Origin of the sequence: Mesorhizobium sp. M4B.F.Ca.ET.143.01.1.1 (assembly GCF_004792275.1) — a bacterium.
Taxonomy (GTDB): domain Bacteria; phylum Pseudomonadota; class Alphaproteobacteria; order Rhizobiales; family Rhizobiaceae; genus Mesorhizobium; species Mesorhizobium abyssinicae.
The window spans coordinates 56,292-113,962 of sequence record NZ_SRSR01000014.1; the positions used below are offsets into that span (position 1 = coordinate 56,292).

General features: G+C 60.2%; 49 protein-coding genes and 2 pseudogenes (1 of these 51 only partly in view). 27 read left to right on the forward strand and 24 right to left on the reverse strand.

Annotated features, from left to right (window positions below):
* Positions 1-42: 42 nt before the first annotated feature.
* Together EN786_RS27450 and EN786_RS27455 are read left to right on the forward strand one after the other, a co-directional pair.
* Entirely contained in the window at positions 43-264 is a 222-nt protein-coding gene (locus tag EN786_RS27450; RefSeq protein WP_127308777.1) for a DUF768 domain-containing protein, read from the forward strand.
* A gap of 51 nt (positions 265-315) precedes the next feature.
* Positions 316-546 (forward strand): hypothetical protein, encoded by a 231-nt coding sequence (locus EN786_RS27455; protein WP_245478083.1) that lies wholly within the window; start codon positions 316-318, stop codon positions 544-546.
* A gap of 1,363 nt (positions 547-1,909) precedes the next feature.
* On the opposite strand, the gene EN786_RS27465 is transcribed toward EN786_RS27455, so the two are convergent.
* From EN786_RS27465 to EN786_RS27510, 10 genes are read right to left on the reverse strand one after another with little or no spacing between them, the layout of a single operon-like run.
* Positions 1,910-2,947, reverse strand: a complete 1,038-nt coding sequence (locus EN786_RS27465) for a Gfo/Idh/MocA family oxidoreductase (RefSeq protein WP_127308779.1) — start codon at positions 2,945-2,947, stop codon at positions 1,910-1,912.
* Positions 2,948-2,954: 7 nt separating this feature from the next.
* Positions 2,955-3,404 (reverse strand): type II 3-dehydroquinate dehydratase, encoded by a 450-nt coding sequence (gene aroQ, locus EN786_RS27470; protein ID WP_127308780.1) that lies wholly within the window; start codon positions 3,402-3,404, stop codon positions 2,955-2,957.
* A 34-nt stretch (positions 3,405-3,438) separates the two neighbouring features.
* Positions 3,439-3,807, reverse strand: coding sequence for a 5-carboxymethyl-2-hydroxymuconate Delta-isomerase (locus EN786_RS27475; protein WP_127308781.1), 369 nt, complete (start codon positions 3,805-3,807; stop codon positions 3,439-3,441).
* Positions 3,808-3,821: 14 nt separating this feature from the next.
* Positions 3,822-4,682, reverse strand: coding sequence for a shikimate dehydrogenase (locus EN786_RS27480; protein WP_189340186.1), 861 nt, complete (start codon positions 4,680-4,682; stop codon positions 3,822-3,824).
* 18 nt (positions 4,683-4,700) lie between these two features.
* Complete coding sequence (locus tag EN786_RS27485) at positions 4,701-5,474, reverse strand: amino acid ABC transporter ATP-binding protein (protein WP_189340189.1); 774 nt, start codon at positions 5,472-5,474, stop codon at positions 4,701-4,703.
* Between the two features lie 8 nt (positions 5,475-5,482).
* Complete coding sequence (locus tag EN786_RS27490) at positions 5,483-6,307, reverse strand: transporter substrate-binding domain-containing protein (protein WP_127308784.1); 825 nt, start codon at positions 6,305-6,307, stop codon at positions 5,483-5,485.
* Between the two features lie 41 nt (positions 6,308-6,348).
* Positions 6,349-6,999 carry an amino acid ABC transporter permease gene (locus EN786_RS27495; RefSeq protein WP_127308785.1) on the reverse strand — a complete coding sequence of 217 codons (651 nt, stop codon included), beginning with the start codon at positions 6,997-6,999 and terminating at the stop codon, positions 6,349-6,351.
* Positions 7,000-7,008: 9 nt separating this feature from the next.
* Entirely contained in the window at positions 7,009-7,668 is a 660-nt protein-coding gene (locus tag EN786_RS27500) for an amino acid ABC transporter permease (RefSeq protein ID WP_135909069.1), read from the reverse strand.
* 46 nt (positions 7,669-7,714) lie between these two features.
* Complete coding sequence (locus tag EN786_RS27505; protein WP_127308786.1) at positions 7,715-8,536, reverse strand: sugar phosphate isomerase/epimerase; 822 nt, start codon at positions 8,534-8,536, stop codon at positions 7,715-7,717.
* Complete coding sequence (locus tag EN786_RS27510; RefSeq protein WP_126056257.1) at positions 8,536-9,273, reverse strand: GntR family transcriptional regulator; 738 nt, start codon at positions 9,271-9,273, stop codon at positions 8,536-8,538. The genes EN786_RS27505 and EN786_RS27510 overlap by 1 nt, the downstream gene beginning before the upstream one ends.
* A gap of 251 nt (positions 9,274-9,524) precedes the next feature.
* Between EN786_RS27510 and EN786_RS27515 the strand changes: the two genes are divergently transcribed.
* The 4 genes and pseudogenes from EN786_RS27515 (at position 9,525) to EN786_RS27530 (ending at position 12,695) form a co-directional block, all read left to right on the forward strand.
* Positions 9,525-10,418, forward strand: a complete 894-nt coding sequence (locus tag EN786_RS27515; protein ID WP_127308787.1) for an intradiol ring-cleavage dioxygenase — start codon at positions 9,525-9,527, stop codon at positions 10,416-10,418.
* A 25-nt stretch (positions 10,419-10,443) separates the two neighbouring features.
* Positions 10,444-11,226 (forward strand): 2-oxo-hept-4-ene-1,7-dioate hydratase, encoded by a 783-nt coding sequence (gene hpaH / locus EN786_RS27520; protein WP_127308788.1) that lies wholly within the window; start codon positions 10,444-10,446, stop codon positions 11,224-11,226.
* 8 nt (positions 11,227-11,234) lie between these two features.
* Positions 11,235-12,028: pseudogene (hpaI, locus tag EN786_RS27525) on the forward strand (4-hydroxy-2-oxoheptanedioate aldolase).
* Complete coding sequence (locus EN786_RS27530; protein WP_126056254.1) at positions 12,012-12,695, forward strand: transporter substrate-binding domain-containing protein; 684 nt, start codon at positions 12,012-12,014, stop codon at positions 12,693-12,695. The pseudogene hpaI and the gene EN786_RS27530 overlap by 17 nt, the downstream one beginning before the upstream one ends.
* Before the next feature lie 1,009 nt (positions 12,696-13,704).
* Here EN786_RS27530 and EN786_RS27535 read toward each other — a convergent pair.
* The 5 genes from EN786_RS27535 to EN786_RS27555 form a co-directional block, all read right to left on the reverse strand.
* On the reverse strand, positions 13,705-15,000 hold the full coding sequence (locus tag EN786_RS27535) for an O-antigen ligase family protein (protein WP_127310189.1): 1,296 nt from the start codon (positions 14,998-15,000) through the stop codon (positions 13,705-13,707).
* Between the two features lie 187 nt (positions 15,001-15,187).
* Complete coding sequence (gene asnB, locus EN786_RS27540) at positions 15,188-17,158, reverse strand: asparagine synthase (glutamine-hydrolyzing) (RefSeq protein ID WP_127310188.1); 1,971 nt, start codon at positions 17,156-17,158, stop codon at positions 15,188-15,190.
* An 80-nt stretch (positions 17,159-17,238) separates the two neighbouring features.
* A complete protein-coding gene (locus tag EN786_RS27545) occupies positions 17,239-18,030 on the reverse strand; it encodes a class I SAM-dependent methyltransferase (RefSeq protein ID WP_187331236.1) in 792 nt (263 codons plus the stop codon).
* Between the two features lie 46 nt (positions 18,031-18,076).
* Positions 18,077-19,096, reverse strand: a complete 1,020-nt coding sequence (locus EN786_RS27550) for an NAD-dependent epimerase (RefSeq protein ID WP_281015704.1) — start codon at positions 19,094-19,096, stop codon at positions 18,077-18,079.
* 31 nt (positions 19,097-19,127) lie between these two features.
* Positions 19,128-20,408 (reverse strand): nucleotide sugar dehydrogenase, encoded by a 1,281-nt coding sequence (locus EN786_RS27555; protein ID WP_127310186.1) that lies wholly within the window; start codon positions 20,406-20,408, stop codon positions 19,128-19,130.
* Between the two features lie 246 nt (positions 20,409-20,654).
* Between EN786_RS27555 and EN786_RS27560 the strand changes: the two genes are divergently transcribed.
* Entirely contained in the window at positions 20,655-21,785 is a 1,131-nt protein-coding gene (locus EN786_RS27560; protein ID WP_127310185.1) for a glycosyltransferase family 4 protein, read from the forward strand.
* Between the two features lie 136 nt (positions 21,786-21,921).
* Here EN786_RS27560 and EN786_RS27565 read toward each other — a convergent pair whose 3' ends face one another.
* Positions 21,922-23,703 (reverse strand): ABC transporter ATP-binding protein, encoded by a 1,782-nt coding sequence (locus EN786_RS27565; protein ID WP_246688762.1) that lies wholly within the window; start codon positions 23,701-23,703, stop codon positions 21,922-21,924.
* A gap of 177 nt (positions 23,704-23,880) precedes the next feature.
* Here EN786_RS27565 and EN786_RS27570 point away from each other — a divergent pair, with 177 nt between their 5' ends.
* The 3 genes from EN786_RS27570 to EN786_RS27580 all read left to right on the forward strand — a co-directional run bounded on the left by EN786_RS27570 (position 23,881) and on the right by EN786_RS27580 (position 27,714).
* Positions 23,881-24,747, forward strand: a complete 867-nt coding sequence (locus tag EN786_RS27570) for a hypothetical protein (RefSeq protein WP_127310184.1) — start codon at positions 23,881-23,883, stop codon at positions 24,745-24,747.
* Positions 24,748-24,826: 79 nt separating this feature from the next.
* The gene (locus EN786_RS27575; RefSeq protein WP_127310183.1) at positions 24,827-26,056 is read left to right on the forward strand and encodes a glycosyltransferase; all 1,230 of its coding nucleotides are present in this window, start codon (positions 24,827-24,829) and stop codon (positions 26,054-26,056) included.
* Positions 26,053-27,714, forward strand: a complete 1,662-nt coding sequence (locus tag EN786_RS27580) for an O-antigen ligase family protein (RefSeq protein ID WP_135909071.1) — start codon at positions 26,053-26,055, stop codon at positions 27,712-27,714. The genes EN786_RS27575 and EN786_RS27580 overlap by 4 nt, the downstream gene beginning before the upstream one ends.
* 18 nt (positions 27,715-27,732) lie before the next feature.
* Here the strand turns inward: EN786_RS27580 and EN786_RS27585 are convergent, their stop codons facing one another.
* Entirely contained in the window at positions 27,733-29,751 is a 2,019-nt protein-coding gene (locus EN786_RS27585) for an acyltransferase family protein (protein ID WP_187331235.1), read from the reverse strand.
* 70 nt (positions 29,752-29,821) lie between these two features.
* Positions 29,822-31,837: an acyltransferase family protein gene (locus EN786_RS27590; RefSeq protein ID WP_187331234.1), complete on the reverse strand. Its 2,016-nt coding sequence runs from the start codon at positions 31,835-31,837 to the stop codon at positions 29,822-29,824.
* 394 nt (positions 31,838-32,231) lie between these two features.
* On the opposite strand from EN786_RS27590, the gene EN786_RS27595 reads away from it, so the two are divergent.
* Positions 32,232-33,245, forward strand: a complete 1,014-nt coding sequence (locus EN786_RS27595) for an NAD-dependent epimerase/dehydratase family protein (RefSeq protein WP_187331233.1) — start codon at positions 32,232-32,234, stop codon at positions 33,243-33,245.
* Positions 33,246-33,415: 170 nt separating this feature from the next.
* A complete protein-coding gene (locus EN786_RS27600; RefSeq protein WP_245478345.1) occupies positions 33,416-34,030 on the forward strand; it encodes an undecaprenyl/decaprenyl-phosphate alpha-N-acetylglucosaminyl 1-phosphate transferase in 615 nt (204 codons plus the stop codon).
* Between the two features lie 235 nt (positions 34,031-34,265).
* On the opposite strand, the gene EN786_RS27605 is transcribed toward EN786_RS27600, so the two are convergent.
* Positions 34,266-34,988, reverse strand: coding sequence for a helix-turn-helix domain-containing protein (locus EN786_RS27605; RefSeq protein ID WP_245478344.1), 723 nt, complete (start codon positions 34,986-34,988; stop codon positions 34,266-34,268).
* Positions 34,989-35,156: 168 nt separating this feature from the next.
* Here EN786_RS27605 and EN786_RS27610 point away from each other — a divergent pair, with 168 nt between their 5' ends.
* From EN786_RS27610 to EN786_RS37860, 10 genes are all read left to right on the forward strand, one after another.
* Positions 35,157-37,895, forward strand: coding sequence for an MFS transporter (locus tag EN786_RS27610; RefSeq protein WP_127391737.1), 2,739 nt, complete (start codon positions 35,157-35,159; stop codon positions 37,893-37,895).
* Positions 37,896-37,909: 14 nt separating this feature from the next.
* A complete protein-coding gene (locus tag EN786_RS27615) occupies positions 37,910-41,650 on the forward strand; it encodes a nitrate reductase subunit alpha (protein ID WP_127311191.1) in 3,741 nt (1,246 codons plus the stop codon).
* Positions 41,647-43,173 (forward strand): nitrate reductase subunit beta, encoded by a 1,527-nt coding sequence (gene narH / locus EN786_RS27620; protein WP_127311190.1) that lies wholly within the window; start codon positions 41,647-41,649, stop codon positions 43,171-43,173. The genes EN786_RS27615 and narH overlap by 4 nt, the downstream gene beginning before the upstream one ends.
* Positions 43,173-43,865 carry a nitrate reductase molybdenum cofactor assembly chaperone gene (gene narJ / locus EN786_RS27625; RefSeq protein WP_135909073.1) on the forward strand — a complete coding sequence of 231 codons (693 nt, stop codon included), beginning with the start codon at positions 43,173-43,175 and terminating at the stop codon, positions 43,863-43,865. Before narH ends, narJ begins: the two co-directional genes overlap by 1 nt.
* Positions 43,866-43,877: 12 nt before the next feature.
* On the forward strand, positions 43,878-44,657 hold the full coding sequence (gene narI / locus EN786_RS27630; RefSeq protein ID WP_127282306.1) for a respiratory nitrate reductase subunit gamma: 780 nt from the start codon (positions 43,878-43,880) through the stop codon (positions 44,655-44,657).
* A gap of 3 nt (positions 44,658-44,660) precedes the next feature.
* Positions 44,661-45,560: a peptidylprolyl isomerase gene (locus EN786_RS27635; protein ID WP_127311189.1), complete on the forward strand. Its 900-nt coding sequence runs from the start codon at positions 44,661-44,663 to the stop codon at positions 45,558-45,560.
* A gap of 11 nt (positions 45,561-45,571) precedes the next feature.
* A complete protein-coding gene (locus EN786_RS27640; protein ID WP_127282308.1) occupies positions 45,572-45,853 on the forward strand; it encodes a hypothetical protein in 282 nt (93 codons plus the stop codon).
* On the forward strand, positions 45,850-47,106 hold the full coding sequence (gene glp / locus EN786_RS27645) for a gephyrin-like molybdotransferase Glp (RefSeq protein WP_127310525.1): 1,257 nt from the start codon (positions 45,850-45,852) through the stop codon (positions 47,104-47,106). Before EN786_RS27640 ends, glp begins: the two co-directional genes overlap by 4 nt.
* A 99-nt stretch (positions 47,107-47,205) precedes the next feature.
* On the forward strand, positions 47,206-47,802 hold the full coding sequence (locus EN786_RS27650; RefSeq protein WP_127310526.1) for a DUF2478 domain-containing protein: 597 nt from the start codon (positions 47,206-47,208) through the stop codon (positions 47,800-47,802).
* Between the two features lie 7 nt (positions 47,803-47,809).
* A complete protein-coding gene (locus EN786_RS37860) occupies positions 47,810-47,947 on the forward strand; it encodes a hypothetical protein (RefSeq protein ID WP_167509424.1) in 138 nt (45 codons plus the stop codon).
* A gap of 98 nt (positions 47,948-48,045) precedes the next feature.
* Here the strand turns inward: EN786_RS37860 and EN786_RS27655 are convergent, their stop codons facing one another.
* From EN786_RS27655 to EN786_RS27670, 4 genes are all read right to left on the reverse strand, one after another.
* The gene (locus tag EN786_RS27655) at positions 48,046-51,312 is read right to left on the reverse strand and encodes an efflux RND transporter permease subunit (protein WP_127310527.1); all 3,267 of its coding nucleotides are present in this window, start codon (positions 51,310-51,312) and stop codon (positions 48,046-48,048) included.
* Positions 51,309-52,319 (reverse strand): efflux RND transporter periplasmic adaptor subunit, encoded by a 1,011-nt coding sequence (locus EN786_RS27660; RefSeq protein ID WP_127310528.1) that lies wholly within the window; start codon positions 52,317-52,319, stop codon positions 51,309-51,311. Before EN786_RS27660 ends, EN786_RS27655 begins: the two co-directional genes overlap by 4 nt.
* A gap of 65 nt (positions 52,320-52,384) precedes the next feature.
* Positions 52,385-52,588 (reverse strand): DUF2892 domain-containing protein, encoded by a 204-nt coding sequence (locus tag EN786_RS27665; protein ID WP_127310529.1) that lies wholly within the window; start codon positions 52,586-52,588, stop codon positions 52,385-52,387.
* A gap of 25 nt (positions 52,589-52,613) precedes the next feature.
* Positions 52,614-53,906 (reverse strand): FAD/NAD(P)-binding oxidoreductase, encoded by a 1,293-nt coding sequence (locus EN786_RS27670; protein WP_127310530.1) that lies wholly within the window; start codon positions 53,904-53,906, stop codon positions 52,614-52,616.
* Between the two features lie 168 nt (positions 53,907-54,074).
* On the opposite strand from EN786_RS27670, the gene EN786_RS27675 reads away from it, so the two are divergent.
* The 4 genes and pseudogenes from EN786_RS27675 to EN786_RS27690 form a co-directional block, all read left to right on the forward strand.
* Positions 54,075-54,371, forward strand: coding sequence for a metalloregulator ArsR/SmtB family transcription factor (locus tag EN786_RS27675; protein ID WP_127287183.1), 297 nt, complete (start codon positions 54,075-54,077; stop codon positions 54,369-54,371).
* Positions 54,372-54,507: 136 nt separating this feature from the next.
* On the forward strand, positions 54,508-54,912 hold the full coding sequence (locus EN786_RS27680) for a host attachment protein (protein ID WP_127287182.1): 405 nt from the start codon (positions 54,508-54,510) through the stop codon (positions 54,910-54,912).
* A gap of 717 nt (positions 54,913-55,629) precedes the next feature.
* Entirely contained in the window at positions 55,630-56,073 is a 444-nt protein-coding gene (locus tag EN786_RS27685; protein ID WP_245478313.1) for a pyridoxamine 5'-phosphate oxidase family protein, read from the forward strand.
* A 139-nt stretch (positions 56,074-56,212) separates the two neighbouring features.
* Positions 56,213-56,404: pseudogene (locus EN786_RS27690) on the forward strand (NapC/NirT family cytochrome c); the annotation flags it as partial.
* A gap of 142 nt (positions 56,405-56,546) precedes the next feature.
* Here EN786_RS27690 and EN786_RS27695 read toward each other — a convergent pair.
* Positions 56,547-56,999, reverse strand: coding sequence for a pyridoxamine 5'-phosphate oxidase family protein (locus tag EN786_RS27695; RefSeq protein ID WP_127310531.1), 453 nt, complete (start codon positions 56,997-56,999; stop codon positions 56,547-56,549).
* 346 nt (positions 57,000-57,345) lie between these two features.
* On the opposite strand from EN786_RS27695, the gene EN786_RS27700 reads away from it, so the two are divergent.
* Positions 57,346-57,671, forward strand: the start of a protein-coding gene (locus EN786_RS27700; protein WP_246688763.1) for a universal stress protein. It continues 343 nt past the right edge of the window; the window shows 326 of its 669 coding nt (coding positions 1-326); the start codon lies at positions 57,346-57,348; the stop codon falls past the right edge of the window.

Here is a 57,671-nt window from a genome sequence, read left to right on the forward strand (position 1 = left end):
CGCCGGAAGGAACCTAATGCCCCGCCGGCGCTTGTCGCCGAGATGAGCACGCGCGGCATCAACTTTCTCCACAGATGGATTTCCAACAACATCCCGGAGACGGTCGGCGCCGACATCATCTCCGTGGCTGAATTGGCCCAACAGCTTTTTGCTGACGCCAAGGCACTCGGGATCGACAGCACGGAGATCGAGGAAGAAATTGGGAGCGTCTATGAGGTGATCTTTGACGCCACCGTTCATCGCGAGGCCGGCGTGTCGGATTGATTGGAGCCGCACTATATCGGGTGCATGGGCAAGGGCTGGACGTTCCAAAGCTTGATCGACGCCAAGATGGCCGTGACGGCGTTCTGTCATTGGTCTCCCTGCAACCATAGCCAAAAGCTCGACCTTGCCCAGCTCCGGGACCGCTACGGCCCTGACGCGCCGGCAATGGCCGATGACCTCATTCCCAAGTTGAAATGCAACAGGTGCGGCGGCACGGATGTCGTCCTGGCCTACACGCCCGACACCAGCCCCAACGCCTACGGCAGCGCCAAGGGCAGCTAATCGACCATGTCGCGCGGCGGCTTTTTGCGTGTCGGCGTGAAGATCGGAAACTGCAGTTTACCTGCAATGCCCGGACGCCGGAGAAGCGGCGCAAGAGGTAGCTTGAAATCAGAAAACCGCTCACAAAATAACAGGCAGGGTCTTAGCCAATTGAGGGTTGCGTAATGCCTCTGTCGTGCCTCGACGGGATACTTGTGCCAAGCGATCTGGAGTTGCTCCAGCGGGTGTTCGATCGGCTTTGCGATGAGCGCCGTCTAGCCCAAAAAGACAAGGAGCAGAGGGAAGACCTCGCTGCTGAAATCGTCAGCGCTTTCCGGAACGGGATTGCCGACGAAACGGAGCTATTGCGGGCGATTTCGAAGCGCCTCATGGCTTAGCTGCTAGTGCGGGCCGAAAGGACCAGGCGGGCGCCAGGAGGCCCGGGGCTCTGCGCTGACAGCGGAAACGGGAAATGCGCGTCCTAGGCTTCTCTGTGAAGAGATGGCCGACGCCTATTGGGCGGGGGGCTTGGGGTAACAGGCGCCGGCCAAGGCGGATCAGGTCCGCCGCGACATTGAGGTAGGGTAAGGCTGTCCGCGGGAGTATGGCGTGATCGCGGAAGTTAGGGCTTGCTGACACTCGGCGGGCAACTAAGCGATAAAGACCGGACGCGCCCTTCCGGATAGGCTGACTGAGCAACATCTGCTTTGGCAGTAAGGCGTTCCCCCGCAATAAGAGGTGCTTGACCAGTTCAGCGGATGAGAACATCGTGCCGGGCGGAGCTTCAGAACTCCCGCCGATTGGCCTTTGCCCGCGGGCCGTAGGCATCCAGAGCGATGGCAGGACGATCCTTGCCGGGATCATATTAGATTTTGCTCGGCCATGTGCAGGTTGATCCTCGCCTTACCTTCGTGGTCACCTGTGGGCCTGTTTCCGCAGCAGAGCATTGGTTTGCTATCCGCGTACGCAATCGGCCGGCTGGATCATCACGGCGCCGGGCGTGTAGAGGCCGCCGAGATAGTAGGACGACCCGGTGATGTCCCGCATCTCGTCCGCGCCGAGGAGGCGGTGCGCCGGCGCGGGGAGGGCGGTTGCGGGACGACGCTGTGCGGCCGCGGTGACCTATGCCGGTGAAGGGCTGCACATTGACCAGGCCGCCCCGGCGTGTCGTGCGTCACCGAACTCTGCCGGGTCAGGCGCGGCGGCGGCAGCGCTATGCGCCCTGGCCAAGGCTCGATTCAGACGGCGACCCATTCACATGGGATAGGCGGCCACGGTTCCTCCGCCAAAAGCGCGATGCCTTGCGTCGGTGTTGAGCCGGCGTCTCATCGCATCGGAAGCAAGGAGACGCGAAGGACGAGCAGGCGGTCAAATTACTCATGCGTCAGTTCAACTCGATGCGTTCTCCCGTTGCCGCCGAGCGTTTTACCGCATCGACCACCCTCAAGGTTTTGAGCCCCTCACGCCCGCTGACAAGCGGGGGTTCGTCTCCGCGGATCACCTTGCAGAATTGTCTGATCTGCAGAACAAGTGGGTCCTCGTCGTCGACCTCGATACGCGTTTGGTCAAAAGGTTCCCACCAACTCCGTTTACCAGGATTGCGCCAGACCTCGAGCGACGGAACAGCCAGCGATCCGTGCGTCCCTCCGATCATGTAACAGGATTGCTCGGTCTTGGGGTAAGCCGGATTCTCTCCGGTTGTCATCTCCCAGCTCCACGGTGCGACCACCGCGTCCGAGACTGTCGCAGTTCCCAACACTCCGTTCTTGAACTCAATCAGGATCACTGCCGTTTCCTCAACTGCGTTGCCGCGCACCGCGTTGGACTCGCGTGCCTGAACCGCAACCACATCGCCGAAAAGGTAGCGCAGATTATCGACATCGTGGATGAGATTGAGGAAAACCGGCCCCGCGCCGCGCTCACGACGCCACGAGATGTCGAAGTAGTCGTCGGGTTTGAATAGCCAGAACATCGCATTGACAACAAGAACGCGACCAAGCTTTCCGCTTTCGATGATTTCCTTTGCCTTCTGCATCATCGGATTGTGTCGGCGGTGATGACCGGTCAAAAGAGGAACACCTTTTGCCTCAGCCGCTGCGATCAGCTTTTCCCCGGACGCAATGTCATCGGCGATTGGCTTCTCGATGAGTGCAGGAACGCCGGCTTCAACGGCTTCCAACCCGTTCTGGACGTGAGCCGGGTTTGGCGTAGCCACGATGATCCCATCAGGTCGGTCTGCGGCAATCATGTCCGCGAAGCCTGGAAACCACTTCACGCCGGCTTCCTTGGCAATGGTCTCGCCAACCGGCGTGGGATCGACCACGGCGCTGAGTTGCGCCGAGGGCTCGGCCAGGACGTGCTGAATATGGCGCTTGCCGATGAGGCCTGCCCCAACGACGGCCAGTTTGACCCGTTGGGTCATGGTCACCTCAGCCCTTGCCCGCCGCCTTGATCATTGTCGCCGCGCGTCGGATGGCAAGCTGGTATCCTTCCGTACCAAGGCCGCAGATCACGCCGTCCGCGCGGTGCGAAACGAACGAATGGTGTCGGAAGCTTTCGCGCTTGTGCACATTGGAGATGTGGACCTCGATCACAGGCCCCTCGAATGTGTTCAGAGCGTCGAGGATCGCGATCGAGGTATGGGTGAAGGCTGCCGGGTTGATGACGATGCCCGCACCGTCGTCGCGCGCCTCATGAATCCAATCGATGATCTCGTATTCCCGGTTGCTCTGATGAAAGCGGATTTCATGGCCGAAGTCGGCTGCCAGCTTGCGGCAGTCCGCCTCTACATCTGCGAGCGTTTCATGCCCGTAGATATGTGGCTGGCGTTTGCCAAGCAGGTTGAGGTTAGGTCCGTTGAGAACGTAGATCAGGCTCATGGCATAGTGTCCTTCTTGAGCAACGCTGTCCTGGTCAGACGAACGCGATTGCTTGAACGGCAAAATCAGGGTCCGACTCGTAGAGATCCGCGCGCAGGCCGAGCTTTCCAGCTTCGAGAGCAGGCGCGGCGATCGTCCGCGCGGCCTTGAGAACGGCAGTGAGAAGCTTCTGCTTGGTCTTTGCAGTACGACCCGGTGCCATCCGCACGATGATTTGGATGAAATGATGATCGACATGCTCATCGCCAACGCAGGAGTATGTCGCCTCCCGCGCAAGCGTGCGCACGGCGGAAGGTTTCACAAGGCCGCCATCGCGAACGCAGCGATGCACGGTCAGCGTCAGTCGATCCATGGCTACATGCTCGCCTGCGCCCCGGCTATAGTCGATGATGATATGCGGCATTTGGGATTTCCCCATCAAGCCGACAGGCGGCATAGGTCCGTAAAGTGAAGGGACATGCGGTCTGCGTCCGGTGCTATCCCGGTGAACAATTCGAAAGCCGCTGCTGCCTGGTAGACGGTCATGCCGCCGCCCCGAAGGGTCCGGCAACCTTTTCCTTCGGCGAGAGCAAGGAGCTCTGTGACGAGTGGCATATAGACGATGTCGGCCACCCAATGCCGTGGCAGAAGCCATTCCGCATCTATGGGCAAACCAGGATGGCTCTTCATACCCGTCGGCGTCGCGTGGATAAGGCCGTCCGCGGAGCGCAGGGCGCTGCCGACATCCGTCGTGGCACGCGCGCAATCCCTTGAGAACCGATCGTTCAACTGCGGGGCCAAGGTTTCCGCCCGTTTTGAATCCTGGTCAAAGATCGACAATCTCTCAATACCGAGCTTGATTGCTGCATGGGCCACGGCGACACCGGCGCCGCCGGCGCCAAGCAGCACGGCATGCGACTTGGCGACGTCCGGAAGGCCGCGCTGGAAATTCTCGTAGAAACCGTACCAATCCGTGTTGTGGCCGATCCTATCGCCGTTGCGAAAGACCACGGTGTTGACCGCACCGAGCATCTCTGCATCCTCGGAAAGGCGACTGAGGTGGGCGATCACCGTCTGCTTGCACGGATGTGTAATGTTGCTGCCGGCGAAACCGCGCTGCTCTTGCTCGTCCAGGAGGTCCGGCAGCGCGGAGGCGGGAAGGCCTCGCTCGGCGAAGTCGAGAAGCTCGTAACGGTAATCGAGGCCCTGGCGTCGCCCCTCCGTTTCGTGGAGGACCGGGGACTTTGACATTTGAATGTCGGCACCGATCAGCCCCACGAGGAATTTCTTGTTGTGCATTGGCATCGCTTTCGAAAGTCAGTGATGGGCCAGGATTTCACCGAGGAAGGTTTTCGTGCGCTGTTGCTCGGGAGACTTGAAGAAGACCTCCGGTTCGGCCTCTTCGACGATTTCTCCGGAGTCCATGAAGATGACGCGGTCAGCGACCTGACGGGCAAACCCCATCTCGTGCGTGACACAGATCATCGTCATGCCGTCACGGGCGAGCCCGATCATGGTGTCGAGCACCTCTTTCACCATTTCGGGATCGAGGGCAGAGGTCGGTTCGTCGAAGAGCATGACCTTCGGCTCCATGCAGAGCGCGCGGGCGATGGCGACGCGTTGTTGTTGTCCGCCCGATAGCTGCGCGGGATATTTGTCCGCCTGGTCAGGGATACGAACGCGCTCGAGATATTTTCGAGCCAGTCGCTCTGCGTCAGCGTGGCTCACGCCACGAACACGCATTGGGGCGAGGGTACAGTTCTGAAGTACGGTTATGTGGGGGAAGAGATTGAAGCTCTGGAAGACCATTCCCACTTCGCGACGTACAGCGTCGATCGATCTGGTGGTTCCGTCCAGTACGTGACCCTCGACGACGATCTTGCCTTCCTCGATCGTCTCGAGGGCATTGATGCAGCGGATTAACGTTGATTTCCCGGAGCCTGACGGCCCGCAGAGGACGATCCTTTCGCCTTTGCGGACCGACAAACTGATGGATTTCAAGGCATGGAAAGTGCCGTACCACTTCTGCACATCCTCAAGGGAAATCAGCTTCGATTGATCTTTTGCGGAATTGAGCACGGAACCCTCCATTTGGGCTTTTACTGCACGGTGAACGGGATGTTCGGAATGGATTCCGGGAACTGCGGCAGATCGATCGCCATCCACTTCTTCGTGATGGCGGCGAGCTCACCATTGGCCTTGATCTTGTCGATGAAGGCGTTGACGGCTTCGTTCCAGTCCTTCTCGCCGAGACGGGTACCGACGCCGTTGTAGGTCGTCAAAAAGTTAATCTTGCGCTCATACGTGCCGGCACTCGCCGCATCCAGACGCTGGCCATAGAACTGGTTGCCGCCAACCGCCTTTACCTGCCCGGAGACCAAAGCCTGGATGGTTGCGGCGTCGTCATCAAAGCGGCGAACCGTTGCGGTGGATCCGACGGCGTTCGTTACTGCCTTGTCCTGCGAACTGGATTTCGGAACGCCGATCTCCCATCCGGCAACGTCTTCAGGCTTCGTAACCGTGTCGGACTTGGCAGCATAAAGCGAAATCGTGTTGGCGGCGTAAGGCTTGCTGTACTGAAGTGCTTTCGCGCGTTCTTCCGTCATCGCCATCGTTGCGAACAGGATGTCGACTTTGCCGGTGGTAAGTGCCGGAATTCGGTTGGCAACGGCGAGCGGCTGGAATTGAACCTTCACGCCCAATTCCTTGGCAAAAAGGTTGGCGATGTCAGCGTCGAAGCCGTCCTGCACGCCGCTTGTGTTGACGAACCCCCATGGCGCATTGTCGCCCTGGATGCCGACCACGAGCGTGCCCTTTGCCTTGATTTCCTCTACAGTTGCCGCAGCGGCTGCGGCAGTGCCAACGGTTGCGAAGGCAATAGTTGCCAGAGCAATTCCGAGAAAAATCCCACGAATGTTATGCATGCTTATTCTCCTCCTTAAGAGTGTTGCTTCCAGCGAAGCGGTTAGCGGGCAGCTTTCGCCATCCGTTTTTCAAGGCGACTTCCCGCATGGGAGAGCGGCCAGCAAATGATGAAGTAGATTGCGCCGACAATCCCGAAGACGAGCAGCGGACGATAGGTCTGGTTTGAAATGATCTGACCGGCGCGAGTCAGTTCAATGAAGCCGACGATTGCTGCCAGCGACGTGCCCTTGGTGAGCTGGACAAGGAAGCCGATCGTGGCCGGCATCGAAATTTTAAGGGCCTGCGGCAGGATGACGTCTTTCATACGCGAGACATAATGCAGACCGAGGGCGTTGGCGGCTTCCGTCTGGCCCTTCGGCACAGCCTCGATGGAGCCGCGCCAGATCTCGCCCAGGAAGGCGCTGGCGTGGAGCGTGAAGGCGACCGCGACCGCGATCCACGCGTTAACGTCGATGCCCAACAGCGCAACGCCGTAATAGACAACGAAGAGCTGCATCAGAAGGGGCGTGCCCTGGAAGACGCCGATATACCCTGCGGTGATCGTGCGGGCGACCTTGTTCTTCGAGGTGCGCAGGAGCGCGATCAGGGTTCCGAATATCCCCCCACCGATGAAGCCCACGATCGCAAGCAGCACGGTCCATTTCAAACCCTGCATCAAAAAGAGAAATTGATCTTCTCCGATGGGACCCATGGCTGCTTCCTATCGCGTCGGGTAGTTGAAGTAGTGGCGAGAAATGAGCGCAAAGAGGCCCATCATCAGGCTTGAGATGGCCAGGTAGATAGCGGTCACCGTGAAATAGACTTCGAAGCTGCGGAAGGTGTCAGACTCAATGCGCTGAGCGGCCGAGGTCAGCTCGTAGGCGGCGATCGAGGTGCAGACAGACGTTGTCAGTGTCAGCATAATGAACTGGCTTGTGAGCGAGGGATAAATCGCCCGCAGCGCCGGCTTGAGCACGATGAGCCGGAAGACATCCGCCTTGTGAAGACCAAGTGCGAAACCTGCCTCGATCTGGCCGCGCGAAACGCTCTCGATCCCGCCGATCTCGATTGCGTAGGCCCCACCATTGATGCCGAGGGCAATGATCGCCGTGACGGTCGGATTGAGGCGGATGCCCATGAGAGGAAGGGCAAAATATATGAAGAAGATCTGCACCAGGAATGGCGTATTGCGCACAACCTCGACGAACATGATCACGGCAGCCCGCGTGATCCCGCTCTTGGAACTCCTTGCAACGACGCCCAGGAGCCCGATGACGAGTGCGAGGAGCATCCCAGCTAACGCAAGGCCAACCGTTCCAAGCGAACCCCATAGCAATTCCGGGGCGCGGTCGAGGACCGCACCGAAATCAAACGTATACATGTAAGACTTCCTTCTCCTGACCGGCCTAGGCCGCGTCGGCGCCAGATCAGTGATCTGGTTTCAAAATTCCCAGTGCGCCGGCATGCAGATGTTTTAAATGTGCTTTCGGGTCCACCGGCCCGACGAGTGGCACTTCGACCGAGATAGCAGCGCCGTGTTCAGTTGCCGCACAGAGGTCCTTCAATGGCAGTTCGCCTTCTCCAGGAGCGAGCCTGCCGCTTCTCGCCTCAGCGATCATTGCGTCCGATGTTTTGGGCGCAGGCCCGCGGACGTCGCAAAGCTGGATGTGCTTTACCTTCCCTGCATTTGCGCGAAGCTCGTCGATCGAGGCGCCGTTTCGGAAGAAGTGAATCCCGTCAACAAGGGCACCGGCGTTCTCTGCTCCACAGGCATTCAAGATCGCTAGGCTGTCGCGAAAGGTCCTTACCGTCCGCCAGCCCATGTTTTCGATGTCGACTGACATGGCATATCGCGCCGCGAGGGCGCAAAACTCAGACAGGTTTGTGGCAAGACGGCCGCCGTCTCGATCATCGCCGCAAACACTCAGCCGGCGCGCCCCTATGTTCGCAGCGGCTGCCACGGTCGCCTCGTGGGAGGCCGCAAGGAAGCTCTCGTCGATCACGAAGAACTCGATATCGAACACCTTGATGCCTTCGCCATCGGCAACTGTCTTGAACTCCTGGGCACCGTGGCTGCCCACCGGCAACTCGTAAAAGGGGGCTCCGGGAAAGGCGGGGTGCAGGCGAAGCCCTATCGAGGCAAAACCCGCCCGAGCAGCTATCAACGCGAATTCCTTGGGCGGCAGCGCGATCGATGAAAAATGCGCCACGCCCAGTTCAAGGCCCGGCCCTGGCGTCGCGACGGTCATCACAAGGTGCCCTTTGTCGCAAGGTGGTTGCGCAGATTGGTTCCCGTGCGGTGGATATGCTGACGCAACATATCGCACGCATAGTCCAGATCCCTGGCGACCGCTCCCTGAGCGATCTCACTGTGCTCCTGGCTGACGTTGCGGTCACCCGACGTGCGGGTCAGAAACACCCGGCGATAACGGTCGTTGAGATTAAGCAGCAGGCTGCAGAAATGGAGCAGGATTGGCTTCCCACAGCCGGAAATAAGTGTCAGATGGAATTCGCGGTGGAACTCTTCCCAGCGCTCGAGTGTCTCGGGGCGGGCCGCGTCACGCTCAGTGCGGTTAAGGCGATGCAGCGCGCGCATGACGTTGCCTTCCCACTCCACATCGCCGATCCGCATGGACTCGCGAAGGGCAAAGACTTCGAGCTCTTCGCGCAGGACGGTGATCTCTTCCAGATTTGCCAGAGAGATTGATGAAACGCGGTAGCCGCGATTGTCCTCGAACTCCACTAGACCGTCCGATATCAGCCGCGCCAACCCTTCACGCAGCGGACTGAGGCTTACGTTGAACGTCTTGCGCGCCTTGTCGAGATTGATCTTGCTGCCGGCCTGAAGCTCGCCGGAGATGATCGCCTCACGAAGACGGGATGCAAGCTGGCTCCCAATCGTGTTTTTGCCGTCGTCGAGGAATCCAGAAGACGATGGAGCATCTTCTGCCGGCGGAGCAGATGCGCCGTCATCATGCGGTACCATTGTCCGGCTCCCAAGATTCATTCGTCGATGATCGGTATTATAAACGATTATTCTTGTCAACTTAGGACGCGATGAAATCTGCGAAAAAGCCACGAGGTAACCTCGCTCCCTTCGATAAAATAGAATCAAATCAACAATTTAGACGTTTGCATCTCGATTCTTTGGCATCTTGGTGTCGCGACAATGCACCACGGTGGCCTTGACAGATAATCGATTATTTGGATAGTCGGGCAAATCGGGAGGTAGCCCCTATGGTAATCAAAACCGAAAGCGATCTGACGCCAGCCGTCCTCGCTGTGATGAATCGCACTGAAGACCCCCGCCTGCGAGAAATCCTCGTGTCGATGGTCGCGCATCTTCATGCTTTCGTGCGCGAGGTTCGACTGACTGAGGTCGAGTTTCGGGAGGCGACAGCCATGCTGAACGAGATCGGGCAACTGCATACTGATCACCACAACGAGTTTGTGCTGATGGCCGGTTCTCTTGGCGTGTCTTCACTTGTCTGCCTGCTGAACAATGGCGACAGAGGACAGACCGAGACCTCCCAGTCGCTGTTGGGTCCATTCTGGCGCCTCAACTCTCCGCGAGTCGAAAATGGCGCGTCGATCATCCGATCCGAGACGCCGGGCACTCCCTTATTCGTGCATGCCAAGGTCGTTGACCGCGACGGTAAGCCAATTGCCGGCGCTAAAGTGGATGTCTGGCATGCATCTCCCGTCGGTCTTTATGAAAACCAGGACCCGGACCAGGCCGAGATGAACTTACGCGGCAAATTCACGACCGACGAGCAAGGTCGGTTCTGGTTCAGGACCGTCAAGATGGTCGGGTATCCGATCCCGGTCGATGGCGTGGTCGGGCGCCTGCTCAAAGCTCAGGGACGCCATCCGTACCGACCCGCGCACCTGCACGCACTGATCTTCAAGTATGGATACAAGACGCTGATTTCCCAGGTCTTCGACCCCAGCGACCCGAACATCGGCTCCGATGTTCAGTTCGGTGTCACGGCAGCGTTGACCGGCGACTTCGTTCGTCATGAGGAGCCCCATCCGACCGAAGCGGATATTCCTGGTCCGTGGTTCTCGCTCGACTACACCTATGCCATGGAGCCCGGCGAAGCCGTTTTGCCGCGTCCCCCGATCAAATAAATCACAATCAGCTGAGCAAACCGATATGATCACCGAAGAAGAACGCCGGGCCGCGGCAGACGCGCTGCTCAAAGCTGAAATCGAGCGCAAACCGATCATACAGCCTAGCAAGACCTACCCGAACCTCGAACTCGAGGACGCCTACCAAATTCAGGCTTTGTGGGCGGAGGCGAGGGTAGCCAAGGGCGCACGGATCGTCGGGCATAAGATTGGCCTGACGTCACGCGCAATGCAGATGGCTTCGAAGATGACGGAGCCGGACTACGGCTGCATTCTTGACGATGCGCTTTACAACGACGGAGCGCAGATCAGGGCTGACTTGTTTATCAAGCCGCGCCTCGAGGTCGAGCTGGCCTTTGTTATGGGTGAGGATCTCGTCGGGCCCGGCACCAGGATCTATGACGTCATGCGTGCCACCGAATTCGTTGTCCCGGCGCTCGAGATTATCGACTACCGGACCGAAGTCCCTCGAGCGATCACGGATACCATTGCGGACAACGCGGCTTTCGGCGCCCTCGTCATTGGCGGCCGTATAATTCGCCCGATGGACATCGATATCCGTTGGGTCGGAGCTACTCTTTCCAAGAACGGCATCATAGAGGAATCGGGCGTGTCGGCGGCGATCATGGGACATCCGGCAGCCGGCATCGCGTGGCTGGTCAACAAACTTCATGCTATGGGCGGTGGCCTGGAGAAGGGACAAATAGTCCTGGCCGGCTCCTTCACGCGTCCTGTCGATATCGCGAAAGGTGATGTCATCCAGGCCGACTATGGCCCTGTTGGCTCCATCGGTGTGTCGTTCGTGTGAGGTGCCAGTTGGATCATCCCGTCAATCGGTTCAAGCGGAAGCTCCTTGCTGGTCAAAGTCAGATCGGCCTGTGGTGTGGCCTGCCGGGAAACTACGCCGCGGAAATCGTCGCGCCTTCAGGTTTCGATTGGCTCCTGTTCGATACGGAACATTCCCCGGGTGACGTTCTGACCGTCCTGCCACAATTGCAAGCGGTCGCATCATACGACGTTTCCCCAGTCGTCCGCCCGGCCATCAACGACCCCGTTCTGATCAAGCGCTTCCTGGATATCGGCGTTCAGACACTGCTCATTCCCTACGTTCAGAACGCTGAAGAGGCGAAAGCCGCAGTCGCGGCCGTGCGATATCCTCCGGATGGAATTCGTGGTGTTTCTGCGCTGACACGCGCCACTCGTTTCGGCCGAGTTGCGCACTATGCGCAAAATGCGGAACGGGAAATTTGCCTGTTGCTGCAAGTTGAGACGCGGGAAGCGCTTGGCAACCTCGAGTCGATTGCTTCGGTAGAGGGAGTGGATGGCGTATTCGTAGGACCGGCAGACCTTGCAGCGAGTTTCGGACACAGGGGCCAACCGAGCCACCCGGAGGTGGTCGATGCAATTGTCGGCGCGATTGAACGCCTGAAAGCGTTGGGCAAGCCTGCGGGCATTCTTACCCCGGATGAGAAGTTCGCGGCACGGTGCATCTCGCTGGGAACACTATTTACTGCCGTTGGTGTCGATGTCGCTGTTCTGGCGAGGGATCGGAAGCACTCGCGGCACGATTTGCATCGCAAGGAGCGCCCCGCGATGCCGGAACGCGATGAACTCCTCACTGAAATCGCACCGACGGGAGTCATCAGAGCCGCGGTCAACATGTCGAATGCCGCACTTGTCCAACTCGATCCAGTGACAGGCGTTCTAACAGGACCGAGCGCGCGGATCGCGATCACACTTGCGGAAGAACTCGACTGCTGTTTGTCGCTGGTTCGATACGGATCGGCCGCTGACATTCTTGCGGCTGCCGAGGGCAACGAGTGGGACGTTGCATTCATTGCTCCCGATCCGTCACGTGCCGACATGTTATCCTTCTCGGCCCCCTATACCACCGTGACCGCCAGCTTTCTGGTGTCAGACAGCAGCCCGCTAGGCAGCGTGGGGGACGTCGACGTCGAAGGGGTGCGCATCGCCGCCGCCAAAACCGCTGCGTATACAAAGCAGCTTGAGCGACAGGTTAGAAATGCGATCCTCCTCCAAACCGAAAATCCCGCCTCCGCCCTGCACATGCTTATGTCCTCCCAGTGCGATGCTGCTGCGGGCTTGACTGAGTCCCTGTCACGTTTCTGCGAAGAGAATCCAGGTTTCCGCGTTGTTGAGGGGACATTCTCGAAAGTGCCTCAGGCGATCGCTGTCCATCGGAGGTGCGTTCACGCTTCAACATTCCTGTCGGACTTCATCCAGCAGCATTGCAGTGCGGGTAAGCCGAGCAATTGAAGAGAGAGCCGCAGGGCGCTGTCGAGCACGTTTCTCGTCAACGGCCCTTCGGTAGAGACACTCTCCCAGGCGCGGTTCACCGGGAAACGACCGCGCGAGGCCTTGAGGCCGACTGCGGGCTCGCTGATCTCGTTTAGATCGCCTCGCGCGGTACCGCGGGGACCCAACCTGGGATCTATGGAACCGCATCCGTCCCGACGATGCCCCCCCATTCTCGAGAACGCTGATCCTTCTGACTTCGGAGCGGTTGAGTTTTAGGCGAACCCCGATGGAGCAGGCCAGCTCTTTTGGTTCGCGATGGATGGATCGCTCCAGCGGGGCGTGATAGATTGTGCTGACGGTACTTTTTGCGTTCGAGTCCAGTGTGCGACCGAACACCGTGAGAGCGAAAATCGGCCGATTGGCACCGATAGTTGCGGAAATCTCAAAAGAATTTTTGCGACAATTTTCTCTTTAAAATCAATATCGTAACTTTTTGGCGGCCTGCGTGTCGGAAATTCAGGCCAATACGAAGAAAAAACCCATCTAAATCAATGATTTAGATGGGTTAAAAACAATTGAGTGGGAGTAGGGGAAACGGCGGCAATAGCGTAGCTGTGACGGCGATTCTCGCCGTGTAAATAGTTTCGTGTCCGTATTTCACCTCCCGCCAAACTGGCATTCTCCATCTCCAATCTGGCAAGTCCGATCTGCAGCCAGGTACCTGATGAAGTAAAGCCCTTTCAAAAGGGGAGAGGCCTATAGCGTAGAACGGCGTGCATAAAGGCGAGTCTGCTTAGCGCCGCATGTCGCCCGCATAGACTAGAGCTGCCGTTCCCTGAAAGCGGACATTGCTGACGCTAACGGCTAAGGGTGCCGGCGCGCGAGAAGCGGAGTTCTTAGGAAATGTTCGGAGACTGAGGAGCACGTAGCTGCACACCTAGACTGGTCACTAAAAGGCTTGAAGCTAAGGTTGGTGGCCACAGGTGGTTCAAATCCAACCTGTACGACTTATCCCGCGGAAAGGTCTTCATGAAGTCCGATTAGAGATCGGGGCCGCGATAGGCGAGCTTTTCCCGATCGGTGGCAGCGTTCGTCCGCAAGCCAGATACGTTCCGGAAACTAGGAACACCATCAGGGTCGAATCTAAAATGTCATGGCCGACAAGGATGCCGGTCAGGCCGCCAGTGACATAGATGATTACGGTGACGACGATCATTGTCGCCCCGAACCGCTCTACCGGATCGGCACTGAGGCGTAGGACCCTTGCTGCGATCCAGATCGCCACGCCGAAGATTGTCGCGAGAGCCAGGGCTCCAAGCAACCCGGCCTCGACAAGTGCGGTCAAAAAGCCGTTGTGAAAGTGGTTGAAACCTTGGTTGGTTCGAAATCGCTCCTTGAATCCATCTTGTGAAAGCGTGCGACTGGCGGAAATGCCGTGGCCGAAAAATGGGGCTTCGCGAAATGCATCGAGACCTATGTCCCAGAGTCCAACCCGCAATCCGAGTGGAGTGGAATGATCGCCTTTGGTGGTGAGGGCCTGCCAGTCATCGAAAAGGAAATGAGTGCGATCCACGATGATCGGAAACGTAATTGCCGCCGTTAACAAGCTGGAAGCGCCCGCTACAATCAGCAACCGCCTCATATTCGCTCGAGTGAACCTATGGCGATTGACTACAAGGATGGCGACAGCGGCAATCAATAAAGCCACCCAAACCATACGCGAGCCCGAGTAGATAGTCGCCACGACCCCGGCGAGTGCGGCGACAGTCAATGGCTTCCAGGCTTTCTCTATTCCCGACAGAGCGCCCGAAAGGCACATCATCACGGCGAGACAGGTGACAGTCGCAAAAACGATCGGATTTCCAGCCCCCCCTTCTGCCCTGAGCATCCCAATCCAGTAATATTGGACGATGGCCAGGACCAACGCGCCGCAACACGCCGCGGCGCTCGCAACCACAGCAATGCGCGCAAGGCTGGCCTTATCGATGATGCTCCAGGTCGAATAGGAGATCGGGAAGAACAGCAAGGTGATCAGCGGCAGGAAATACGCGACGTCAGCCCGCAGCGTACCGTTGACGATCGAGGCCGAGACCATAGCCGCGCAGTAGGCATAGATCGCAATGGTCATGGCAAGCATCGGCCGGTCGACATTGAAGCGCCGCCGCTTGGCTGCCAGCAGCACCACCGACCAGAGTGCGCCGCCATGAAAGACGAAGCTCACCACCGATCCCAGCACAGGTGGCGAAAAGAAACAGGCGATGGAGAAGTAGACAATTATCTGCGCGGGTGTGAGATGCCGCGGGAGCGATATGAACGGGTTCAAAGCCTTGTTTCGCAATCTTCCAGATTGTGAACCGATCGTTCTAAGGTTCCCGCTATCATGCTCTTGCACCCTTTTCCCGAACCGGTATAGCCGCTGGCTCCGGTATCCGATAGTGCAATGCCGCCGCGCCCCCCAACCGGCTGTAAGGGGCGGGCACTCCTGACTGAAATCGTCGGCACGCGCCAGGTTAAGCCGCGACAGCCGTTGAGGCTCCCTGGTTTGCTTCCCGCCATGATTGGAACATCAGTACGTCCCAGAGCGGATACTGGTTGTTGCGCTGTCCAGAAAGGTGTTCGGACCACGCGCGCCGGATCACCTCCGGCCGGAAGAAGCCATCTTCCCGCAGCCGGCGCTCGTCGAGTAGTGCCTCGGCCCAATGGCGCAGCGCACCGCGCAGCCAGGCGTCGATCGGTACGCCAAAGCCCATCTTGGGGCGTTCGATGAGTTCGCGAGAGATATGCCTGTACAGCAGTTGCCTGAGCGGCCATTTCGTCTTGTTCTCGGCCCGCAGGATGGTGAGCGGTAATGAGAGCGCGAAGCTTACCAGGCGATGGTCGAGCAGCGGCACGCGGGTCTCGAGGCCGACAGCCATTGCCGCGCGGTCGACTTTCACCAGAATGTCGTCCGGCAGATAGCTCATCATGTCGAGATACATCATCCGCTCGACGCTGCCCGGTAATGCCGGTAGTGCTTCCAATCCCGTCAGCATCGTCGGTGGCTCTACCGCTTCGGGAATGATCTCGGACGGCTCCCAGTGCGAGCAGAGGCGACGATAGACGTCGTCCATGGTCCGAAGCGAAAGGACCGAAGCCGCCTTGTGGATCTTGTCGCCTACTCGCTCGCGCCGAAGGCGTCGTGGTAAGAGCGGCATGATCCCGTCTGCGACGTTGTCATACAGTCCGGGGGGCGGCAGTGTTGCCAGGCTGGCCGACACGCGACGCAGGCCGATCGGGATGCGGGAAAGCTTGTTCCAGAGCGCGTCGGCGAGCGCGTAGCGCGTGTAACCGGAAAACAACTCATCTCCGCCGTCGCCCGACAGCGCAACAGTGACACTGTCGCGCGCCAGCCTGGAGACGAGGAAAGTCGGGATTTGCGAGGAGTCCGAAAACGGCTCGCAATAGATGCCCGGCAATTGCGGCACGACGTCGAGGGCGTCCCGGTCGCTCAAATATAGTTCCGTATGGTCTGTCCCGAGATGGCGCGCCACATGTTTGGCATGATCTGCTTCGTTGTAGCCGGCCTCGGCGAATCCGATCGTGAACGTTCGCACAGGCCGCGAACTGATCGACTGCATGACCGCCACGATTGCGGAAGAATCTATGCCGCCGGAGAGGAAGGCGCCAAGCGGTACGTCGGCTATCATCTGCCCTTCGAGTGTGCGGCGAAGATGGCGCTCGACTTCGTCGACGGCTTCCTGTGGGCTTCCTTGAAAAGGTTCACGGCGGCCCTGTTCCGCGACCTCACTCGCGCTCCAATAGCTCTCTACGCGTGGCTCGCGCAGAGGATCGGAAAGAAAGAGAAGGTGGCCAGGTCTTAATTTGCGGATACCCTGATAGATGCTGTAGGGCGCGGGAATGTAGTTATGGCGCATCAATAATGCCAGCGCATTCCGGTCGATCGCCGGGCGCCAGTCGGGAAGCGGATGAAACGCCTTGGGCTCAGAAGCGAAGGCGAAGGCCTTGCCGACGCGGCCATAATACAGGGGCTTCTCTCCCAGGCGGTCGCGCCCGAGAAGGAGGGTTCTCTCTTTTCGGTCCCACAGGCCGAACGCGAACATGCCTGTGGCCAACTCAAGAGCTTGTTTTAGCCCCAGTTCCTCGATCGCAGCCAGAAAGACCTCGGTGTCAGAATGCCCGCGCCAGGCATGACCGCCACATTGCCGATCGAGAAGCTTGCGCATCTCACCGTGATTATAGATTTCGCCGTTGAAGACGATGACGTAACGGCCGCCGTGCGAAGTCATGGGCTGCGCGCCAGCCGATGACAGATCTATGATTGCCAGCCGTCGTTGACTAAGCGCGACACCCGCCTCAGCATCGGTCCAGACGCCGTCGCCGTCCGGCCCTCGGTGCCGGATCATGTCGGCCATGCGACGTACAGTGGACGCGCCGCTGCTCGTCGCGGCCGCTCCACCCACAATGCCGACAATACCGCACATCCGGCGTCGCTGCTCCCATGATGGCCTGGCCCGAGTCTTGTTCTCTATAAGAAATCAGATAGAGGCAAATCCGGCGCCTATTAATCCGTTCGCACGAAACACCATTGACCGCAGCCGGTGCCAAAAAGGCCGAGCCCTGGAGTGACGTTCAGGCGCTGCTTCGTGCGAAACCCAAGCTCTTCCACGGCCGTCTCCAGCTCTGTAGCGGAGGTGGATTGATAGGGATACCCGCCAAGCCAGTCGTCGACATCCGCCAAAAACTCCATGCCCCGGCGTTGGCGATAGTTCTTTACGAAAGAGATCGCGTCCCGGTGCCGCAGCGTTCTTGCCAACAAATAGGCGCAGACAAAAAGAGCCCTCACCGGAGGTCGCAGCCACTGATGAGAGGAGTAGAGCCTCTTTTCGACCGTCCACAGCCCGCACAGCGGCGTCTTCAGGTAGATCGCAATTCCCAATCGCCCGCCAGGGCCAACGAGACCTGTCGCATTGCGGATCGCTGTCCACATATCGCCCGTATGGTGCAGGACACCCCACGAGTAGACAATGTCGAACGTCCCGGGCGGGAAGGACGCTTTGTCGAGGATATCGGCTCGCTCCACATTCCATTCCGCTCCCGGTGCAAACCGGGAAAGAACGGCTTTGGTTGTTTCGACGCAACGGATGTCGTAGTCGAGCGCGCGAACCTTCGCCGCTCCCAAGCGAAGGGCGGCCGCAGAATGCAAACCCGATCCGCAGCCGATGTCCAGAAATGTCTTCCCGTCGAGATCGCCCACCAGGCGGCGAAGATCCTCGCAAGCCCGGTCCAGGTGTTCGTCCTCGAAGCGCGCGGCGAGCTCGGACCAGTTGCGGCCGAAATCATAGCGCGCGTTCATTGCCTTCCCATCCGTCGTCCTTTTCTCAAAGACCAAGGGAATCGGATCATACGCGATAGAATTCCCGATACCATTCCACGAAACGCGGAACCCCGATTTCAACCGGAATCTTCGGCTTGAAGCCGGTCGCCTCTTCAAGTGAGCTGACATCGGCGAACGTCGCCGGAACGTCACCCGGCTGGAGCGCCATGAGGTTGCGGTTTGCCTTCCGCCCGAGTGCGTCCTCCAGCACCTCGATCAACCGGTTCAACTGAACGGGCGAATTCCCACCGATATTATGGATCCTGAAAGGCGCGCTGCTGGTCGCGGGGTCGGGAGCCGCACTTTTCCATTGCGGATTTGCTGTTGCGGGTTGCTGCATCACGCGGGCAATGCCCTCAACAATGTCGTCGATATAGGTGAAATCTCGCTGCATGTTGCCAAAGTTGAAGACGTCGATCGGTTCGCCACCGAGAATGGCCTTGGTGAAGATAAACAGGGCCATGTCTGGCCGTCCCCACGGACCATAGACAGTGAAGAAGCGCAATCCTGTTGTCGGCAGGCCGAAAAGATGGCTGTAGGTATGCGCCATCAGCTCGTTGGCTTTCTTGCTTGCGGCATAAAGGCTCAGCGGGTGGTCCGCTGGATCGTGAACGGAGAACGGCATCCGCGTGCTGCCGCCATAGATCGAACTGGAGGACGCATAGACCAGATGGCCGACTGAGGCATGCCGGCATCCCTCCAGGATATTGAGGAAGCCAGTGAGATTGCTTTCCGCATAGGCGTGCGGATTGGTAAGCGAATACCGAACGCCGGCTTGGGCCGCGAGATTGACCACGATCTCCGGAGTGACCGAGAGAAGAAGCGCGGAAATGCCATCTCGGTCGGTTAGGTCAATTTGATCGAAACGAAAATTTGGAAATTCTTTCAAGCGAGCGAGCCGGGCTCGCTTCAGATTGATGTCGTAGTATTCATTCATGGAATCGAGGCCGACAACCTGCCGGCCATCAGAGAGAAGCCTCTGGCAGAGGTGAAACCCTATGAAGCCAGCCGCGCCGGTGATCAGAATCGGCCTGATCGATGTCAATTTGTACTCCCAGGTTGTGATCAGCTTGAGATCAAAGGCTCCAATATTTTATCACTCCAGGAACTTCATTCGGCTTGATGGCCGACTTGACGTCGAACAGCGTTCCACCTGGCCTGATCATTTGAAAAATACGGGATTTCTCCCTGGATAGATAATGCTTGTGAGGAACCGCCAGAACAAGCGCCTGCAAATCGTTTATCTCGTCGAGTGGCAAGATTGTTTCACCATATTCGCGTCGAGCGGTTTCGGCATCGGCAAAAGGATCGTGGACCTTGGGGGCAATTCCGAACTGCCTCAGTTCCCTGACCAAGTCGAAAACGCGGCTGTTGCGCAGATCCGGAACGTCCTCCTTGAAGGTCAGTCCGAGAACGCCGACGGAAGCTCCTTTCACGGGCACATCCGAACGGATCAGCTGTTTGACGACCTGTTGAGCAACGAAGGCTCCCATGCCGTCATTGATGCGGCGGCCGGCGAGGATGATCTGCGGATGGTAGCCCTCAGCTTCCGCCTTGGCAGTCAGATAGTACGGATCGACACTTATGCAGTGGCCGCCCACGAAGCCTGGCTTGAACGGAAGAAAGTTCCATTTCGTCGACGCGGCATCAAGGACGTCCTGCGTCCGAATATCAAGCCGCTCGAAGATCATTGCGAGCTCATTCATCAGCGCGATGTTGAGATCGCGCTGCGTATTTTCGATTACTTTCGCGGCCTCGGCCACCTTGATCGACGGAGCTCTGTAGACACCGGCATCGATGATACGGCCGTAAACACCCGCTACACGCTCCAGCGCTTCAGTATTCTCGCCAGAGACGACTTTGACGATTCGTCGCAGCGAGTGTTCGCGATCGCCGGGGTTGGCTCGTTCAGGTGAATAGCCAAGCGCGAAGTCGTGAGGATGCCGCAGACCGGAAATCTGCTCGATGATGGGTCCACAAAACTCTTCGGTAACGCCGGGATAGACCGTCGATTCGAAGACGACGACCGCGCCTTTGCTGACCACTTCCCCGACGAGTTCGGATGCCAGCTTCAGAGGCGCAAGATCGGGGGCACGGTTGATGTCGATAGGGGTGGGCACGGCAACCACGAAGAAAGTAGCGCCTTTCAACATCTCCCGGTCGGTCGTAAGTACGATCGACGATTCCTTGAGCGCTGTGGCGTCAACCTCTCCCGTACGATCGACGCCGTCGCGCAGCTCGTTGATACGGTGCTCGCTGATATCGAAGGCGATCGTTGCCGGGAAGATCTTTCCAAACGCGATGGCTACTGGAAGGCCGACATAGCCTAGGCCGATTACAGCAATGCGTTCGGACATCCGTGGATTTCCTCAGGTCGCTTGTGACTCGAGGCGCTTGTATGGCAGGCGGTGGGTTAATTCAACGATGCGTCGTTGCGAAGGCGGCAGTCTCCACTCAAAAGAAAAGTCCACCGCCAATGCCTGCCCCGCTCAACACTCGGGCCGACCGATACTGTGGATAACATGCGGCAGGGTTGGGTTTCGGGACCCGAGACCTTACAAGAGGCGGCTGGCCTGCTGCAATCAGCCTAAGATGTTGAACGCATGAACCGTATCGTCGTCATTGTGAGCGAGCCAAAGTCCCTTGCAACCACTCGAGGACATTTTCTCCTTGCGCTGCGCGTTGCCGGTTACGAAGTTCATGCCGCTGCGCCGTTCGATGAGATGACCGTTCGTTGGTTGACCGAAAACGGCATCCGTTTTCATCATCTGCCGATGGCGCGCGCGGCAGTCGGTCCGCTCGGCGATGCGATTCTGGCGCTGCGTCTCTACAGAAAAATACGAGAACTCAGACCTCAAGTCGTGCTGACCTGCGCAATCAAACCAATCGTCTATGGCATACCCATAGCATTGATTGCACGCGTCCCGCGTCGGCACGCGCTTATCACTGGCCTCGGCTATGCGTTCACGGACCGCCACAAATCGCTACGCTGGCGGATCATCAACGCTGCGGCCCGCCTTCTTTATGCCGCAAGCCTGCGCGGCGCCACGACGGTAACTTTCCAGAACGAGGACGATCGAGATGATTTCCGTCGCCTGGGGCTCCTCGGGCGGACCCCAGCCAGTGTCGTCAACGGTTCAGGGGTCGACCTGGATCGTTTTAGGGTTGTGCCACTGCCGGAGCAGCCGCGATTTCTTATGATCGCCCGCCTGCTTCGCGACAAAGGCCTTGCCGAATACCTGGGTGCCGCGAAACTGGTGAAGGCGGTCCGGCCGGAGGCTCGCTTCGACCTGGTCGGTGATACGGATCCAAATCCCGCAGGATTTCCGGTCTCGGAGGTTGAGGCAGCCGTCGCGGACGGAACGATCCGCTATCACAGGGCTGTAGAAGATGTCCGTCGGGTCATCGCCGATTCGCGCATTTACGTACTGCCCTCCTATCGCGAGGGCACATCGCGCTCGGTTCTGGAAGCAATGGCGATGGGTCGCCCGGTGATTACGACAGATGCGCCCGGCTGTCGCGCGCCCGTCGTCCCCGGGGTGAACGGCCTGTTGGTGCCGGTCGGTGCCACGACCCCCCTGGCGGAGGCCATGATCCGTCTGATCGACAACCCAGATGAGGCCGTATGCATGGCCAGGAACAGTCGGTCGATCGCCGAACAGCGCTATGATATTCAGAAAGTTACTGCCCATATGATGGAAATCATCGAAGTCGGGCAGCAGGCCGCCGGATGACGTCTGCAGAAAAGCCAGCGTCGGACCGATATCAATTCGGATCCATTGGGCTTTCATTCATCGACAAGTCCTACTCCGCTGAATGCCGCGAGGCCGCCTACAAGCTCTTATCCTTCCCGGGTAAAGAGAACGGAGACTAGGCGATATGCGGCTGGCCGTCTTCGATCGTTACGATCTCGTCGCAATTTTCGACCGTCGTGAGGCGATGCGCGACGATGAGCACGGTCAGATCAGCGGGCAAATCACGGATTGCCTCCATGACAGCTGCTTCGGTCTCATTGTCGAGCGCGCTTGTTGCTTCGTCAAAAACGAGCAAACTCGCCTGCTTATAGAATGCCCGCGCGATGCCTATTCGTTGGCGCTGGCCGCCGGACAATCGCACGCCGCGTTCGCCGACCCGCGTTTCATAGCCCTTGGGCAAGTTTTCGATGAAGCCCGCCAAAGCAGCCTGCTGCGCTGCGTTGCGAACACGTTCAAGATCGATGCCGGCGGGGTCGATGCCAAACGCGATATTCTCGGCGATCGAAGCATCCGAAAGGAAGATACTCTGGGGGACATGGGCAATCTGCCTCTGCCAGGCACGTCTGGTGCCTTCATCAAGGGGCTTCCCATCGATCTCGATCACTCCGCTTGTCGGCTCGAGCAGGCCCATAACGAGATCGACAGTCGTGCTCTTCCCGCTCCCTGTCTTGCCTACAAACCCGACCTTTGCACCTTTCACGATGGTGAGATTGAACCGTTCGATAACCGGCGGCTGATCGGGCGCGTAGCAGAACGATAAATCCTTCAGCACAATTGCCTGATCGAAAGGCAAGCGCCTCGGCGGAGGTGCCTGTGCGTCCGCTGGGAGTGGCGCTTCGATCGTCTTAAGAACCGCTTCGACGCCAGCGATATTGCCCAGCACGAGCGCCCAGTTTGCATAGATCAATTGCATAAGGGGTACTAGACGCTGCGCGCCAAGGGCAAACGTTCCCAGCATCGGCAGTACCTGCCCGGCGTTGTTTGTCCTTGTGATCAGGAAGTAAGCAAGTGCGGCGATGATCACCATCCCAGTGGCTTCGATCGCGAATCGAGGAGTAGCGGCCGCGAGAGCGTTCCCCGAATAGGCGCGCTGTAAATGCCTATCGAGTTCTTCGAAACGGGAAAGGAAGTAGCGCTGAGTGTCATTGATGATGACATCGCGAATGCCGCCCAAGCCCTCTTGCACGGACCGAATGTCTTCCGCCTGCATTCGCTCTATCGTGCGGGCATTCGTCTTGAGATGTTTGCGAATGAAGAGCGACATGCCGAGATAGGCCACACCCAATCCGGCAAAGATCGCAAATGTTATGAATGAGCTCAACGCGAACATCGCCGCAACGACGAACACGCTGATGATCGCTCCCCCGACCGCTTGGAGGATCGGGAGGAGAACGTTCATGTTGATAATGTGGACTTGGCGAAGTGTCGCCAGCACCGAACTGGAGCTATTCGATAAGTGATAGCTGTAGGGTTGGTAAAGTGCGCGCTTGTAAACCCTCACGGCGAGCTCGTGCCCGAGCGAAAAGACAAAAGCATGAGTGGCTCGCGAGAGCAGGATCCGCACAATCCCAGCGATCACTACCACTACCGAAAATAGCGACAGCAAGGGCAGCAGGCTGTCGCTCGAACTGGCCGAACCGAAGCTCTGCAATTGGCGTCCGATCCATGACTGACCTATTGAATCGGGATCGGTGATCTTGGCCAGAAACGGCAAGAGGGCACCGAGCGTCGCGGCCTCAGCGATGGCGCCGAAGAACATTAGAACCAGAAGACCGAAAAACTGGCGGCGCCGCCGCCTCGATAGCTGCGCCCACAAGCGCCGAAGCGCGTCGGTCGTGCTGTCTAGGGTCTGGGTTCCGCTCAATGCCAAGGTATCGCCCGCATTCTTGACGTTCATTGCGCATGCGCGCCACCAGGAAACAAGTCGCAAGTGGCGCCAATTGACAATTTCGGACCTCAGATCGTCAAAGGCCATCCACAAGCTGGACCATTCAGGGCAGCTTCGAACGTGCAATTGTGATATCCCTGCACTACTAGCAGCGAGGAAAAGGCGATTCTAAGCAGGAGCCGTCATTTGGGCGCCGATCGGTTCTGCCAGTCCTTGGGTCTCTGCCTGATCGGGCTAGGGACGGTGTTTCTGCTCTTTGTCGCTGCTTATCCCCTCGGCCTCGTCCAGGCCTATCCGACACCCCCCGTTGAAGCCATTGAGGGACCGCTTGGGTTTGAGAAGAAGATAGGGGATTTGAACGGCCTTTATCGCGGACCGAATGAGCCCAGGCAGGTCTATCTTGAGCGCCTAACAAAGGCTGTCGCGGGTGGCGTGGTGCATTACTGGACGGAAGGGGACCGCTGGACGGATACTGACGCGCGCTATACGAAGATCAGCGTTTTCGACAACTACGTCATCTGGCTGCTCGGTTGGCTTCCTGCATACCATGACAGCTTTCAAAATTACGAGTTTTTGACACCCCGAAAGGCCTTAGATCGCGGTTACGGCTTTTGCTCCCAAGTCTCAAAGATTGTCTATTCAATCCTTACGGAACAGGGAATCCCAGCGACGATATATAGCGCTGAGCAGCACACGATCGTCGAGGTCGATGGTAATGTTCTCGATTCCGATTATGGTGTCCTAGTACCCTATCCTCTGGCTCTTGTAGAAAAAGATCCGTCGATAGTCGATTCCTACTATTCGGACTACGAAGATATGCTGCCTCTTTTGCATGGAGCCTACGGTCAACCTTGGCATCGGCTTGGAACGCCGGAAGGCTTTCAGAGTGCCCGTTCCTACGAGACAATTCTCGAAAGGCTGAAGTGGCTTCCGCCGGTCATATTGCTGCTCATCGGCGTGTTATTAGCGACTGGCGGGCTGCTTGGGCGCGGACCGTTCGTTTCTGCCCCGAAAATATTTGCCTTCGGCCGTTCACCCAATCGTGGAGCTTAGGGAGTGCTTTGCGCTTGCTTGAGACCCATGCCTGTGGCATGCGACGGCTAAATCGGAAGTCGGCGGCGGTAGAGTCTCGATGAATTATGCTCCAGCAAAGACATCCGCTATCGTTCCTTCGACGGCCATCGCCAAGAGTCGTCGTAAGGGCGTACTTTTTGTGATCGGATCGCTAAACCTTGGCGGCACGGAGAGCCAACTCGTACTCCTCGCCAAGGAGTTGGCGCGCCGAGGATGGAGGGTCGAGGTTTTTGCGCTTACGCCGGTAGGCAACATACTGGCCGAACCTCTGACCCGCGCCGGTGTACCAATTTTCTACGGCCGCCACCGACCGAATTCCCCTGCCGCCGGTTCAAGGACGTCGCCGGGTTTGAAGGAGTTGATGGTCCTCCTGGCTGCGGCCACCTGGGTTTTCAGGCGGGTGGCTTGGACACGACCGAGCGTGGTCCATGCGTTTCTGCCGCTGACCAATTTCCTCGGCGCCATAGCCGGACGGTTAGCGTTGGCACCACTTATCGTCACATCACGGCGTGGCCTCGGCAGCCACCAGGAACGCTGGCCTTGGCTCAAATGGATGGATCGGTCCGCTAACCGTTTTTCCGATGTCGTGGTTGCGAACTCTCTTGCTGTCGCGGCAGACACGGCGACGCGGGACAACTACAGCATCAACCGCATCAAAATTGTCGCAAACGCCCTCGATTTTAGCCGGTTCGACAATATCGGCGATCGTCGCAATGGGACCCGGGCTCGACTTGGTCTCGGCCCAGATGAGGTGGGCATCGTCATTGTCGCCAATTTGATACCGTACAAAGGTCATGACGATCTGATCGAGGCGATTGCCCTTGCGTGCAAAGTGCGCCCGAACATCAAACTCTTTATGGCCGGGCAGGACCGGGGAATCGGATCGGCTCTGGCGCAGCAGGCTGAACGCCTCGGCATCGGGCGCAACGTGCAAGCCCTCGGAGTTCAGAGTGATATCCCGGGCTTACTGGCAGGCATGGATGTCGGCGTGATCGCGTCCCATGAGGAGGGCTTTTGCAATGCCTTGATGGAGAAACTGGCGGCCGGCCTCCCGGTAGTGGTTACAGACGTAGGCGGAAATCCGGAGGCAATCTCAGGCCTGCCAGGATGTGTTTTGGTACAACCTCGCGCTCCCACTGACCTCGCTCGAGGTTTGCTGGAGACAGTAGACCGTCTGCCAAAGCGCAAAACGGAACAGGAGTTTCGCCAGCGGATAATGCGCCAGCGCTATTCGATTGAGGCTATGGCCGACGCCTATGAAGCGCTCTACTTCACGGGGAATGAATGAGCGGGGTTGCAGATGTGGATTGCTCACTAGGCCCGTCGCTGCAAACGAAGTTAGTGAACCTTTCGGCCGGCTTCTGCGCTTTCACAGTCGTTGTATATCAGGCCTGGTTTATGCCTTTCTCCCTGCCATTGTTCACCGGGCGAGATGGCTATCTCAGGTTGGTCTTATACGCGCTCTATGGCGTTGTACTTATCGTCTCTTTGGCAGTGGTAGTGACGCGACGTGACGTGCGCAAAGCTATTTTGCCGCTGGCAATCGGCGCCGCGATTGCGGTGGTACCAATCGCTCTGCACCCTATAGGGATCGTCAACAGGAGCTATTTGACAACTCTTGCTCTTGGTGGCTCTGCAATCACTCTGATGCTTGCGTTTGCCCCACCGATTGTGCTGCGGCTGTCCGCTTCGGTTACGGCCCTCAATGCTATCGCTTGCTTCCTGGATGTGCTTTTCACCCATGGCTTTACCACTACGGTTGGCCGTGCTGCGGGGTTAGCAGTCAACCCGAATGTGGCCGCTGCGGGACTCTTGCTCGGCGGCGCGGCGAGCTATCGCGCCGTACCCAAGGAATGGCGCCCTGGTTTTCTCGTCCTGGTTGGTGGGGCGCTTGCAATCACCTTGTCCCGCTCCACCATTCTTGCCGCCGTCGCCACCGTCTTCCTTCCAAGTACGGTTGGCATCTGGCAATATTACAGAGCTGCCCGAAGATTCCGGATCGACACCGCTGCTTGGATGCGGGCTCTCGCTGTGGCTGTTGTGCTGCTATTGGTAACTTCCGTAGCACTGACCACTAACCGCTACTTTCGAGCTGCCATTAGCCAGTCTTTCGCAGGAGTGTTGTCCGTAAACACGGACCTTAGTGAGGCAGGCGAAGCTGTCGAGACGTCGCTCGCCCGGGCAGCGGCTCCGATAGGACATCCTCCCCAAACAAATGACGCGAGCCCGCTTTCGATTGAACCGCCTGAGTTGGCGTCTTCTAGAAGCGGCCCAGCTCTATCCGAGGAAAGCCTGCCAGGAGATGTCGCCTCTCCTCCCAAAGCGAGTCCGTCTGCATCAGGCGCGGCCAGGATTCAGGCCCTCAGCGAACGGCTGACAGGTGAAGGTAAGAGAAATTCTATCTCCGCCCGCGCTCTGTTTTTGGAACGCGGCCTATTGGCATACCGGACAGGCGGTTTTTTTGGTCGTGGGCTGGAGGAGGCTCATGTCTTTGTTCCTCACAACACTTTTGTCCTTTTTGCTATCGCTTTCGGCCATATCGGCTGGCTGGTCCCACTCGGCTTCCTCGTGTTCGCCTTCTCGTTGGTTCGTGACGCCGAAGATCTGCCACTCGGGGTCGCTCTCTCAGGCGTTATGCTGACTTCGCATGATGTCTTGCTGACGCCGAGTTTGTTCATACCCGTGGCTATCGGCATAGGCAGCATGCTCGCCGCAAAGACCAATCCCAGCCGAAGCAGAGAAGCATATTCGAGCTTTGTGTTTGGAATAGGCGGAGGCGTCGGGTTATTCGCTGCCGCTTCCGTTGTCCTGTTGATTTCGCCGCCGACCGGTGTCGATCTCACGGCTAATCCGCTCTACTTCATGCTTTTGGGGACCGTCGTCGCCTGGGCTGTTGCGACACTTTATTTTTTCTGTCGCTCTCGTCGAAGCGGCCCCGGCGCATAGGCGAGGCGCTTGGCGCGACTATCCGGCCCGCCGAAGGTCGATCGACTGGACGGTCAGATCACCTCGGAGCATCTCGATAATTTTCGGAACAATGAGCCTCGCGCCGAAGATCGAGAGGTGGTTCTCGTCGACGTAGAGGCTGTGCCCTGCGCTGTTTGTCATTCGGCATTCCGCGGCGGGGCAGATCGCGTCCAGCGGATCAACGAATTGAAACTGGGAATGGCGGCCTGCAAAAGCCGCGAAAGCCGCTTTGAATGCGACATGCTCTACCTTCGAGGACGCCGGGCATGGAAGCGAGAAATAGTTCGGCCTGAGAGCACAGATCAGGTTCGTGTTTGGAGCGTGTCCGATCAAGATGACCGGTCCGCGAAACCCGGTGTACAGCTTGGAGATGTCTTCGAGCATTGTCGGAAACAGCTTTGCCAGATTACGGATATCGACAGGCGCCCCATCAGCCTTCCTTTCTAGAATGTTGCGATATCCTGGCCAGCGCTGAGCGTGGACGATGGCAGCGATCCCCCCAGCGTTCAACCAACGGGCTGCTTGTTCTGTTGCGGCTCGACAATGTTGCGTCACCGCGCCTCTAGGCCGGCTCTGAAGGTCCGCTCCGAAATAGCAGCTGCCGGCTTGCGCTAGCAGGAAGTGAAATTCCTTCCCGCCAAGCTCTTCAAGGGCGCGGGTGTAGTGGTCAACGTGCGAGTCCCCGACGATGAGAATCTTCGTCGGGCTTTGAAGATTTCCGAATTCGCAGAAATCCTCACAGCCACGAGAGCCCGTGATCGATTTCAAGGTCGATCGATCGGCCAGTTCACCTCCCGCGATCGCCGATGGCGACCGCCAAGGCATACCGTCCCACATTGAGTAGCTGATCAGCGAGAGGGTAAGCAGGCCTGCCAACGCAAGCCCTGCGGGTCCGACGAAGCCGCGGCCAACACGATACGGCTGTTCAACGAAGTGAAACATCATGACTGCCAAGGCGAGAGACAGGAACCCGACGAGAACAGCCTCTTTCGGCAGCAGCGGCCGCAGAAGGCCATACTCACAGAATACGATCAGGGGCCAGTGCACTAGGTAAAGTGAATAGCTGATGCGCCCGACATAGGCTGCGGGGCCATTGCGTAAAACAAGCGCCACATGTCGTGAGCGATCCGCGTAAAGCACCATCGCGGCTCCGACTGTAGGCACGAGCACATTGAGGGCGGGTGCGTGCGCCGTGTCGTCCAGAAAGAAGACGGCGCTGCCTATGAGCACCAATCCAAGCAAGGCGAGGAGTTCGTGGGTAGCCAAGGCTCGCGGGTGTGGAAGCCAGACCAATACCGCGCCACAAGCAAATTCGAACACGCGGAAAGGCATATTGTAAAAGACGGTCGCCCGGCCGTCCGAAAGCCATTCGGCAGTCCGCGTTCCAGCAAGCAGCCAAAATGATCCGTCTTGGAATGCGAAAATTAGCCAGAAGCCCAAAACTGCGATCGCCAGGATTGGCCAAACCATCCGACGTCGGAATAGGGCGAGCAAACCCGAAAGCAGGAGCGGCCACACGCAATAGAACTGCCACTCGACACTCAGGGACCAAGTGTGCAGCAGGGGCTTCATACGCGCGGCCAGGTCGAAGTAGCCGGATTCTCGCCAGAAGAGTACGTTCGAAACCCCTAGAGTGGCGGCCAAAAGCGACTCTGCGAAGGTCTCCAAGTGCTGTGGAGCGAACAGAAGAACCGCAGCAATGCACGACAGGGCCAGTGTCGCAAAGAGAGCCGGCAGCAGCCGGCGAGCGCGGCGCCGATAGAACTGCGCCAGGCTGAAACGCCCTCCGTCGATATCGGCTACAACAATCTTCGTGATCAGAAAACCGCTGATCACGAAAAAAACATCGACACCGACAAAGCCACCGGAAAACCCGAAAATCCTCAAATGAAAGCAGAGCACTGCCAAAACAGCGAGCGCTCTAAGGCCATCTATCTCTGCCCGATGATGGTTCAGCCTGTCCCGTGTTGCGAGTGACGCAGCGGAGGTCGAACCGCCTTGCTCCTCAACGGGCAAGGCAACGCTGCTTCCCCGCCAAGTTGCGCCAGCCGTAGTTGAAGACAGGGCTTGGCGGTTTCGCATGCCCCTAGTTGCTCTTGAGGGTTGTCGGAGACCGTGGAACGTTCATGACCGATACCCGCGTCTGCCTGTCATCAGCAGCGAGGGCCTGGTAGAGGCCCATCACCCGCGCGAGCACGTCGTCGGTCTCCGGCTTCAAGTTTCTGCGTACATGCGATGCATCGCGGTAAATGAACTCACCATTGATGTAGGTGGCGCACTGCCCGTTCGGGCACATCCCTTTGAGCGGATCGACAAAGAACACCCCGTCATGCTCAGTGAGCGACGCCAGCGCGGCGACCATCGGTGACCACACCCGCAGGATCCGCTCACTGTCGATATCGGTCGAGCAACGCCTCAATATCCTGCTTTCGCGCATCGCCGCGCACGAGGTCAAATCCAAACCTGGCCCAGGCACCTGACCAATGATTCCAACGCGCCGCTCGGGAGCGGCGATTTCTTCAACGAGGCTTCGCAGGCCGTCGCGCATCAGCAGGACTTGGTCCGCTTGCCGCCCGTCGTCAGCAACGACATTGGTGTAGGCAAGGCTTGTCCAGGCTGAGGACAGAACCACGAGGTCGATGTCCGTGCGCTGTCTCAGCATGCTGACCGCGGCCGTTCGGGACGATGCGCAGCTTTCCCGGTAGTTAGGTTGCTCCGGAAAGTCGCGATGGACACCTTCTCCGAATGCGGCCGGGCAGGCATGATAAAGAAAGAAGGCCGTATTCTCCCTTTGGCCAACCGCATCCAATAGCGGGGCGAGATGCTCCGCATGGCTGTCACCCCACAGCATGGCATGGCGTGCCGCCTTGTCCCAAGGTGCTCCGAATGCGCAAAACGTGCCGTCCAGCTCGGCGATCTTGACCATCCGCGGACACGGCCAGTCCCACATCACCTCGAGGCTGCGCATCGCCTCAACCTCCCTCGGGATTCTGCTGGCGATACCCCCCGCTTGGAAGATTGAATTGCCGCACAGACCGACCATCAACGCTGCGGTCGCGCCGGCGATGACGGTTCTCATCGGGGGCGGCCGCAGCCGGCGAACGGGTTCTTCGACGAATCGCCAGGACAAATAGGCCGTCGCCCAGGCTGCCGCGATGAGGATCAGCGCTTCGCCCGCTGTCGGCATCGCGCCGCCGGCATAGTGACGGAAAAAGACCAGAATCGGCCAGTGCCAGAGGTACAGGCTGTATGAAATTTTTCCTGTAAAGCGGAGCGGCCCGCTTGAAAGAACCGCCGTAGCGATGGAAGGAGAACAAGGCCAGACGAGCAAGACAGCACCAGCCACCGGGGCGAGTGCACTCAGTCCCGGAAATGGCTGGCTCGAGGATAGCCAGATGGAGCTAGCGGCTATCAGGCAAAGGCCAACCAAGCCGAACGCCTCGGAAGTGCCACGGCGGCCGATCGGCGGAACAAAAACCAGCAGTCCGCCTAGTGCCAGTTCCCAACCCCGGCTGAAGGGAGCATAGAACGCTTGCTTGGGATCGACTGCCACCAGGTGCAGGGCAGTCGAAAAGCTGATCAACGCGACAAGGCAGATCGCCGCCACGGTCGGCGACCGCTGGCGCCGCCACAAGCGGTTGGCGATGAACAAGAGAGCTGGCCATACGAGGTAGAACTGCTCTTCGACGCCGAGGGACCAAAGATGCAGGAGCGGCAGTAGAGTCGCCTCGCGGTCGAAATAACCAGTGTTCCAGAGGAAATAGTAGTTTCCAAGCCCGGCAGCGGAGAAGGCCGCACTGCGCCCAAGACCGGCATAGTCACCCGGGAGCAGAAGAAACCAACCCGCCGTGAGCGACAGCCCGATCATCACCAGCATTGCTGGCAGGATACGACGCGCGCGCCGACCGTAGAATTCGGCGAACGACAGTTCGGCGCTCTCCGCAACCAAAAGGCGTGTGATCAAGTAGCCCGAGATTACGAAGAAGATGTCAACGCCGATGAATCCCCCCGGAAAACCGGGAACGCCGAAATGAAAAAGGATGACGGTGATGACCGCGACAGCGCGCAAACCGTCGACGTCTGCCCGATAATCGAACTTCAAAGGTTCCCCCGAGCTATCTGTCGAAACGTCATAGCGTGATTGCAATCGGTGAGTCGACGGCGCGACAAGGCGCGGCCTGCGACGTTGCGATTCCAATAGTTTCGAATACTACCGCTTCCTTGCAATGCTAGACCGCGAGAAACATGGGGATACCCTGACAATTCATTTCACGCTAGAACGACAAAAACCTACACAGGTGTACCGGAATCAGTTCTGCCTGTTGGGCTAGGGGCAGCTGGCTCCCGGGGACATGTGGGGGCTTCGTTGGAGATATCGAGGGCCACCGAAAACTCGGCCGACTTGTAGAAAACGAGTTGTTCATCGTGTCCTTGACTGTATAGAAAGGCTATCCCGTGCGTAGCGAGGGCCACGGGTCGTTCTGGAGGCGGCAACTTTGGACAACCATAGCCCGGACGTGGTTGAATTCGGCCCGCGGACACATGCCCTGGTTACAGGTGGCGCGGGCTTTCTTGGATCGGCGCTGGTCGATCTGTTACTTGACCGCAATTGCAGCGTAACCGTCATCGATGATCTCTCGAACGGCTCGCTTCGCAACCTTCCGGTCGGCAATCCCCGCCTGACGATCCGTACCTTCAGGGTCGGCAGCCCGGCCTTCAATGCGGCGGTCCATGACGAGGTTGGTCTGGCTGACGCCGTATTCCATCTGGCGAGCCCGATCGGGGTTCAGCTTGCCCACACGGAACGCTTTGCTGTCACCAGCGGCATTCTTGAATCAGGTTGCGCAATCGTCGAGGCGTGCCGGCTGCACCGGCGTCCGCTTCTCTATACGTCGAGTTCGGAAGTTTACGGCTCCGGTCGCGACCGTCCGATTACAGAGTCCGATCCTGTGGTGACGGATCTCCGACCGCGATGGGGATATGCTGCCGCCAAGGCAGCGGTTGAGCATCTGATAGCCGGATTGTTTTTCGATTTCGGCATTCCCGCCTGGATTGTGCGGCCGTTCAACATGGCTGGGCCTCGGCAGCGCTCGGCGACCGGCCTCGTGCTGCCGGTATTTGTAAACTCGGCCTTACGGGGCGAACCGCTTGTCGTTCACGACGACGGCGAGCAAAGGCGGGCATTCCTGCATGTTACCGACGCCGCCGAAGGGTTGCTCCTGGTCATGCAATGCCGATCCTTGCGAGGACGGCCGGTCAATCTGGGTGGCAGCGAGGCAGTGCAGATCGGAAATCTCGCAAGGATGGTGGTTGAGGCGACCAACACGAACGCGCCGATCGTCATGAAGTCTTCCAACGCGGTCTATGGCGAGAAGTTCGCCGTAACGCATGATCGCGTACCGGATACGAGTCTTCTGAGCACCATGACAGGCTGGCGCCCGCTGCGAAGCACAAGGCAGACGATTGCCGACTGCATCGAGCATATGCGTACCGAACGAGTGATGGCTTGACGCTTGGCTTATTGGTCCCGTTCATCGGGGCCCTGTTCATTGCGGTTCCTGGCGTATGGCTGTTCGCTCGCCTTGCGAGGCGCATCGGGGCTGTCTCCAAGGTCAAGAGCGACCGATGGCACACATCGGGCGAAGTCCCTCGACTTGCAGGGCCTGCCCTACTGATCGCGATGTCTCCATGGCTTCCGGTTGGCCATATCCTGTTGCTGGCTCTTCTCTGCCTAGTCGGCGCACTCGATGATGTCCGATCCCTTTCCGCCGGCGCCAAGGCAGCAGCGTTGGCCGCGGCGGCGATACTTGCCGGGATCATCACAGGTTTTTGGTGGGTACCGATCGTCATTTGGATCGCCTGCAACGCGGTCAACATGCTCGATCACGCCGATGGACTTGCCGCGACCACAATCGCAGCCGCCTCTTTCGGCCTCGGCGGTGATGCCGGGCTGGCCTGCGCCGGTGCCTGCCTCGGGTTCCTTTGCTTCAACTATCCGCCAGCACGTGTCTTCATGGGTGACAGCGGCAGCCTTCTGCTCGGCGCGGCAGTCGTGCTTCACGCTTCGGAAAGAGGTTTCGGCTCCTCGTTGGCGTGGCTTGCCGTCCCACTGATCGATGCAGTATTCGTTATCATCCGCCGCTTGCGACGAGGACGGCGGCCTTGGATTGGCGGTACGGACCACCTCGGCCATACGTTGCTGCGGCTGGGCGTAGGCGGTAAGACTTTACCGGCCCTTTATGGGGTAACGGCACTCGCACTAGGCTTGGCATTCACTGCTTGGCAAAGTTCATAGAACCAAACGGGTATCACAATCCCCAGGCCGCCTTCCGAAACCGCAGCCCAGCACGCTGCGAAATATGGCGGCAATTTTCGGTGCCCTCGACTTATGTGACCTGGGTGTTCGCGGCAGAAGGGTTCATTCAACCACGGCCGATATCATCGCCAGTCCTGACAGAAGGTTGGGGAGAGCACCTGCGGCAAATCCGCTGCCAAGCTCAGGTTGACTATGGCCGGACTAGGCGCGACGATCAGATTGCAAAGCCCTCACCGTCCGTCCCGTCGATGAGCGGGTCGGGAGCGCATGCGGCGGCGACGCGGGCCGCATCGAGAATTTCGATCGTCTGGCCGTCGACCCTGATGCCTGACTTTCCCAGGCTCGACAGTGCACGCGAAAAGGACTCGCGTGTTATGCCGAGCTCGGAGGCGATGAGCGTCTTCTCGAACGGCAGAACGGCTCGGTCCGGCGTGCCCTGCCGCTTCGACAGGGCCAGGAGATAGCAACCAACGCGCTCGGTCGAGCTCCTTAGCTTAAGGTTCTTGATCTGCCGGACCATGCGTCGAAATTGAGCGGCGAGGCTTCCGATCGCCGCATGAGCCAGCAAAGGCTCTACTTCCACCGCCGCCCGAAACGCTCCCGCTTGAATCAACAAGAACCGCGAAGGCTCTGGCACTCGGGCCTGCATGAGATAAGGCGCGCCGGTCAGGACGGCGGCGGGTATGACGAGATCTGGGGCTCTGACAGCCTCGATCAAGACTTCACGGCCTTCGGCCGATCGTCCAAACAACTGGGCCGACCCTGCCAGCACGATCAGCTGGAAGTTCGGCACGTCGCCTTGTTCGAACAGAACGGTGCCTGCGGACACGCTGTGCACCATGGCATGTCGCATCAAATCGGTCCGGCGGGGTACGGGTAACCCCCGAAACAACGGCAGCTCCTCCGGCGCCACGCCCTCATACGTCAGGTCATCCAAATGTGTCGTCTCCGATTTGAGGCTTCCCTTTGCTTCCGCATCCTGAGTGACAAATGTCACGGCATGCCTTGATTTGGATCAATGCCGGATGATGCCGGCTTGGTCATGCTGGCCTTGAGGGGGCGAGAGTCCGCTCCTTGAGGCCAACCGTCTAAGAGGCTGCCGACAATGAAAACAACCGCGGATCCGAAGTCCGGTCAAATCCTGGGCGCAAGCACGGCGGCATTTACGGTCTGCTTCGCGGTCTGGACCATCTTTTCCATCATCGGCATTCGCATCCGCCAGGAACTCGGCCTCAGCGAGACGGAGTTCGGCCTGCTCCTCGGCACGCCGATCCTGACGGGTTCGCTGCTCAGGGTGGCGCTTGGCATCTGGACCGACCGCTACGGGGGCCGGATCGTCTTCACGGTGAACATGCTCGCGGCCGCGGTCGCAACTTTCCTTCTGTCGTATGCTCATACCTATCCTCAGATGCTGGTCGCAGCCCTCGGCGTCGGGATCGCCGGCGGCTCCTTCTCGGTCGGTGTCGCCTATGTGTCGCGTTGGTTCCCGCCGCAAAGACAAGGTACGGCGCTTGGTATCTTCGGTGCGGGCAATGTCGGTGCCGCCGTCACCAAATTCCTCGCCCCCTTCGTGCTCGTCGCCTTCGGATGGCAGGCCGTGGCTGAGGCCTGGGCAGCGGCCCTCGTCGTCATGGCCGCCATCTTCTGGTTCATGACGGATGACGACCCGGTCATCGTCGAACGTCAGCGATCCGGCATCAAGCCGAAAAGCGCGTGGCTCGAACTCGAACCATTGAAGAACGTGCAGATCTGGCGTTTCGCGCTCTACTATTTCTTCGTGTTCGGCGCCTTTGTCGCGCTCGCGCTTTGGCTGCCGCAATATCTCATCAACGTCTACGGCCTCGACATCAAGACGGCCGGCATGATTGCTGCCTTCTTCTCCGTGCCGGCGAGCCTGTTTCGCGCCTATGGCGGACACCTTTCGGACAGCTTCGGCGCGCGTCGCGTGCTCTACTGGACCTTCATGATTTCGGTGGCGGCGACCTTCGTCCTTTCCTATCCACCGACCGACTACGTCGTCCACGGCATCAACGGGACGACCGCCTTCCACATCGAGATGGGCCTCGTCGGCTTCATCGTCACTATATTCGTGCTCGGCTTCTTCATGGCCCTCGGCAAGGCCGCCGTCTACAAGCACATCCCGGTCTACTATCCCGACCATGTCGGTTCGGTCGGCGGACTCGTCGGCATGATCGGCGGCCTTGGCGGTTTCGTGCTGCCGATCCTGTTCGGCTTGCTGCTTGACCTGACGGGCCTCTGGACGAGTTGCTTCATGGCGCTCTTCTTGCTGGTCTCCGGCGCGCTGATCTGGATGCATATGGCGATCCGCCAGATGGAACGCGGCACCGTTGGCGAGGCCCTCGCCAAGCTGCCGCCTTTCCCGGAAATGCAGGACATGCCCACGCCTGTGGCAAAGGCCCGGACTGGCGGTGCTCTAACCGACTGGCGTCCGGAGGACAAAGCGTTCTGGGCTGAAACCGGCCGCCGCATCGCGAAACGCAATCTGTGGCTGTCGATACCGGCGCTACTGCTTTCGTTTGCCATCTGGCAGGTGTGGTCAGTCGTCGTCGCCAAGCTTCCGCTCGTCGGCTTCACCTTCACCACCGACCAACTCTTCTGGCTCGCCGCTTTGCCCGGAATCTCCGGCGCGACGCTGCGCATCTTTTATTCCTTCATGGTGCCGATCTTCGGCGGCCGGCTCTGGACGACGCTTACGACCTGGTCGCTCATCATACCGGCCGTGGGCATCGGGTATGCGGTACAAAATCCCGACACGCCCTATGTCGTGCTGCTGATGCTGGCGCTGCTCTGCGGCTTCGGCGGCGGCAACTTCGCCTCGTCCATGGCCAACATCTCCTTCTTCTTCCCGAAGGCGGAGAAGGGAAATGCGCTTGCACTCAACGCCGGCCTTGGCAATCTCGGCGTCAGCGTCGTCCAGTTCATCGTGCCGCTGGCAATCACCACCGGGATCTTCGGCTGGCTCGGCGGCGATCCGGCCATGGTCAAGGGAGCTGCGGGCGATGCGCCGATTTGGTTGCAGAATGCAGGCTTCGTTTTCGTGCCCTTTATAGCGCTCTCGGCTTTCGCCGCCTGGTTCGGCATGAACGACATAGCTTCTGCCAAGGCATCTTTCAGCGAGCAGGCCGTTATCTTCCAGCGTCGGCACAACTGGATCATGTGCTGGCTCTACACCGGCACTTTCGGATCCTTCATCGGCTATTCGGCTGGTTTCCCGCTGCTCACGAAGATGCTGTTTCCGGACGTCAATGCGCTCCAGTTCGCCTTCCTCGGCCCGCTGGTCGGCGCTCTCTCGCGCTCGGGCTCTGGCTGGCTCGCGGACAAGTATGGTGGCGCGCGCGTCACCTTCTGGGCCTTCATGCTGATGATCGCAGGTGTTGCCGGTGTTTTGTGGTTCATCGGCATCAAGGATCAGCCGGGCGCGTTCACGGGCTTCTTCGTGGCATTCCTGCTGCTTTTCTTCGCCACCGGCGTCGGCAACGCCTCTACGTTCCAGATGATCCCGGTGATCATGGCCAAGGAGATGGGCCGCCTGATGCCCGACGCCGATACCGAAGCGCGTCGCAAGCAGGCGGAGAAGGAGGCTGCCGCCATCACCGGCTTTACCTCCGCGATCGCGGCCTTCGGCGCGTTCTTCATACCGAAGAGCTACGGCAGCTCAATCGCCCTCACGGGCGCGCCGAACGCCGCGTTGTGGGCCTTCCTCCTGTTCTACGTGAGCTGCCTTGCCATCACCTGGGGTGTCTACACCCGCAAGGGCGGCCTTCTGCACGACATCGAGCGCGCCAAGCGCGGCGCGCCCGTCCGCCCGGCCGCGGCCGAATAACCAGGGACAACGCAATGTCACATTTTCTCGACCGGCTAACCTTCTTTCGCAAGACCGTCGACAGCTTTTCGGACGGTCACGGGATAGTGACCAACGAAGACCGGTCCTGGGAAGACGGCTACCGCAAGCGCTGGCAGCACGACAAGATCGTGCGCTCCACCCATGGTGTGAATTGCACCGGCTCGTGCTCGTGGAAGATCTACGTCAAGGGCGGCATCGTCACCTGGGAGACGCAGCAGACCGATTATCCGCGCACGCGGCCCGATCTGCCCAACCACGAGCCTCGCGGCTGCGCACGCGGCGCGTCATACAGCTGGTATCTCTATTCGGGCGCCCGGGTGAAATACCCGATGATCCGAGGCCGGCTGTTGAAGCTGTGGCGGGCGGCTCGCGCCAAGATGCCGCCAGTCGCGGCATGGGCCTCGATCGTCGAGGACTCGAACAAGCGCCAATCCTACATCTCGATCCGCGGCCACGGCGGCTTCGTGCGCGCCACCTGGGACGAGGTGAACGAGCTCGTCGCAGCCGCCAATGCTTACACCGCCCGCAAACATGGCCCTGACCGCATCATCGGCTTCTCGCCGATCCCGGCCATGTCGATGGTCTCCTATGCCGCCGGCTCGCGCTATCTTTCGCTGCTCGGTGGCGTGTGCATGTCGTTCTACGACTGGTATTGCGACCTGCCGCCGGCGAGCCCGCAGACCTGGGGCGAGCAGACCGACGTGCCGGAGAGCGCCGACTGGTACAATGCCGGCTTCATCATCGTCTGGGGCTCGAACGTGCCACAGACGCGTACCCCGGACGCGCATTTCTACACTGAGGTCCGCTACAAGGGCACCAAGAGCGCGGTCGTCTCGCCGGACTATGCCGAAGCGACCAAGTTCGCCGACATCTGGCTCAATCCAAAGCAGGGCACCGACGCCGCGCTGGCGCTCGCCATGGGCCACGTGATCCTGCGCGAATACCACCTCGACCGCAGCGTCGCCTATTTCGACGACTATGCCCGGCGCTACACCGACATGCCCTTCCTGGTGCGGCTGGCGGAGCGCGACGGCAAGCTCGTTCCGGAGCGCCTGCTGCGTGCCTCCGAGATCAAGGGCGCTCTCGGCGAGAAGAACAACCCGCAATGGAAGACGGTCGCCATCGACGAGGCAACGGATGCGTTAGTCGCGCCACTCGGGTCGGCCGGCTACCGCTGGGGCGAGCAAGGAAAGTGGAATCTCGAGGAAAAGGATGGCAAGGGGCGGGACGTTCGGTTGAAGCTCTCCCTCGCCGGCGATGGAGCTGACATTGCGGCTGTCGACTTCCCCTATTTCGGAGGCCGGGCAACGGAGCATTTCGTGGCCACCGAGCATGGCGAGATCCTGACCCGCAATATCCCGGTCCGCACGATCAAGACCATCGACGGGGCGGTGAAGGTGGCAACGGTCTACGACCTGCTCATGGCCAATTACGGCCTCGACCGCGGCTTCGGCGGCGCCAATGTCGCCTCTTCCTACGATGACGACGTGCCGTTCACACCCGCCTGGGCTGAGCGCATCACTGGCGTGAAGCGCGACGCCATCGTCACCGTGGCGCGCGAATTCGCCACCAATGCCGAAAAGACCAACGGCCGCTCGATGGTGATCCTGGGCGCAGGTCTCAACCACTGGTACCACATGGATATGAATTACCGGGGGATCATCAACCTCCTGGTGTTCTGCGGCGCCGTCGGCCAGTCGGGCGGCGGCTGGTCGCACTATGTCGGCCAGGAAAAGCTGCGGCCGCAGACAGGCTGGACGCCGCTCGCTTTCGCGCTCGACTGGGCGCGCCCGCCGCGCCACCAGAACTCGACGTCCTTCTTCTACGCGCACACGGACCAATGGCGATACGAGACCCTGACGGCGGCGGAGATCTTGTCGCCGACCGCGCCCGAAGGAGACTGGAACCAAAGCTTCATCGACTACAACGTCCGCGCCGAGCGCATGGGCTGGCTGCCTTCGGCGCCGCAGTTGAAGCAGAACCCGCTCGATATCGCCAAACGAGCTTCGGCTGCTGGCCTCGAGGTGAAGGACTATGTGGCAAGCGCACTGAAGTCGGGTGAACTCGACCTTGCATGCGAGGACCCTGACGATCCGGCCAACTGGCCCCGCAACATGTTCGTGTGGCGCTCCAACATTCTGGGGTCTTCCGGCAAGGGCCACGAATACTTTCTGAAGCACCTGCTCGGCACCACGCACGGTGTCATGGGCAAGGACCTCGGCGCCGAAGGCAAGGTGCGCAACAAGGAGGTCGTTTGGCACGACGAGGCGCCGCGGGGAAAGCTCGATCTTCTTGTCACGCTCGATTTCCGCATGTCGACGACCTGCGTGTACTCCGACATCGTGCTGCCGACCGCGACCTGGTACGAGAAGAACGACCTCAACACCTCCGACATGCACCCCTTCATCCACCCGCTGTCGGCGGCGGTGGACCCTGCCTGGGAGGCACGCTCGGACTGGGATATCTACAAGGGCCTCGCCAGGGCCTTTTCCGAGGTCGCTCCGGAGGTGCTGGGCGTGGAGCAGGACGTCGTCCTAACTCCCATCCAGCATGACACGCCCGGCGAGATCGCCCAGCCCTTCGACGTCGCCGACTGGAAACGCGGCGAGATCGAACCGATCCCGGGCAGGACGATGCCGGCCGTGAGCGTCGTCAAGCGCGACTATCCGAACCTCTACGCCCGCTTCACCGCGCTCGGCCCGCTGATGACCGAGGCCGGCAACGGCGGCAAGGGCATCAACTGGAAGACAGCGCATGAAGTCGAGGCGCTGGGCGCGCTCAACGGCGTCCAACCCGCCGGCCCCGCCAAGGGCCTGCCGAAGATCGAGACGGATATCGACGCGACCGAAGTCATCCTGATGCTCGCGCCGGAAACCAACGGCGAGGTCGCGGTGAAAGCCTGGGAGGCGCTCTCCAAGGCGACGGGCCGCGAGCATGCTCATCTCGCCATCCCGAAGGAGGACGAGAAGATCCGCTTTCGCGACGTTCAGGCCCAGCCGCGCAAGATCATCTCCTCTCCCACCTGGTCCGGCATCGAAAGTGAGAAGGTCTGCTACAATGCCGGCTACACGAACGTCCACGAACTGATCCCGTGGCGCACGCTGACCGGACGCCAGCAGCTTTATCAGGATCATCTGTGGATGCGGGCCTTCGGCGAAGGCTTCATCACCTGGAAGCCGCCGGTCGACCTGAAGACGATCTCCGCCGTCAAGGGAGTCAGGTCCAACGGCAACAAAGAGATCGTCCTCAACTTCATCACGCCGCATCAGAAATGGGGCATCCATTCCACCTACAGCGACAATCTCCTGATGCTGACGCTCAATCGCGGCGGTCCGGTGGTGTGGATTTCCGAGACCGACGCCAAGGCCGCGGACATCGTGGACAATGACTGGGTCGAGGTTTTTAACGCCAACGGAGCGCTTACGGCCCGCGCCGTCGTCTCCCAGCGAGTCAAACAGGGCATGATGCTGATGTATCACGCTCAGGAGAAGATCGTGAACACGCCCGGCTCCGAACTGACCGGCAACCGCGGCGGCATCCACAATTCGGTGACGCGCACGGTGCTCAAGCCGACCCATATGATCGGCGGCTATGTCCAGCAGTCCTACGGCTTCAACTACTACGGAACCGTTGGCTCCAACCGCGACGAGTTCATCGTGGTCCGCAAGATGGCGACCGTCGACTGGCTCGAGGAACCCCTGCAAGCGAATGCTCCCAAGGAGGCCGCAGAATGAAAATCCGCGCCCAGATCGCGATGGTGTTGAACCTCGACAAATGCATCGGGTGTCACACCTGTTCGGTTACCTGCAAGAACGTCTGGACCAACCGTGAAGGCGTCGAATACGCTTGGTTCAACAATGTCGAGACCAAGCCGGGCGTTGGCTATCCCAAGGAATGGGAGAATCAGCAGAAATGGAACGGCGGCTGGCGACGCAAGAAGAATGGCAAGATCGAGCCGAAGATGGGCGCCAAGTGGCGCATCCTCGCCAACATCTTCGCAAACCCTGATCTGCCGGAGATCGACGACTACTACGAGCCGTTCACTTTCGATTACCAGCATCTGCACACGGCGAAGGAATCGAAAGCTTTCCCTACGGCTCGTCCGCGCTCGGCCATCACCGGCGAGCGGATGGAAAAGATCGAATGGGGACCGAACTGGGAGGAGATCCTCGGCGGCGAGTTCGAGAAGCGGTCGAAGGACGTGAATTTCGAGGGCGTCCAGAAGGACATTTACGGCCAGTTCGAAAATACCTTCATGATGTACCTTCCGAGGCTTTGCGAGCACTGCCTCAACCCGACCTGCGCGGCGGTGTGCCCGTCCGGGGCCATCTACAAGCGCGAGGAGGACGGCATCGTACTGATCGATCAGGACAAGTGCCGCGGCTGGCGCATGTGCGTCTCCGGCTGCCCCTACAAGAAGATCTACTACAACTGGTCGTCGGGCAAATCGGAGAAGTGCATCTTCTGCTATCCCCGCATCGAGGCGGGGCAGCCGACGGTCTGTTCGGAAACCTGCGTCGGGCGCATCCGCTATCTCGGCGTGATCCTCTACGACGCCGACCGTATCGAGGCGGCTGCCAGCGTACCGCAGGAGAAGGACCTCTATCAGGCGCAGCTCGATATCTTCCTCGATCCGAACGATCCGGCCGTCATCGCACAGGCCCGTGCCGACGGGATTCCCGACAACTGGCTGGAGGCGGCCAAATTGTCGCCGGTCTGGAAGATGGCGATGGAGTGGAAGATTGCCTTTCCGCTTCACCCCGAGTACCGCACGCTGCCGATGGTCTGGTACGTTCCGCCGCTCTCGCCCATCCAGTCGGCGGCTGCCGCCGGCAAGATGGGGCTGGACGGCGATATGCCCGACGTGCGCAGCCTGCGCATCCCGCTCCAGTATCTGGCCAATCTGCTGACGGCGGGCAATGAGGAGCCCGTGGCGCTTGCGCTCGAGCGCATGCTGGCGATGCGAAGCTACATGCGGGCAAAGACGATCGACGGCCGCCTCGACGAGTCGATCGCGACGCGGGTCGGCCTGACGGGCGCAGCCATCGACGACATGTACAAGGTCATGGCGATCGCCAATTACGAGGATCGTTTCGTCATCCCCACTTCGCACCGCGAATGGAGCGAGGACGCCCAGGACCTGCGCGGCTCCTGCGGCTTCTCGTTCGGCAACGGTTGCTCGGGCGGTTCCACCGAGACCAACCTCTTCGGCACCAAGCAGACCAAGCGGCCGACAAACCCGATGGAGATCGCGTGATGCTCTCGAACAGGACCTTCAAGGCGCTCTCGGCGCTCCTTTCCTATCCGACCGAGGAACTTTGCGCGGCGATCCCGGAAATCACCGCGGCGGTCGCAGACGAGGGACTGATATCGGACGAAGCAGGCAAGCACCTGCAGTCCTTGTTTGCCGATCTGGCCACCCTGGATCTCTACGATTTGCAAGAGCGTTACGTGGAATTGTTCGACAAGACGCGCCGCCACTCGCTGCATCTCTTCGAGCACATCCATGGCGAGAGCCGAGATCGCGGCCAGGCGATGGTCGATCTGGCCGGACACTACCGGCGTGGCGGGCTCGAGGTCGCGGCAAACGAATTGCCCGACTTCATCCCGCTTTTCCTCGAATTCCTCTCCGCCCGTCCCATTGAGGAGGCGCGCGGGCTGCTAAATGAAACCGGCCACATCTTCTCGCTGCTGGAAGGTCGGCTCGCCAAGCGCAACGCAGGCTATGCCGCTGTATTCACGGCCATACGCTCGATAGTCAGCGAGCCGGCCGTGGCCGTGGGCGCCGACGAACTCGACGAGCCCGACGACCTGGCAGCCATCGACGCCGCCTGGGAAGAGGCCGCGGTCGCATTCGGTCCCGGGAATGCGACCGACGGCTGTTCCGTCGACCGACTGAGAATCCAGATGCGCGCCGCCAATCGCGATGCGCGTAGTAGCGTTGCCTGACGGAGGAAAGCCATGTCCGACACAATCAACGCCGCGCTCTTTGGCTGGTATCCCTATTTCTGCCTGACCATCTTCCTGCTCGGTAGCCTGATCCGCTTCGATCGCGAGCAATATACCTGGAAGACGGGATCCTCCCAGTTGCTGCGGCGGCGTCAGCTCCGCTGGGGCTCCAATCTGTTCCACGTCGGTATCTTGATGATCTTCGCCGGCCACTTCGTCGGCCTGCTGACGCCGATCTGGGTATTCGATGCGCTCGGTGTCTCACACAGCTTCAAGCAGGGCCTTGCCATCACCGCCGGCGGCATCGCTGGCGTTGCCTGCTTCATCGGCATAGCGCTTCTGGCCCATCGTCGTCTGTTCGATCCTCGCATCCGCAACACGTCGGCGCCCGGTGACATCGCGATTTTGTTGCTGCTCTGGTTGCAGCTCACGCTTGGCCTTTCGACCATCTTCGTCTCGCTCGGTCACATGGACGGCCATGAGATGGTGAAATTCATGAACTGGGCGCAGGGCATCCTCACCTTGCGGCCGGCGGCCGCGGCCTACGTCGCCGACGTCAACCCGATCTTCAAGGCGCATCTCCTGCTCGGCATGACGATCTTTCTGGTCTTCCCGTTCACCAGGTTGGTTCATGTCTGGAGCGCGCCGGTCTGGTATCTCGGCCGTCCCGGCTATCAGGTCGTGCGCACACGCTTCGCCGAGCGCCGGTCGCCCGCGCCAGTGTCCGTGATGCGGTCGTCCGAGCCCTTGCGGCGCCCCGCTGCCGCTCCATCCCACCAGCCCGCGGAGTAAACCATGGCCGCGCTCGTCATCGATCATTCGGCCGGCCGCAAATCGTCCGAACATCCGCACGAACACCGGCCCGCAACTCCTGACACGGCGCCGTCCCGCGAACGCGTGGCGATGCCGCCGGTGACCGTCAACGGGGTGGCGATATCGCGCAAGGCGATCGCCGCCGAGGTGCAGAACTTTCCCGCCCGCAATCCCGGCGAGGGATGGCATGCCGCAACCCGTGCGCTCGTCATTCGCGAGCTGCTCCTGCAAGAGGCGCGGCGTCTCGACATAGCCGCCGACCAGCGGACCGACCAGGATGGACGCAGGGAGACCATCGAAGACGCGCTGGTGCGCGGCTTGATCGAGCGCGAGGTTCGCGTTCCCGAGGCGGATGAGGAGACGCTGCGGCGCTTCTATGAAAATAATCTTCGCCGTTTCATGACGCCGCCTCTCTATGAAGCCGATCATATTCTCATAGCGGCTCGTCACGATGATCGTGAGGCATTCGCCGCCGCGCGTAAAAGGGTGTCGTCGCTGAGATCTGCTCTGGCAGCTGCTCCAGAGCGTTTCGCGGCACTGGCGCGAGATTGCTCGGATTGCCCGTCGGGAGCCTTGGGCGGCAGCCTCGGCCAAATCGGGCCGGGCGACACCACGCCGGAATTCGAGGCTGCTCTCATCGAGCTCGTCCCAGGCGATATCTCGCAGCCAGTGGAGACGCGCTACGGCGTCCACCTCATTCGCCTGACGCGGCGCATCGACGGCCGCCAGCTTCCGTTCGAGGCCGTGCGGGAACGCATCGCGTCCTATCTGGCCGAGCACGTCAGCCGGCAGGCGACGGCGCAATACGTCTCCCTGCTTGTCGGCCGGGCGGACATCGTCGGGATTGCCATCGACGGCGCATCCTCGCCGCTGGTGCAGTGAAGGGGGAAGCAATGCTCGGAGATATCATCGCCTCACTGGAAGACCCGAAAGCGGCCATGGCAATCGTCGCCGCGTTCGAAGAACCGGCCTTGGCCGCGCGGTTGACCGCGGCCGCGGATGCATCCGGTCGTTCGCCGGCCGATATCGTCGGCTCGGCCGTTCGTAATTTCGTGGACACCGCATCCGACGATCGTTGGACGCAACTCATCGGTATCATGAACCGCGCGCAGGATCCGGGCCTTGCGGCCATGCGGGCGATTCTCGAAAAGACGCTGCCGGACGTCGCGGCATGACCGTCCCGGCAACACTGCCCGATAGCTGCCGCTGCGCAGGCCCAGGTGTCGTGCCATTCGAAACGGCGCGACGCGCAGCCATCGCATTGGCACGGCCGCTGGATGATCCGGAAATGGTGCCGTTGGCCGACGCCGTAGGACGTCTTCTGGCCGCGGCCATCGAATCCCCGCGCGCTATTCCGCCTTTCGATCAGGCGGCCATGGACGGCTATGCGATAAGCTTGGCCGGCAGGAGAGGCGTGCCTCTGGTTCTCCCTGTGGTAGGCCGCACGAGCGCGGGCGATCCGCCGCGCGTGCTGGCTCCGGGCGCTGCACACCGTGTCATGACGGGCGCGGCGTTGCCCAAGGGCGCGGACACTGTCGTCATGCAGGAGCAAACGACGCGGCGTGGCGATCTCGTGCAGTTCGCGCTCGACGCGGCGCCGGGCGCGCATATTCGCAGGGCCGGTGAGGATGTGACGCAAGGAGCCTGCGTCCTTCGTCCAGGCTGCATGATCGGCTGGCCGGAAATCGCGCTTCTTGCCGCCATTGGAATTGATCGCGTCCCGGTTGCGCGTCGCGTGCGGATCGCCATTGTCACGACCGGCTCCGAACTTCGTAAGGCTGGCGGGCCGCTTGCATCCGGCACGATCTATGACTCCAACGGGCCGCTTCTGGCCGCTCTGCTGAGCGAGCCAGGCACCGATGTGACGTTGTCGACCGTTCACGACGATACCGCGGCCATCGCGCGAGTGCTCGAAGACAGCGCGAGGGAGGCGGATCTGATCATCACCACTGCCGGGATGTCGGTTGGCGAAGAGGACCACGTGCGCGACGCAGTAATGCGCGCCGGGGGCCAACTCGAGATAGCCAAGGTGGCGCTGAAACCCGGCAAGCCGTTGGCAATCGGCAAGGTGGGGGAGGCGTGCTTCGTCGGATTGCCTGGCAATCCGCAGGCGGCGGCCTTTGGCGCGCTGGTCTTCGCGCGTCCGATCGTGGCGAACCTCCTCGGTCAGGTGCCGGCGACGCGCCTCACGGCCGAGTTGACCTTTACATGTTCTTGCAAGCCGGATCGCACGGAATTGGTGCCGGTTCGCCTGGATATTGAACAGGGGCGATTGACCGCCAGCCGCAGCGGGCCGGATGGCTCGCACAGAATGATGCCGATGGTATCGGCCGACGCCATTGCGATTGTGCCCGGTGCGTCGATCCCAATTGAGCCTGGCATGCCCGTTGAAGTGCTTCCATTCAGCCGTGGAATATTTGGGAGATAGGCCGATGGTTTTGGATATCGCCGCGCCAATCCCGCTGCATCGGAGCTACCCCGCGCCTGCTGGCCGACTGGCAAAGTACAAACTGAAGGAGATTCCCTCATGCAGAGCCTTCGTCCTGACTGCCCCATTACCGCTATCGTTTATTCAAACGGCGTGGAGTTCGAAGCACTCCTGCAGGAAATGACTACCATCATGGCCGAGCGAGGCGTGCGATTGGCCGGCCTTGTCCAACTGAGCGAAAAGAAACCTGATCGGGTGAAATGCGACATGCACCTTCGGGATCTCGCTTCGGGCAAGCTCCACGGTATATCCGACGATCGAGGTCCCCACTCCCGAGGCTGTGTTCTGAATACCGATCGGCTGCTCCGCGCCTGCGAAGCCGCCGGAGCTGCGTTGTCCGGCAAGACCGATCTTCTGGTTCTGTGCAAATTCGGAAAGACCGAGGCCGAAGGCGGTGGCTTCAGGGCCCTCATCGCAAAGGCGCTGGAACTCTCGGTACCCGTGCTGATCGGCGTTCCCGTCATCAATCTCGCACCGTTCCGCGAATTTGCAGCCGATCTTGCCCGGGAAATCGAACTGCCCCGTCTGCCGTCCGATCGGCTCGCGGCTTTGGACTGTTTGCTCGACCGCAGCGTGACGGCGCGCGGCCCCTATCAATCCCTGGACGGGAGAATAGCCGGTGCCGAGGTGGCTTGAGACTATCGTGCGTTCCGTCGTCGCTGGCGGCGCCGTGGGTGTTTCGGCGGCCATCGTCAATCTGACGGGGGGGCCATCGGTTTTGATTGTCTTGGCGGCGATCGTGATAATGTTCGGCGTCTCCGGCGATTTCCGCCAGAGCTAACGCAATTCCAGGGAAACTGTGAAACGGGTTTCCGACTGGACTTGCGTTAAAACAAAGAGATAGAGCGGCTCACCGTTTCCGTGAAGCGGTGAAACGATCTAGTGGTTTGCCGGCTCGGGATACTCAGTCAGCGCGGCTGCGACAGGTTCGCTCGGCCCAGCATCAGCACGCGGGCCACCGCGCAGCGCCACATAGATCGCCGGGATGACCAGCACCGTCAACAGCGTCGACGAGGCGAGGCCGAACAGCAACGAGATAGCCAGCCCCTGGAAGATAGGGTCGGTCAGGATCACCGCGGCGCCGATCATCGCCGCGAGCGCGGTGAGCAGGATCGGCTTGAAGCGGATAGCCCCGGCTTCGAGCAGCACCTCGAGCAGCGGACGATCCTCGCTCCGCGCATGACGGATGAAGTCGACAAGCAGGATCGAGTTGCGGACGATGATGCCGGCAAGCGCGATGAAGCCGATCATCGAGGTGGCCGTGAAGGGCGCGACGAACGCCCAGTGGCCAAGCATGATGCCTATCAGCGTCAGCGGGATCGGGGTCAGGATCACCAATGGCAGGCGGAAGGAGCCGAACTGCGCGACGACCAGGATGTAGATGCCGAGGATCGCCACCATGAAGGCAGCGCCCATGTCGCGGAAGGTTACCCAGGTCACTTCCCATTCGCCGTCCCACAGGAGCGTCGGCTTCGATTCGTCGTCCGGCTGGCCATGCAGCGCGATCTGCGGCTTTGGCAGCGCGCCCCAGTCCGCCTTGGCAATCGCATCGTCCACGGCGAGCATGCCGTAGACCGGCGCCTCAAACGCCCCGGCCAGCTCGCCCATCACCATCTCGGCCGGCCTGCCGTTGTGGCGGAAGATCGGGTAGGAGGCCGGCTCCTGGCTCACCCGCACGACGTCGCCAAGCTCGACAACGTCGCGCGCGCCGGGAAGCGCGTTGGCGGCAACCGGCGTGGCCAGGGCACGCTGATCGACCACGCCATTTGCCTTGGACAAGGCGATGCGGATCGGGATCGGCAGGCGCCCGCCGCCTCGGTGCGAGTAGCCGACCGTGGTACCGCCGTAGAGATAGCTCAGCGTGTCGTACACATCCGCCTGCTCGACCTTGTAATATTCCAGGTTGTCCTGGTCGATCGAAAGCCGGAGCCGTTCCGGCTGGTTGTGGAAGCTGTCGTCGACGTCGACGATGAACGGGATGCTGGCGAAGGTCTCGCGAACCTTGGCCGCAACCGCGCGGCGGGTTTCGGCGTCCGGGCCGTAGATTTCGGCCAGCAGTGTGCCGAGCACCGGCGGTCCCGGCGGCGGCTCGACCACCTTCAGCACCGTGCCCGCCGGCATCGCCATGCCCATCAAGCGCTCGCGTAAGTCGAGCGCAATGGCATGGCTGGCGCGGCTGCGGTCTCCTTTGGGAAGCAGGTTGACGGCGATGTCACCCTGTTCGGGGCTCGATCGCAGGTAGTAATGGCGCACCAGGCCGTTGAAGTTGAAAGGCGCGGAGGCGCCCGCGTAGGTCTGGAACGACACTACCTCCGGCACGGAGGCCAGGCGATTTGCGGCGGCCTGGAGCAGTCGGTCGGTGTCCTCGACCGACGAGCCCTTGGGCAAGTCCGCCACTATCTGGAGTTCGGTCTTGTTGTCGAAGGGCAGAAGCTTGACCGTCACGTGCTCGGTGTAGATCAGCGCCATGGACGCAATCGTGGCAATGCCCACGACCAAAAGGAACGCCCAGGCTCTGAGCCGCGACTTCAAGATCGGTCGCGCCACCGCGATATAAATCCGCCCCAGCACGCCGCCCTGCGCGCTGCCGGCGTGGCCATGGGCGCCGACCCGATCCTTTCCGCCGAGCTTCATCATCAGCCACGGTGTCAACATCACCGCGACGAAGAATGAGAAAAGCATCGCGGCCGAGGCATTGGCCGGGATCGGGCTCATATAGGGGCCCATGAGGCCGGAGACGAACAGCATGGGAAGCAGCGCCGCCACGACGGTCAGCGTCGCCACGATGGTGGGATTGCCGACCTCGGCAACTGCATCGATCGCCGCCTGGGCGCGCGAGCGTCCGCCGTCCATCGCCCAATGGCGCGCGATGTTCTCGATGACCACGATGGCGTCGTCGACGAGGATGCCGATGGAGAAGATCAACGCGAACAGGCTGACACGGTTCAGCGTGTAGCCCATCACGCGCGAAGCGAACATGGTCAGCAGGATGGTCGTGGGTATCACGACGGCCACCACCAGCGCTTCTCGCCAGCCGATGGCTACTGCGATCAGCAGGACGATGGAGACGGTCGCCAGGCCCAGGTGGAAGAGCAGTTCGTTAGCCTTCTCATTGGCCGTCTCGCCGTAGTTGCGCGTCACGCGCATCTCGACGTCGTTGGGGAAGATCTGGCCGCGCACCTGCTCGAGGCGCTTGACGATCATATCGGCGATGACGACCGCATTGGTGCCCGGGCGCTTCGCGATCGCCACCGACACGGCCGGCGCGCGCTCGAGACCGGTATCGGACTTAGTGATATTGGTGACGCGGTTCTCAGCCGGTGACGTCGCGAGCACCACGCTGGCAACGTCGCGGATATAGACCGGCCGCCCGTCGCGAGCCGTGAGCAAAAGGTTGCCGATCTCAGACAAAGCCTGCAGCGTCTGACCGGCCACCAGCACCCGCTGATTACCCCGGTCGCGGACCGTGCCGATCTGGAAAGAGCGGTTGGCGCCCGCGATCTTGCCCATCAACTGCTGCAGCGTGATGCCATACAGCGAAAGCTTTTCCGGATCCGGCTCGACCTGGATCTCATCGGGCTGCTCGCCAACGACGTAGGTGAGACCGATATCGGGAAGCTTTGCGACCTCGACCTGCAGCTCATGCGCAAGACGCGTCAGGTCCGCCGAGGAATACCGCGCCGCCACCTGCGGCGCCGGCGTCAGTGTCACCACCACTATGGCAACGTCGTCGATGCCGCGCCCAACGATCAGCGGCTCTGGAATCCCGACGGGGATGCGATCCATGTTGGCGTGCACCTTTTCGTGGATGCGCAGGATCGCGGCATCCGAACTGGTGCCGACCTTGAAGCGGGCGGTCACCAGCGCGCCATCATCGGTGGTTTGGGAGTAGACGTGCTCCACGCCGTCAATGCCCTTTATGATCGTCTCCAGCGGCTCGGTCACGAGCTTGGCGGCATCTTCGGCCCTCAGGCCGTTTGCGGAGACGTGGATGTCGACCATAGGCACGGAGATCTGCGGCTCCTCCTCGCGGGGCAGCGTGACCAAGGCCACAAGCCCAAGCGCCAGCGCGGCCAGCAGGAAGAGAGGCGTCAGAGGCGATGCGATGAATGAACGGGTAAGCCACCCGGCGATGCCGAGTTTCATGGCAGAGCGACCTTGTCGCCATCGGCAAGACCACTCAGGATCTCGATGCGCGGCTGGCCGGCATCCTGGAATGTGCCACCCCGCACCACAGTGACGTCAAGCGGCCCATCCGCCGTCTCGATTGTGACATAGTCTATACCGTGGACGATCCTAAGAGCCTCTGGCGGAACGCCCAACATGGTCCGCTTTGCGACCGGTATGGACACGAGGGTGCGCTCGTTGACGAAATAGGTCCCGATGTCGGCGACTTCGACGTCGGCAATCACGCGACCTTTCTCGATCTCCGGGTAGACCTTTGCGATCCGGCCTTCCCCAGCCTTGACGAAGCCGGCATTGGTACCCGTGCCGCGTTCGCCGATATCGACGCGGGCGCCTTCCGTTATCTCGACGGCGTGCCGTTCCGGCAAAGACAGGCGCAGGTAATACTGGCCCGATGCCACCCGCGCGACGGGTTCGCCCGCCATTATCACCGAGCCGGCGGCCACGGGAACCGTCAGCACCCGGCCGTCGGCTGGGGCCAGGATATCGCCTTCCCGTGTGCTTTGCTCGATGACCGCCCGCTCGGCAATCGCAGCCGCGAGCTGGTTCGTGACGACATCGAACTGCGTCTTTGACGCGTCGACCCGGCTTTGGGCGGCAGCACCCTTGGCCAGCAGGTCCTGTGCGCGCTGCAGATCGGTGCGGGCACTGTCGAGTTGCGAATTCAGGGCCGCGATTTTGGCGTCGGCGGCTCTGAGCTGCAAGGCGAGCTTGTCGTCGACGACCGTGGCGACCATGTCGCCCTTGCCCACCTGGGCGCCCTCCGAGACGTGAACGGACGCGACGGTTCCCGAAATCCTTGCCCTGGCCGGCAGGATGGTGCGGCTCTCCACCTGTCCATACACGGCCTTCATCTCGGTGATGGTCGTGGACTTGACGATGAATTCGGCGGCGTGTGTATCGATCGCAAAAAGGCCGGCGGCGCCGACCAGAAGAATGTACGCCAGGGCCGAATGCAGTGGTCTCATTGGCTAATCTCAGTCGGTTGAAATGGATATGGAGGCGACGGAGCCGCCTCCCGGCTTAGCGGCCCTTACTCGAACGCTGCACCCGGCTTGCAGCCGAGCTTCTTGAAGACCATCGCTGCCGGGCAGAAGCCCGTGACCGAGGCCTGCATCATGTTGAGCCCGGCGAATGCCGTCAGCAGGAACCAGTAAGGCGAATAGTAGATGCCGAGCGTGAGCGATATCAGCACTACGACGCCCGCAAACCTGAGAACTGCCTTGTCTATCGTCATAATTCTTGTCTCCTGAACGCCGTGCCTATTCGGCCGGCTCGATGTGGATGGCCTTGAGTTTCTTGATGCCCAGGACGTCGAGCGCCAGCCCCTCGTAGAAGGTTTCGCTCTTTCCCTGCCGCACCTTGTGAAGGAAGTATTTCTCGAACCCCACTTTCGCCGCATGGACCCATTTGCCTTGCGAGGACCAGTTGACGTTGCGGGGAGGGATCTGCGGCTGCGCGACAAAGGCTATACCTTCATCGCCGAAATCGGCGAGGCAGATCGCGTTCCACGTCGCGACGGCCCTCGGTTCCTGGCCGCGTAGCAGCGCGCCGATGTTCTCGGCGGTGGCCGTGACCATGGATTCGATCATGAAGCCGGTCTTGGGAACGCCGACGGGAAGCGGCGTCTTGCCGACCGGCGGAATGGCCACGCAGACTCCGATCGCGAAGACGTTGGGATGGGTCTGGTTGCGCTGGTGCTTGTCGATGGTGACGAAGCCGCGCGGATTGACAAGGTCCTCGGTCCCCATCAGCGCCGGAACGCCACGGAAGGCAGGCAGCATCATCGAGAAGGCGAAGGGCAGGTCGCGCTTGGCTTTGGTCGTCCCGTCCTCGTCGACTTCCTCGACGTGCATCATGTCGGCGTCGACCGAAGCCACCTTGGCGTTGGTGATCCACTTGATGTGGCGATCCCGCATGGCGCTTTCGAGCAGGCCCTTGGTGTCGCCGACCCCGTCGAGACCGAGATGGCCGATATAGGGTTCCGGCGTCACGAAGGTCATCGGGACGCGGTCGCGTACCCTGGCCTTGCGCAACGCTGTGTCGAGGATGAAGGCGAATTCATAGGCCGGGCCGTAGCAGGACGCGCCCTGAACCGCGCCCACGACGACTGGACCGGGCTTGCGAACCAGTTCGTCGAACTTCGCCCGCGTGGCGACGGCATGGTCGATGTGGCAGATGGATTGGGTATGTCCGGCAGGTCCGAGACCCGGCACCTCGTCGAAGGCAAGATCGGGACCGGTCGCGATGATCAGATAGTCGTAGTCGACGAAGGTGCCGTCGTTGAGTTCGACGCGGTTTTCCTTCGGATGCACCTTCTTTGCGCCTTCGGGACGCAGCGCGATGCCGCGCCGCTTGAAGGTATCCGCCAGATCGACAGTGACATCATTGCGCTCCCGCCATCCTACGGCCACCCAGGGATTTGAAGGTACAAAGGAATAGGACGTGCCGAGCGTGACGACGGTCAGCCGATCCGCTCGGCGCAGCTTGTCGCGTATTTCGTATGCCATGATCGTGCCGCCGAGACCTGCTCCGAGGACGACGATGTGGGACATGATGATCCTCCCGTTGGTTCGATCTTCGAAGCATCCTGCGGGTGAAAGTCGCGTTCTTCGTTGATCGGGCTCAATTTCCAAACGGCGCGGCGCAATTGTAAGGTACGGCGTCGGCCAACCCGATTGGCAAGCTTGCATGTAACATTCAAAGATAATAAATTCAAGATTATGAATGTATCAGATTTGATCCCGGCCTCAGGCAGGGCGGCGGAACTGCTCCGGAGCCTGTCCCATCCACAGCGTTTGCTCGTGCTATGCGCCCTCGGAAATGAGGAGCGCTCGGTGGCCGAGTTGCGAGAGCTGCTCGACATCGACCAGGTGCCTATGTCGCAACAGCTTATGCGGCTGCGGGCCGATGGTTTGGTCGAGGCGCGCCGGGACGGCACGACGGTCTACTACCGTATCACGAGGCCGGAGGTGCTCACGGTGATCGAGGCGCTGCATTCCGCCTTCTGCCCGAGTTGACTCGGCGCATTCCGCTTGGGCTTGACTAAGGTCAATGCGACGCAGGTCGAACCGGCATTACCTGCCTGCCAATAGCAAAACGAAAAGATCGGACACGGCCCTACAGCGCTCGGCTGATCCAGCGTCGGAGAAACACATGATCCTGAACAACGGCACTCTCGTGGCGGTAACTGACGGCGAGATCCTGCGACTGTTTCATAATAAGGGGCATGAACCTCATATCGAGCTTATCGAAATCGAGGATCCCATCCTTGAAATGGCCCGCGCAGGATCCGGCGGGAGGCATCGCAGCTCAACCGCCAATCCGGACGAGTCTCGGCTGCGTGAGGACGACTTTGCGGGATCGGTCGCCGCTTATCTCAATGAGCAGTCGCATGAAGATTACTGTGAGCATGTTTTGATCATCGCCGACCCGCGCACGCTTGGAGAGCTGCGAAGGCACTATCAGCCCTCGTTGAGCGCCAAACTGGTCGGCGAGATCACCAAGGACTTTGTCAAGCATTCCGTCCTGTCGATCGAAGGTGCCATAGAGATTGCCTGATCAAACGCATTCTGCACCGCAGCGATTGGCATAGTGATCTCCATATAGATCGCTGTGTCCAATGTCTCGTGTCGGAGCGATAGGACGTTCGCCATGGCTGTTCGAGAAAACGCTGTCGTTCCACTCGGCGTATTGATGCGCTCGCGGGTTCTGCCGAGCACGCCACAACCTATGGCAGGCGCGCGCTGGGGGCACCCTTACTGAACCTTGATGGTTGCCCTTCATGAAATGATCGGGGACATTGCAGAAGACTGCGTAGAAGCCCGGCTTGAGGTTGAGGGTCAGTGACCCTGTCTTGCCTGGATCGAGCTCCGAGTCTTCGCCAAGGTGGCCCGCCGCATTCGTGTCGCCGTCCTTGTCCCGCGAATGCCGGCGCCGAAACTGCCAGCCTGGTCATGGCGCTCGCGACAATCGGGTTCCTCGTGCTGTAAGCCCCCAAGTCACAGCGAAAAGCGGTTCGTGGAGCCTGTTCCATGGGCTATAATGCGATTGCGCGAAGCATTGAGGTGGCGGCATGTCGGACTGGCTCGCTTGAGAGGGCCACAAGGCGGTTCCTGATTACAGCGCAACTTGGATCAGGGCACCCGTCGTCGTCTTTGCTAGAGTGGTGCTTGGAACACGGCGAGTAGCCCGGCGAGCGATCGTGCTTCTCGTGGAAGCCGCTTACGCAGCATCGAGATGCACAGCGTGAAGAACGCTCTTTACCGGGGGAGTCCCGTGATCATCAGTGAGATGACCGCCCAAGAATCCAGGATGCACCTAGCCGCGAGCAGGGTCGGGCGCCTTTGCGTAAGCGACGGGATGCCGTACGTTGTGCCGATTAGCTTCGTTTACGAACACGGCCACATCTACAGCTTCTCCTTGGTTGGTCAGAAGGTCTTGGCGATGCGCGGAAATCCTCAAGTTTGCGTCGAAGTCGACGAGATCCGTAATCCACGCAACTGGTGGAGTGTCGTTGCCTTCGGGCGCTATGAAGAACTCTCCGAAGGCCCCCGGCAGAATGAGCGCGACCATGCATGGTCGCTGTTGCAGAAGGCACGCCCCAACTGGTGGGAACCTGGCAGCGAGACGCCTCAATCCGAGGACAAGGTTGCCAGTCCGCCTCACCTTTTCTTCCGCATCAACATCGAGAGAATCACTGGCCGCCGTGCTCTCGCCTGACCCGGCCCAGTCTGGTTGTGACCGCGCAGGCCGAAGACCGGCAACACAGCGACATCGCCTTCGCGAAGCGCAAGGTCGCGCCAGGTCCGGACGCCCTGGCTCAAGCCGGTCCGTCGGCGGGGCGGAAAGTCGCTGAAACCATAGGCGCTACCTGCCTGCCGGCGAAGCGACCTGCATCGACTGTCATAACGGCATCGCGCATGAGCTGCCGAAAATGGAGGGCGTGATCCGGGCTGGAGGTGCCGCCGGAACTTCAGGGCGAGCAGCTTCCAAGTCGTCTGCCATCGACGAACTTGAACGTCTGATAGCGGTATATCATCCCGAGTCCTAACGAAGGCTACAGATCACCAACAAACCCAGAATCCACTTAGGACCCATCGTATGGGTGGGACCGTTAGCCCGCCGGGTCTGAATGCCTTGGCTTTGCCGGCCTCGCTCACGCAACCCAAAGGTTGTCTTGGGGGCGAGCGCGATCAGCAAGTGACGACATCGGTGTGGCCGAAACCCTTGGAGTAGTCGAGCACCGAGATGACCGTAGGCATCACGCGAAATATGCGCACCTGATCCGGAGTTGGCATCGGTCCTGGCAGCGAGACTTGCTGCGGATACTTCAGCGGCAGCATCCGCAGGACCTTTTCCGCTTCGGCCAGGTCTGTCACCGCCTGGGCTCGCGCCGCCATGGAAAGTCCGGTGATTTCCATCACCTGCGGCGTGTCGTGATCGATGGTCAAGGACACGCGATCGTCCTGCGTCAGATTCCCAGCCTTCTGGCTTTCCAGACCGCAGAGGAAGTAAAGGGTAAGGCCTTCGTTCACGTAGCCGACGGTGGTCGCCTGCGGCCAGCCGTCGGGCTTTAGCGTTGCGATGGTCATGATCCGATGCTGATCCAACAGCGTCACGATCTTCTTTCTGATCTCTTCCTTCATCCGTTGTCTCCAAAGTCATTGCTGACCCTGACCATAGTAGGGTCGTGGACCACCTCGCCTTGACGCACATCAACGCAAAGGAGGGCAAACGCGCATCTGCAGCATTGCCGGCGAAACGAGACGCAAATTATCTAGGCCCTCTCTGCGACCGAGCGGTCGATACCCTGGCTCTGCTGAATGTCAGCGTTCGCGGCGTCAAGGTGGGCTTGCCGAGTGAGTGCCTGTTCCTCGGCCCCACCGACGGCTGCATTTGCGGTGAATCAATGCGCACGCCGTCCACTGCCTCCATAGATGTCGCAGCAGCGCCGGCATCCAGTGGCCCGACCTCGCCGCAAAGGAGGCGAATATGATGAAGCCGATGGTATCCCTGTCTCTGGCGACGTACCCGGAGGCGAACACACCAAAGACCGCGTCTAATGCAGTCGCGGTTGCCAGGCGCATTGGAGCGACGCTGCACGCGGTCGCCATCAATGTCGACATTCCCGACGTTTCAAACGCTCTGTCGAGCTTCTTGCTCGACCTTCCCAACAAGATCAGGGAGGCCGAAGCGACCAGTCGCAGTTTCGGCAAGAACTTGCTGGAAACAGTTGCAAAAGAAGCATTGCAGGGCGGGGTCCGCTTGACGACGCAGGAGCTGACCGCGCCACCGGCCCTAATTGGGGACACAGCGGC

Coding starts and splice junctions, on each gene's coding strand:
- EN786_RS27450 (WP_127308777.1), top strand. CDS start 43: ATGAGCACGCGCGGCATCAACTTTCTCCACAGATGGATTTCCAACAAC.
- EN786_RS27465 (WP_127308779.1), bottom strand. CDS start 2,947: ATGACCCAACGGGTCAAACTGGCCGTCGTTGGGGCAGGCCTCATCGGC.
- aroQ (WP_127308780.1), bottom strand. CDS start 3,404: ATGAGCCTGATCTACGTTCTCAACGGACCTAACCTCAACCTGCTTGGC.
- EN786_RS27475 (WP_127308781.1), bottom strand. CDS start 3,807: ATGCCGCATATCATCATCGACTATAGCCGGGGCGCAGGCGAGCATGTA.
- EN786_RS27480 (WP_189340186.1), bottom strand. CDS start 4,682: ATGCACAACAAGAAATTCCTCGTGGGGCTGATCGGTGCCGACATTCAA.
- EN786_RS27485 (WP_189340189.1), bottom strand. CDS start 5,474: ATGGAGGGTTCCGTGCTCAATTCCGCAAAAGATCAATCGAAGCTGATT.
- EN786_RS27490 (WP_127308784.1), bottom strand. CDS start 6,307: ATGCATAACATTCGTGGGATTTTTCTCGGAATTGCTCTGGCAACTATT.
- EN786_RS27495 (WP_127308785.1), bottom strand. CDS start 6,999: ATGGGTCCCATCGGAGAAGATCAATTTCTCTTTTTGATGCAGGGTTTG.
- EN786_RS27500 (WP_135909069.1), bottom strand. CDS start 7,668: ATGTATACGTTTGATTTCGGTGCGGTCCTCGACCGCGCCCCGGAATTG.
- EN786_RS27505 (WP_127308786.1), bottom strand. CDS start 8,536: ATGACCGTCGCGACGCCAGGGCCGGGCCTTGAACTGGGCGTGGCGCAT.
- EN786_RS27510 (WP_126056257.1), bottom strand. CDS start 9,273: ATGGTACCGCATGATGACGGCGCATCTGCTCCGCCGGCAGAAGATGCT.
- EN786_RS27515 (WP_127308787.1), top strand. CDS start 9,525: ATGGTAATCAAAACCGAAAGCGATCTGACGCCAGCCGTCCTCGCTGTG.
- hpaH (WP_127308788.1), top strand. CDS start 10,444: ATGATCACCGAAGAAGAACGCCGGGCCGCGGCAGACGCGCTGCTCAAA.
- EN786_RS27530 (WP_126056254.1), top strand. CDS start 12,012: ATGCCGGAACGCGATGAACTCCTCACTGAAATCGCACCGACGGGAGTC.
- asnB (WP_127310188.1), bottom strand. CDS start 17,158: ATGTGCGGTATTGTCGGCATTGTGGGTGGAGCGGCCGCGACGAGCAGC.
- EN786_RS27545 (WP_187331236.1), bottom strand. CDS start 18,030: ATGAACGCGCGCTATGATTTCGGCCGCAACTGGTCCGAGCTCGCCGCG.
- EN786_RS27555 (WP_127310186.1), bottom strand. CDS start 20,408: ATGTCCGAACGCATTGCTGTAATCGGCCTAGGCTATGTCGGCCTTCCA.
- EN786_RS27560 (WP_127310185.1), top strand. CDS start 20,655: ATGAACCGTATCGTCGTCATTGTGAGCGAGCCAAAGTCCCTTGCAACC.
- EN786_RS27565 (WP_246688762.1), bottom strand. CDS start 23,703: ATGAACGTCAAGAATGCGGGCGATACCTTGGCATTGAGCGGAACCCAG.
- EN786_RS27575 (WP_127310183.1), top strand. CDS start 24,827: ATGAATTATGCTCCAGCAAAGACATCCGCTATCGTTCCTTCGACGGCC.
- EN786_RS27580 (WP_135909071.1), top strand. CDS start 26,053: ATGAGCGGGGTTGCAGATGTGGATTGCTCACTAGGCCCGTCGCTGCAA.
- EN786_RS27600 (WP_245478345.1), top strand. CDS start 33,416: ATGTCTCCATGGCTTCCGGTTGGCCATATCCTGTTGCTGGCTCTTCTC.
- EN786_RS27610 (WP_127391737.1), top strand. CDS start 35,157: ATGAAAACAACCGCGGATCCGAAGTCCGGTCAAATCCTGGGCGCAAGC.
- EN786_RS27615 (WP_127311191.1), top strand. CDS start 37,910: ATGTCACATTTTCTCGACCGGCTAACCTTCTTTCGCAAGACCGTCGAC.
- narH (WP_127311190.1), top strand. CDS start 41,647: ATGAAAATCCGCGCCCAGATCGCGATGGTGTTGAACCTCGACAAATGC.
- narJ (WP_135909073.1), top strand. CDS start 43,173: ATGCTCTCGAACAGGACCTTCAAGGCGCTCTCGGCGCTCCTTTCCTAT.
- narI (WP_127282306.1), top strand. CDS start 43,878: ATGTCCGACACAATCAACGCCGCGCTCTTTGGCTGGTATCCCTATTTC.
- EN786_RS27635 (WP_127311189.1), top strand. CDS start 44,661: ATGGCCGCGCTCGTCATCGATCATTCGGCCGGCCGCAAATCGTCCGAA.
- EN786_RS27640 (WP_127282308.1), top strand. CDS start 45,572: ATGCTCGGAGATATCATCGCCTCACTGGAAGACCCGAAAGCGGCCATG.
- glp (WP_127310525.1), top strand. CDS start 45,850: ATGACCGTCCCGGCAACACTGCCCGATAGCTGCCGCTGCGCAGGCCCA.
- EN786_RS27650 (WP_127310526.1), top strand. CDS start 47,206: ATGCAGAGCCTTCGTCCTGACTGCCCCATTACCGCTATCGTTTATTCA.
- EN786_RS27655 (WP_127310527.1), bottom strand. CDS start 51,312: ATGAAACTCGGCATCGCCGGGTGGCTTACCCGTTCATTCATCGCATCG.
- EN786_RS27660 (WP_127310528.1), bottom strand. CDS start 52,319: ATGAGACCACTGCATTCGGCCCTGGCGTACATTCTTCTGGTCGGCGCC.
- EN786_RS27665 (WP_127310529.1), bottom strand. CDS start 52,588: ATGACGATAGACAAGGCAGTTCTCAGGTTTGCGGGCGTCGTAGTGCTG.
- EN786_RS27670 (WP_127310530.1), bottom strand. CDS start 53,906: ATGTCCCACATCGTCGTCCTCGGAGCAGGTCTCGGCGGCACGATCATG.
- EN786_RS27675 (WP_127287183.1), top strand. CDS start 54,075: ATGAATGTATCAGATTTGATCCCGGCCTCAGGCAGGGCGGCGGAACTG.
- EN786_RS27680 (WP_127287182.1), top strand. CDS start 54,508: ATGATCCTGAACAACGGCACTCTCGTGGCGGTAACTGACGGCGAGATC.
- EN786_RS27695 (WP_127310531.1), bottom strand. CDS start 56,999: ATGAAGGAAGAGATCAGAAAGAAGATCGTGACGCTGTTGGATCAGCAT.